51 protein-coding genes and 1 pseudogene (1 of these 52 only partly in view) are annotated in these 56247 nt (G+C 68.8%); 26 read left to right on the top strand and 26 right to left on the bottom strand.

The window, feature by feature from the left end:
- The 6 genes from tkt to VGL85_RS00795 form a co-directional block, all read left to right on the top strand.
- On the top strand, positions 1-1030 hold the 3' portion of the coding sequence (tkt, locus tag VGL85_RS00820) for a transketolase (RefSeq protein WP_331585002.1). The gene continues 941 nt to the left of window position 1, outside the view; only the last 1030 of its 1971 coding nucleotides appear in the window; its start codon lies off the left edge, out of view; it ends in the stop codon at positions 1028-1030.
- Positions 1031-1152: 122 nt separating this feature from the next.
- The gene (gene purT / locus VGL85_RS00815; RefSeq protein WP_331585000.1) at positions 1153-2346 is read left to right on the top strand and encodes a formate-dependent phosphoribosylglycinamide formyltransferase; all 1194 of its coding nucleotides are present in this window, start codon (positions 1153-1155) and stop codon (positions 2344-2346) included.
- Positions 2347-2441: 95 nt separating this feature from the next.
- On the top strand, positions 2442-3455 hold the full coding sequence (gap, locus tag VGL85_RS00810) for a type I glyceraldehyde-3-phosphate dehydrogenase (protein ID WP_331584998.1): 1014 nt from the start codon (positions 2442-2444) through the stop codon (positions 3453-3455).
- Between the two features lie 121 nt (positions 3456-3576).
- Positions 3577-4770 carry a phosphoglycerate kinase gene (locus VGL85_RS00805; protein WP_331584996.1) on the top strand — a complete coding sequence of 398 codons (1194 nt, stop codon included), beginning with the start codon at positions 3577-3579 and terminating at the stop codon, positions 4768-4770.
- Between the two features lie 34 nt (positions 4771-4804).
- Positions 4805-5890 carry a class II fructose-bisphosphate aldolase gene (gene fba / locus VGL85_RS00800; protein ID WP_331584994.1) on the top strand — a complete coding sequence of 362 codons (1086 nt, stop codon included), beginning with the start codon at positions 4805-4807 and terminating at the stop codon, positions 5888-5890.
- A 71-nt stretch (positions 5891-5961) separates the two neighbouring features.
- Positions 5962-6228: a hypothetical protein gene (locus VGL85_RS00795; RefSeq protein WP_331584992.1), complete on the top strand. Its 267-nt coding sequence runs from the start codon at positions 5962-5964 to the stop codon at positions 6226-6228.
- Between the two features lie 18 nt (positions 6229-6246).
- On the opposite strand, the gene VGL85_RS00790 is transcribed toward VGL85_RS00795, so the two are convergent.
- The 4 genes from VGL85_RS00790 to VGL85_RS00775 form a co-directional block, all read right to left on the bottom strand.
- Positions 6247-7905, bottom strand: coding sequence for an MFS transporter (locus tag VGL85_RS00790; protein ID WP_331584990.1), 1659 nt, complete (start codon positions 7903-7905; stop codon positions 6247-6249).
- A gap of 81 nt (positions 7906-7986) precedes the next feature.
- Positions 7987-8553 carry a TspO/MBR family protein gene (locus VGL85_RS00785; protein ID WP_331584988.1) on the bottom strand — a complete coding sequence of 189 codons (567 nt, stop codon included), beginning with the start codon at positions 8551-8553 and terminating at the stop codon, positions 7987-7989.
- Positions 8554-8615: 62 nt separating this feature from the next.
- Positions 8616-9110, bottom strand: a complete 495-nt coding sequence (gene bfr / locus VGL85_RS00780) for a bacterioferritin (protein WP_331584986.1) — start codon at positions 9108-9110, stop codon at positions 8616-8618.
- A gap of 91 nt (positions 9111-9201) precedes the next feature.
- Positions 9202-9387: a (2Fe-2S)-binding protein gene (locus VGL85_RS00775; protein ID WP_331585021.1), complete on the bottom strand. Its 186-nt coding sequence runs from the start codon at positions 9385-9387 to the stop codon at positions 9202-9204.
- Positions 9388-9577: 190 nt separating this feature from the next.
- Here VGL85_RS00775 and VGL85_RS00770 point away from each other — a divergent pair, with 190 nt between their 5' ends.
- The 4 genes from VGL85_RS00770 to VGL85_RS00755 all read left to right on the top strand — a co-directional run bounded on the left by VGL85_RS00770 (position 9578) and on the right by VGL85_RS00755 (position 13720).
- Positions 9578-10966 (top strand): cytochrome ubiquinol oxidase subunit I, encoded by a 1389-nt coding sequence (locus tag VGL85_RS00770; protein WP_331584984.1) that lies wholly within the window; start codon positions 9578-9580, stop codon positions 10964-10966.
- Complete coding sequence (gene cydB / locus VGL85_RS00765; RefSeq protein ID WP_331584982.1) at positions 10963-11988, top strand: cytochrome d ubiquinol oxidase subunit II; 1026 nt, start codon at positions 10963-10965, stop codon at positions 11986-11988. The genes VGL85_RS00770 and cydB overlap by 4 nt, the downstream gene beginning before the upstream one ends.
- 237 nt (positions 11989-12225) lie before the next feature.
- Positions 12226-12879, top strand: a complete 654-nt coding sequence (gene thiE, locus VGL85_RS00760) for a thiamine phosphate synthase (protein WP_331584980.1) — start codon at positions 12226-12228, stop codon at positions 12877-12879.
- A gap of 43 nt (positions 12880-12922) precedes the next feature.
- A complete protein-coding gene (locus tag VGL85_RS00755) occupies positions 12923-13720 on the top strand; it encodes an inositol monophosphatase family protein (protein ID WP_331584978.1) in 798 nt (265 codons plus the stop codon).
- 19 nt (positions 13721-13739) lie between these two features.
- Here VGL85_RS00755 and VGL85_RS00750 read toward each other — a convergent pair whose 3' ends face one another.
- Positions 13740-14525: a hypothetical protein gene (locus VGL85_RS00750; protein ID WP_331584976.1), complete on the bottom strand. Its 786-nt coding sequence runs from the start codon at positions 14523-14525 to the stop codon at positions 13740-13742.
- A 192-nt stretch (positions 14526-14717) separates the two neighbouring features.
- Here VGL85_RS00750 and VGL85_RS00745 point away from each other — a divergent pair, with 192 nt between their 5' ends.
- Complete coding sequence (locus VGL85_RS00745; protein WP_331584974.1) at positions 14718-15803, top strand: glycerophosphodiester phosphodiesterase; 1086 nt, start codon at positions 14718-14720, stop codon at positions 15801-15803.
- The gene (locus VGL85_RS00740) at positions 15800-16204 is read left to right on the top strand and encodes a cupin domain-containing protein (protein ID WP_331584972.1); all 405 of its coding nucleotides are present in this window, start codon (positions 15800-15802) and stop codon (positions 16202-16204) included. The genes VGL85_RS00745 and VGL85_RS00740 overlap by 4 nt, the downstream gene beginning before the upstream one ends.
- Here VGL85_RS00740 and VGL85_RS00735 read toward each other — a convergent pair.
- Complete coding sequence (locus tag VGL85_RS00735) at positions 16201-18057, bottom strand: ABC transporter transmembrane domain-containing protein (RefSeq protein ID WP_331584970.1); 1857 nt, start codon at positions 18055-18057, stop codon at positions 16201-16203. The two genes, VGL85_RS00740 and VGL85_RS00735, sit on opposite strands and share 4 nt — an antisense overlap.
- A gap of 140 nt (positions 18058-18197) precedes the next feature.
- Here VGL85_RS00735 and rpmE point away from each other — a divergent pair, with 140 nt between their 5' ends.
- Positions 18198-18422 (top strand): 50S ribosomal protein L31, encoded by a 225-nt coding sequence (gene rpmE, locus VGL85_RS00730; RefSeq protein WP_331584968.1) that lies wholly within the window; start codon positions 18198-18200, stop codon positions 18420-18422.
- Positions 18423-18624: 202 nt separating this feature from the next.
- Here the strand turns inward: rpmE and VGL85_RS00725 are convergent, their stop codons facing one another.
- Entirely contained in the window at positions 18625-19146 is a 522-nt protein-coding gene (locus tag VGL85_RS00725) for a DUF1465 family protein (protein ID WP_331584966.1), read from the bottom strand.
- A gap of 169 nt (positions 19147-19315) precedes the next feature.
- Positions 19316-19522: a DUF1192 domain-containing protein gene (locus VGL85_RS00720; protein ID WP_331584964.1), complete on the bottom strand. Its 207-nt coding sequence runs from the start codon at positions 19520-19522 to the stop codon at positions 19316-19318.
- A gap of 120 nt (positions 19523-19642) precedes the next feature.
- Between VGL85_RS00720 and VGL85_RS00715 the strand changes: the two genes are divergently transcribed.
- The 4 genes from VGL85_RS00715 (at position 19643) to VGL85_RS00700 (ending at position 28742) form a co-directional block, all read left to right on the top strand.
- Positions 19643-20626, top strand: a complete 984-nt coding sequence (locus VGL85_RS00715) for an NAD(P)H-quinone oxidoreductase (protein WP_331584961.1) — start codon at positions 19643-19645, stop codon at positions 20624-20626.
- Between the two features lie 268 nt (positions 20627-20894).
- Complete coding sequence (locus VGL85_RS00710; protein WP_331584959.1) at positions 20895-23738, top strand: TonB-dependent receptor; 2844 nt, start codon at positions 20895-20897, stop codon at positions 23736-23738.
- Positions 23739-24197: 459 nt separating this feature from the next.
- The gene (locus VGL85_RS00705; protein ID WP_331584957.1) at positions 24198-27074 is read left to right on the top strand and encodes a TonB-dependent receptor; all 2877 of its coding nucleotides are present in this window, start codon (positions 24198-24200) and stop codon (positions 27072-27074) included.
- Between the two features lie 210 nt (positions 27075-27284).
- Complete coding sequence (locus tag VGL85_RS00700; protein ID WP_331584955.1) at positions 27285-28742, top strand: MFS transporter; 1458 nt, start codon at positions 27285-27287, stop codon at positions 28740-28742.
- On the opposite strand, the gene VGL85_RS00695 is transcribed toward VGL85_RS00700, so the two are convergent.
- Together VGL85_RS00695 and VGL85_RS00690 are read right to left on the bottom strand one after the other, a co-directional pair.
- Positions 28739-29968 (bottom strand): TetR/AcrR family transcriptional regulator, encoded by a 1230-nt coding sequence (locus VGL85_RS00695; RefSeq protein ID WP_331584953.1) that lies wholly within the window; start codon positions 29966-29968, stop codon positions 28739-28741. The genes VGL85_RS00700 and VGL85_RS00695 overlap by 4 nt on opposite strands.
- Before the next feature lie 158 nt (positions 29969-30126).
- A complete protein-coding gene (locus tag VGL85_RS00690; RefSeq protein ID WP_331584951.1) occupies positions 30127-31557 on the bottom strand; it encodes a helix-turn-helix domain-containing protein in 1431 nt (476 codons plus the stop codon).
- Between the two features lie 163 nt (positions 31558-31720).
- Between VGL85_RS00690 and VGL85_RS00685 the strand changes: the two genes are divergently transcribed.
- Together VGL85_RS00685 and VGL85_RS00680 are read left to right on the top strand one after the other, a co-directional pair.
- The gene (locus VGL85_RS00685) at positions 31721-33313 is read left to right on the top strand and encodes an isocitrate lyase (protein ID WP_331584949.1); all 1593 of its coding nucleotides are present in this window, start codon (positions 31721-31723) and stop codon (positions 33311-33313) included.
- Between the two features lie 124 nt (positions 33314-33437).
- Positions 33438-35591 (top strand): malate synthase G, encoded by a 2154-nt coding sequence (locus VGL85_RS00680; protein ID WP_331584946.1) that lies wholly within the window; start codon positions 33438-33440, stop codon positions 35589-35591.
- Between the two features lie 76 nt (positions 35592-35667).
- On the opposite strand, the gene VGL85_RS00675 is transcribed toward VGL85_RS00680, so the two are convergent.
- Positions 35668-36447 (bottom strand): SDR family oxidoreductase, encoded by a 780-nt coding sequence (locus VGL85_RS00675; protein ID WP_331584943.1) that lies wholly within the window; start codon positions 36445-36447, stop codon positions 35668-35670.
- 164 nt (positions 36448-36611) lie between these two features.
- Between VGL85_RS00675 and VGL85_RS00670 the strand changes: the two genes are divergently transcribed.
- Both VGL85_RS00670 and VGL85_RS00665 read left to right on the top strand, forming a co-directional pair.
- Complete coding sequence (locus VGL85_RS00670; RefSeq protein ID WP_331584941.1) at positions 36612-38687, top strand: 3-hydroxyacyl-CoA dehydrogenase NAD-binding domain-containing protein; 2076 nt, start codon at positions 36612-36614, stop codon at positions 38685-38687.
- A 150-nt stretch (positions 38688-38837) separates the two neighbouring features.
- A complete protein-coding gene (locus VGL85_RS00665) occupies positions 38838-40043 on the top strand; it encodes an acetyl-CoA C-acyltransferase (protein ID WP_331584938.1) in 1206 nt (401 codons plus the stop codon).
- A gap of 12 nt (positions 40044-40055) precedes the next feature.
- On the opposite strand, the pseudogene VGL85_RS00660 reads toward VGL85_RS00665, so the two are convergent.
- From VGL85_RS00660 to VGL85_RS00630, 7 genes and pseudogenes are all read right to left on the bottom strand, one after another.
- A pseudogene (locus VGL85_RS00660) lies at positions 40056-40201 on the bottom strand (hypothetical protein); the annotation flags it as partial.
- Between the two features lie 21 nt (positions 40202-40222).
- Positions 40223-40513: a DUF1330 domain-containing protein gene (locus tag VGL85_RS00655; protein WP_331584936.1), complete on the bottom strand. Its 291-nt coding sequence runs from the start codon at positions 40511-40513 to the stop codon at positions 40223-40225.
- Positions 40513-41850 (bottom strand): MFS transporter, encoded by a 1338-nt coding sequence (locus VGL85_RS00650; protein WP_331584934.1) that lies wholly within the window; start codon positions 41848-41850, stop codon positions 40513-40515. Before VGL85_RS00650 ends, VGL85_RS00655 begins: the two co-directional genes overlap by 1 nt.
- Positions 41847-43157 (bottom strand): MFS transporter, encoded by a 1311-nt coding sequence (locus tag VGL85_RS00645; RefSeq protein ID WP_331584932.1) that lies wholly within the window; start codon positions 43155-43157, stop codon positions 41847-41849. Before VGL85_RS00645 ends, VGL85_RS00650 begins: the two co-directional genes overlap by 4 nt.
- 82 nt (positions 43158-43239) lie before the next feature.
- A complete protein-coding gene (locus VGL85_RS00640; RefSeq protein WP_331584930.1) occupies positions 43240-43833 on the bottom strand; it encodes a DUF3501 family protein in 594 nt (197 codons plus the stop codon).
- A 14-nt stretch (positions 43834-43847) separates the two neighbouring features.
- Complete coding sequence (locus tag VGL85_RS00635) at positions 43848-45245, bottom strand: heterodisulfide reductase-related iron-sulfur binding cluster (RefSeq protein ID WP_331584928.1); 1398 nt, start codon at positions 45243-45245, stop codon at positions 43848-43850.
- 178 nt (positions 45246-45423) lie between these two features.
- On the bottom strand, positions 45424-45840 hold the full coding sequence (locus tag VGL85_RS00630; RefSeq protein ID WP_331584927.1) for a rubrerythrin family protein: 417 nt from the start codon (positions 45838-45840) through the stop codon (positions 45424-45426).
- A 150-nt stretch (positions 45841-45990) separates the two neighbouring features.
- On the opposite strand from VGL85_RS00630, the gene VGL85_RS00625 reads away from it, so the two are divergent.
- The gene (locus tag VGL85_RS00625; RefSeq protein WP_331584925.1) at positions 45991-46224 is read left to right on the top strand and encodes a hypothetical protein; all 234 of its coding nucleotides are present in this window, start codon (positions 45991-45993) and stop codon (positions 46222-46224) included.
- Here VGL85_RS00625 and VGL85_RS00620 read toward each other — a convergent pair.
- Positions 46221-46769: a shikimate kinase gene (locus VGL85_RS00620; RefSeq protein WP_331584923.1), complete on the bottom strand. Its 549-nt coding sequence runs from the start codon at positions 46767-46769 to the stop codon at positions 46221-46223. The genes VGL85_RS00625 and VGL85_RS00620 overlap by 4 nt on opposite strands.
- 118 nt (positions 46770-46887) lie before the next feature.
- On the opposite strand from VGL85_RS00620, the gene VGL85_RS00615 reads away from it, so the two are divergent.
- Positions 46888-48123: an acyl-CoA dehydrogenase family protein gene (locus VGL85_RS00615; protein WP_331584921.1), complete on the top strand. Its 1236-nt coding sequence runs from the start codon at positions 46888-46890 to the stop codon at positions 48121-48123.
- A 388-nt stretch (positions 48124-48511) separates the two neighbouring features.
- Here VGL85_RS00615 and VGL85_RS00610 read toward each other — a convergent pair whose 3' ends face one another.
- From VGL85_RS00610 to VGL85_RS00600, 3 genes are all read right to left on the bottom strand, one after another.
- Entirely contained in the window at positions 48512-49576 is a 1065-nt protein-coding gene (locus VGL85_RS00610) for an SO2930 family diheme c-type cytochrome (protein WP_331584919.1), read from the bottom strand.
- 9 nt (positions 49577-49585) lie between these two features.
- A complete protein-coding gene (locus VGL85_RS00605; protein ID WP_331584916.1) occupies positions 49586-50803 on the bottom strand; it encodes a parallel beta-helix domain-containing protein in 1218 nt (405 codons plus the stop codon).
- A gap of 107 nt (positions 50804-50910) precedes the next feature.
- Positions 50911-51507 carry an alpha-ketoglutarate-dependent dioxygenase AlkB gene (locus VGL85_RS00600; RefSeq protein ID WP_331584914.1) on the bottom strand — a complete coding sequence of 199 codons (597 nt, stop codon included), beginning with the start codon at positions 51505-51507 and terminating at the stop codon, positions 50911-50913.
- A 59-nt stretch (positions 51508-51566) separates the two neighbouring features.
- On the opposite strand from VGL85_RS00600, the gene VGL85_RS00595 reads away from it, so the two are divergent.
- Entirely contained in the window at positions 51567-52307 is a 741-nt protein-coding gene (locus tag VGL85_RS00595) for a DUF6065 family protein (RefSeq protein ID WP_331585019.1), read from the top strand.
- 125 nt (positions 52308-52432) lie between these two features.
- Here VGL85_RS00595 and VGL85_RS00590 read toward each other — a convergent pair whose 3' ends face one another.
- A complete protein-coding gene (locus VGL85_RS00590; protein ID WP_331584911.1) occupies positions 52433-53209 on the bottom strand; it encodes an alpha/beta fold hydrolase in 777 nt (258 codons plus the stop codon).
- A complete protein-coding gene (locus VGL85_RS00585) occupies positions 53209-54504 on the bottom strand; it encodes an LLM class flavin-dependent oxidoreductase (RefSeq protein WP_331584909.1) in 1296 nt (431 codons plus the stop codon). Before VGL85_RS00585 ends, VGL85_RS00590 begins: the two co-directional genes overlap by 1 nt.
- 124 nt (positions 54505-54628) lie before the next feature.
- Here VGL85_RS00585 and VGL85_RS00580 point away from each other — a divergent pair, with 124 nt between their 5' ends.
- Positions 54629-55006: a hypothetical protein gene (locus tag VGL85_RS00580; protein ID WP_331584907.1), complete on the top strand. Its 378-nt coding sequence runs from the start codon at positions 54629-54631 to the stop codon at positions 55004-55006.
- On the opposite strand, the gene VGL85_RS00575 is transcribed toward VGL85_RS00580, so the two are convergent.
- Entirely contained in the window at positions 55007-55312 is a 306-nt protein-coding gene (locus VGL85_RS00575; RefSeq protein ID WP_331584905.1) for a glycine zipper 2TM domain-containing protein, read from the bottom strand.
- Between the two features lie 171 nt (positions 55313-55483).
- On the opposite strand from VGL85_RS00575, the gene VGL85_RS00570 reads away from it, so the two are divergent.
- Positions 55484-55744: a GlsB/YeaQ/YmgE family stress response membrane protein gene (locus tag VGL85_RS00570; RefSeq protein ID WP_331584903.1), complete on the top strand. Its 261-nt coding sequence runs from the start codon at positions 55484-55486 to the stop codon at positions 55742-55744.
- Positions 55745-55882: 138 nt separating this feature from the next.
- Here VGL85_RS00570 and VGL85_RS00565 read toward each other — a convergent pair.
- Positions 55883-56247 (bottom strand): peptidoglycan DD-metalloendopeptidase family protein (locus VGL85_RS00565; RefSeq protein ID WP_331584901.1); only part of this gene is annotated, 365 nt, incomplete at its 5' end.

Here is a 56247-nt window from a genome sequence, read left to right as displayed (position 1 = left end):
CAAGGCCGAGTTCGAGCGCGCTGTGAGCGGCGCCCTGCCCGCCCACGCCTACGCCGCCCTCGACGCCTTCATCGAGAAGGCCGCTGCGGACAAGCCGGCCGCCGCCACCCGCCAGCACTCCGGCGCGGTGCTGGAGCAGATCTTCGGGCAGATCCCCGACCTGGTGGGCGGCTCGGCCGACCTGACCGGGTCCAACAACACCTACGTCAAGAACACCCAGATCCTCGACGCCCCGGACTATGCCGGCCGCTATGTGAACTATGGCGTGCGCGAATTCGGCATGGGCGCGGCGATGAACGGCCTGGCGCTGCACGGCGGGGTGATCCCCTACGGCGGGACCTTCCTGGTGTTCACCGACTACAGCCGCCCGGCGATCCGGCTGGCGGCGCTGATGGGCATCCGGGTGATCCATGTGGGCACCCACGATTCCATCGGCCTGGGCGAGGACGGCCCGACCCACCAGCCGGTGGAGCACCTGGCGGCGCTGCGGGCCATGCCGAACCTCAACGTCTTCCGCCCGGCGGACGCCGTCGAAACGGCGGAGTGCTGGAAGCTGGCGCTGGGGTCGGAAAAGGCGCCCTCGGTGATGGCGCTGTCGCGGCAGAAGACGGCGGGCGTGCGCGGCGACCACGGCGAGAACCGCAGCGCCCGCGGCGCCTATCAGCTGGCCGCCGCCTCGCGGCCGGCGCAGGTCACGATCTTCGCCACCGGCACGGAAGTCCCCATCGCGCTGGCCGCCCAGGAGCAGCTGGAGGCCGAGGGCGTCGGGACGCGGGTGGTCAGCGTCCCCTGCTTCGAGCTGTTCGAGGCCCAGCCTGCCGACTACCAGGCCGCCCTGATCGGCGAGACGCAGGTCCGCGTGGCGGTGGAGGCCGGGGTGAAGCAGGGCTGGGAGCGGTTCATCGGCGAGGACGGCGCCTTCATCGGCATGACCGGCTTCGGGGCCAGCGCGCCGGACAAGGCGCTCTACGCCCACTTCGGCATCACCGCCGAGGCGGTGGTCGCGGCGGCGAAGTCCAAACTTTTATAGAGGTCGTCATGGCCGGGCTTGTCCCGGCCACCCATGATCATCGAGGCTGGAGATCGTGTCGCAACGTCGGCGCGTATGGGTCCCCGGCACAAGGCCGGGGATGACGATCAGAGAGGGATGCGATGCGCCTCGGAACTCCGCTCAGCCCGACCGCCGTCAAGGTGATGCTGCTGGGCTCGGGCGAGCTCGGCAAGGAGGTGGCGATCGAGCTGCAGCGGCTGGGCTGCGAGGTGATCGCCTGTGACCGCTATCCGGATGCGCCGGCCATGCAGGTGGCGCACCGGTCGCACGTGCTGGCCATGACGGACGCAACCGCCCTGCGCGCCATCGTGGAGGCCGAGCGCCCGCACCTGATCGTGCCGGAGATCGAGGCCATCGCCACCGACGAGCTGGTGAGGATCGAAGCCGAGGGGTTGGCGATCGTGATCCCGACGGCGCGCGCGGCCCAACTGACCATGAACCGCGAGGGCATCCGAAGGCTCGCGGCCGAGGAGCTGAAACTGCCCACCAGCGCCTATGCCTTCGCCTCGACCGAGGGCGAGCTGGCGGCGGGCGCCGAGGCCGTGGGCTTTCCCTGCTTCGTCAAGCCGGTGATGAGCTCGTCGGGCAAGGGCCAGTCCTACGTCGAGAGCGCCGAGGGGATCGCGGCGGCCTGGCGCTATGCGCTGGAGGGCGGGCGGGTGGAACAGCCGCGCGTCATCGTCGAGGGCCGCGTGGACTTCGACTTCGAGATCACCCAGCTCACCGTGCGCAGCGGGCCGGATGGGGCGGTCGAGACCAGCTTCTGCGAGCCGATCGGCCACCGGCAGGTGAAGGGCGACTATGTGGAGAGCTGGCAGCCGCAACCGATGAGCGCGCCGGCGCTGGAGACGGCCCGGGCGATCTCCAAGGCGGTGACCGACGCCCTGGGCGGGCGCGGCATCTTCGGCGTCGAGCTGTTCGTGAAGGGCGATGAGGTGTGGTTCTCCGAGGTCAGTCCCCGGCCGCACGACACCGGCCTGGTGACGCTGGCCACCCAGGCGCAGAGCGAGTTCGCCATCCATGCGCGGGCCATCCTGGGGCTGCCGGTGGACGTTTCCCTGCGCGAGCCGGGCGCCAGCGCGGTGATCTATGGCGGGCTGGAGGCCAGGGGCGTCGCCTTCGAGGGCGTGGCCGAGGCGCTGGCCGTTCCCGGCGCGGACCTGCGGCTGTTCGGCAAGCCGGAGAGCTATGAGCGCCGGCGCATGGGCGTGGCCCTGGCCCGGCGCGCCCACATCGACGAGGCACGGGCCCGGGCCCGCGAGGCGGCGGGCAAGGTGAGGCCGGTCGCGGGCTGACACCCTCCCCTATGGGGAGGGAAAAGGGTTGACTTGGGTGTCCCAGGCCGAAAAAACCCCCGCACTTCAAGACCGTCCGCAGGAGCATCGACACCATGACCGTCCGCGTCGCCATCAACGGTTTCGGCCGCATCGGCAGGCTGGTCCTGCGTTCGATCGTCGAGCACGGGCGCAAGGACATCGAGGTCGTGGCGATCAACGACCTGGGCCCGGTGGAGACCAACGCCCACCTGCTGCGCTACGACAGCGTGCACGGACGTTTCCCGGCCGAGGTCACCGTGGACGGCGACACCATCAAGATCGCCGGCTACCCGGCCATCAAGGTCACCGCCGAGCGGGACCCGGCCAAGCTGCCGCACAAGACGCTGAAGGTCGACATCGCGCTGGAGTGCACCGGCATCTTCACCGCCCGCGACAAGGCCGCCGCCCACCTGGAGGCCGGCGCCAAGCGGGTGGTCATCTCGGCACCGGGCGACAACGCCGACAAGACCATCGTCATGGGCGTCAACGACGACACGCTCACCGCCGACGACCTGGTGATCTCCAACGGCTCGTGCACCACCAACTGCCTGGCGCCGGTGGCCCACGTGCTGCAGGAGCTGTGCGGCATCGAGCGTGGATACATGACCACGATCCACTCCTACACCGGCGACCAGCCGACCCTGGACACCCTGCACAAGGACCTCTACCGCGCCCGCGCCGCGGCCATGTCGATGATCCCGACCTCCACCGGCGCGGCCAAGGCGCTGGGCCTGGTGATCCCGGCGCTGAAGGGCAAGCTGGACGGCTCGTCGATCCGGGTGCCGACCCCGAACGTCTCGGTGGTCGACCTGAAGTTCGTGCCCGGCGAGGCGGTGACGGTCGAAGCGATCAACGCGGCCATGGAAAAGGCCGCGGCGTCCGATCGTCTCAAAGGCGTCCTGTGCGTGACCAAGGAGCCGCTGGTCAGCCACGACTTCAACCACGTGGCCGCCTCGTCCACCGTGGCCCTGCCGCAGACCCAGATCGTCGACGGCGGCCTGGCCCGGGTGCTCTCGTGGTACGACAACGAGTGGGGCTTCTCGACCCGGATGGCCGACGTGGCCCTGGCCATGGCGAAGTTCCTCTGATCCCGATGCGCTTGTCTCCGCCTCCGCTCATCCCCGCGAAGGCGGGGATCCAAACGGAGTTGAGGCTGTCACAAGATTCAGCTTGGATTCCCGCCTGCGCGGGAATGAGCGGAGGGATGTGGTGAGTTTCAAAACCCTCGACGACGCCGGCGACCTCCACGGCAAACGGGCCCTGGTCCGCGTGGACCTCAACGTGCCCATGGAGGACGGCAAGGTCACCGACGACACCCGCCTGAAGGCCGCCAAGCCCACGGTGGACAAGCTGCGGGCCGGCGGCGCCAAGGTGATCCTGCTCGCCCACTTCGACCGGCCGAAGGGCAAGGTCGTGCCGTCCATGAGCCTGAAGCCCGTGGTCGGGCCGCTGAGCAAGGTGCTGGGCGTGCCGGTGGCCTTCGCCAGCGACTGCATCGGGCCGAAGGCGCGCGAGGCGGTCAATGCCATGCAGCCCGGCGACGTGCTCCTGCTGGAGAACGTCCGGTTCCACGAGGGCGAAGAGGCCAACGACCGCAAGTTCGCTGACGCGCTGGCGGCCAACGGCGACCTCTATGTCAACGACGCCTTTTCCGCCGCGCACCGGGCGCACGCCTCCACCGAGGCCCTGGCGAACCGCCTGCCGGCCTATGCGGGCGAGCAGATGCGGCTGGAGCTGACGGCGCTCAACCGCGCGCTGGGCGATCCAGAGCGGCCGGTGCTGGGCATCGTCGGCGGCTCGAAGGTCTCCACCAAGCTTGACCTGCTGCAGAACTTGGTGACCAAGCTGGACAAGCTGGCGATCGGCGGCGGCATGGCCAACACCTTCCTCTACGCCCAGGGCCACGACGTTGGCTCGTCCTATTGCGAGAAGGAGCTGGCCGACACCGCGCGCGAGATCATCCGCCTGGCCGGCCAGAACAACTGCAAGCTCTTCCTGCCGCTGGACATCGTGGTGGCCGAGAAGCTGGCGCCCGGCGCGCCGGCCCGGGTGCGCCCGGTGGGCTCCATCGACGAGGACGAACGCATCCTCGACGCCGGCCCGGAGACCGTGGAGCGCCTGTGCCGCGCCATGGGCAATTCCAGGACCCTGATCTGGAACGGTCCGCTGGGCGTCTTCGAGATGCCGCCCTTCGACAAGGGCACCATGGAGGCCGCCCGTTGCGCCGCCAGGCTCGCGAGAGACGGGAAGCTGGTGGCCGTGGCCGGCGGCGGTGATACGGTGGCGGCTCTCAACGCGGCCGGCGTCACCGACGACTTCACCTTCGTCTCCACGGCGGGGGGCGCGTTTCTTGAATGGATGGAAGGCAAGACGCTGCCCGGAGTGGCGGCCCTTCAAAACTAGCGCCAAAATGGCCCAATAAAGAGCGATAGGACCGATGGCCCGTATCACCCTGCGACAACTGCTCGATCACGCCGCCGAGCACGGCTATGGCGTGCCCGCCTTCAACATCAACAACATGGAACAGGCGCTGGCGATCATGGAGGCCGCCGAAGCGGTCGACGCGCCGGTGATCATGCAGGCCAGCCGCGGCGCCCGTTCCTACGCCAACGACATCGTGCTGAAGCACCTGATCGACGCGGTGGCGGAGATGTACCCGCAGATCCCGATCTGCATGCACCAGGACCACGGGAACAACGAGGCGACCTGCGCCACGGCGATCCAGTTCGGCTTCACCAGCGTGATGATGGACGGCTCGCTGAAGGCCGACGGCAAGACGCCGGCCGACTATGACTACAACGTCGGCGTGACCAAGGCGGTCGTCGACATGGCCCACTGGGTCGGCGCCTCGGTGGAGGGCGAGCTCGGCGTGCTGGGCAGCCTCGAGACCGGCATGGGCGAGAAGGAAGACGGCCACGGCTTCGAGGGCAAGCTGGACCACGACCAGCTGCTCACCGATCCGGACCAGGCCGTGGACTTCGTGAAGGCCACCCAGGTGGATGCGCTGGCCATCGCCATGGGCACCAGCCACGGCGCCTACAAGTTCACCCGCAAGCCGGACGGCGCGGTGCTGGCGATGAACGTGATCGAGGAGATCCACGCGCGCCTGCCCAACACCCACCTGGTGATGCACGGCTCCTCGTCGGTGCCGCAGGACCTGCAGGACGTGATCAACAAATACGGCGGCGAGATGCCCCAGACCTGGGGCGTGCCGGTGGAAGAGATCCAGCGCGGCATCAAGCACGGCGTGCGCAAGATCAACATCGACACCGACAATCGCATGGCCATGACCGGCGCCATCCGCCAGGTGTTCGCCGAGAACCCCGGCGAGTTCGACCCGCGCAAGTACCTGAAGCCCGCCATGGAGGCCATGCGCGCGGTCTGCAAGCAGCGCTTCGAGGAGTTCGGCACGGCCGGCCAGGCGGGCAAGATCACCCCGCTGCCGATGACCGCCATGGCCAAGCGCTACGCCTCGGGCGAGCTGGCCCCGAAGATCGGGCTCACCAAGGTCGCGGCCGAGTAGGCGCGGGCGTGGCCCCCTCCGACCCGGCGCGGGCGGCGGAACAATCCTGGAGCGCCAGGCTTTGGGAAGGGATGCGCAAACACGCCCTGCTGTTCGCGGTCGCGTTCCTGATCCTGGCCGGGTTCTCGCTGTTCACCGGCTGGGCGGCGTTCGCCGTCGGGCGCATGGGCGGCGGCTGGAAGAGCCTGGCGCCCATCTGGCCGTTCGTGCTGGGTGGCGTGGTCGCCACCGGCGGCCTGGCCGGCGTCCTGATGTGGCTGGCCTTCTACTCGGCCAACCACGGCTATGACGACCGCGTCGAGACCGACAGCAGCTTCGAACCGCGCGAGGGGCCGTAGAAACCCGGGATCAGACCGTCACGCCTTGATCGGGTTTCCGCGCATCTCCTTCACGAAGAACAGGCCGACCACGAAGGTCACCGCGGCGACCACCACCGGGTACCAGAGGCCGAAGTAGATGTTGCCGCTGGCCGCCACCATGGCGAAGGCGGTGGTGGGCAGGAAGCCGCCGAACCAGCCATTGCCCACATGGTAGGGCAGCGACATGGAGGTGTAGCGGATCCGCGTCGGGAACATCTCCACCAGGGCCGCGGCGATCGGGCCGTAGACCATGGTCACATAGACCACCAGCAGCCAGAGCCAGAAGACCGTCAGCGGAACGTTGATCCTCGCCGGATCGGCCTTGGCCGGATAGCCGGCGGCCTTCAGGTCGCCCCCCAGCGCCTTGGTCCAGGCGGCCTTCTGGGTCTTGAGGTCGGCGGCCGCCAGGCCCTCGCCCTTGAAGCTGGGCAGGGCGACCGCGCCGATCTTGACCACCGCCACCGAACCGGCCGGGGCCTTCTCGTTCGCATAGCTGACGCCGGCGTTGGCGAGGGTCGACTTGGCGATGTCGCACGACGAGGCGAAGGTCTTCTTGCCCACCGGGTCGAACTGGAAGGCGCAGTCGGCCGGGTCGGCGACGACGGTGACCGGGGCCGAGGCGCTGGCCGCCGCCAGCGCCGGATTGGCCGAGACGGTGATCGCCTTGAAGATCGGGAAATAGGTCAGCACCGCCAGCAGGCAGCCCGCCAGGATCACCGGCTTGCGGCCGATCCTGTCCGACAGCCAGCCGAACAGCAGGAAGAACGGCGTCGACAGGATCAGCGCGCCGGCCACCAGCTCGTTGGTCAGCACGCCGTCCACCTTGAGCACCTTTTCCAGGAAGAACAGGCTGTAGAACTGGCCGGTGTACCAGACCACCGCCTGGCCGGCGGTGAGCCCCACCAGGGCCAGGATCACCAGCCTGAGGTTCGGCCACTTGCCGAAGCTGTCGGCCAGGGGGGCCTTGGAGCCCTTGCCCTCGGCGACCATCTGCTGGAACACCGGGCTCTCGTTGAGCCGCAGGCGGATCCACAGCGAGACCATCAGCAGGAGCGCCGAAACCAGAAACGGCACGCGCCAGGCCCAGGCCTTGAAGGCGTCCTCGCCCACCTGCTTGCGGACCGCGATGATCACCAGCAGCGACAGCATCAGGCCGAAGGTGGCGGTGATCTGGATCCAGCTGGTGTAGAGGCCGCGCTTGCCGTCGGGCGCGTGCTCGGCGACGTAGGTGGCCGCCCCGCCGTATTCGCCGCCCAGCGCCAGGCCCTGGATCAGGCGCAGCACGATCAGGCCGATCGGCGCGGCCACGCCCCAGGCGGCGTAGCTGGGCAGCAGGCCCACCGCGAAGGTGGATAGCCCCATCAGGATCATGGTCACCAGGAAGGTGTTCTTGCGTCCCCACAGGTCGCCCAGCCGGCCGAAGACGATCGCCCCGAACGGGCGGACCGCGAAGCCGGCGGCGAAGGCCAGCAGGGCAAAGATGTAGCCGGTGGTGGCGTTGACGCCGGAGAAGAAATGCTCGGTCAGGAAGCTCGCCAGCGAGCCGTAGAGATAGAAGTCGTACCACTCGAAGACCGTGCCCGCCGAGGCGCCGGCGATGATCACGCCCGTCGACGCACGCGAAGGCGCCGCCGCGCCCGCAGCTGCCGCAACCATTGTTTCGCTCCCACCCTTGTTCGTTGAACGCGAGCCTAGGGTGAAGGCGGGGTCGCGGCTAGTGGGGGCGGGCCTCAGCGTCTAGTGAAAGGTGCGCGCCTCGGGCGTCTTCGGCGCGAGCTGTTCGCTGAGCGCGTTGGCGACGCCGATCCAGCCCATGTAGGGGGTGACCAGGGCTGCGGTGGTCGGGTCCACCTGCCGCGCGCGCCAGACATAGGCGGCGGCCGTGCCGACCGAGGCGATGGCCGCGGCCATCTGGCCGCCCAGGCGCTTCGGCCCCAGCGCCATCCAGACCGCGTTCAGCCCCTGGGCCATGCCCCAGAGGGTCAGCGCCTGGGTGCGCGCCGCGCTGGCCGGCGCGTTCCAGACCCGAAGGCCCGAGAGCGTCAGCGCCATGAAGATCGGCGGCCAGAGGTTGGAGAGCAGCTTCGGCGCGGGCCTGGCCTGCGGCCGCTCCCACTCCGCGGGCTCATAGTCGGAATAGGCTTCGTAGGCGTCTTCGTCGGCCCGGCTGCTGACCTTGGCCAGCAGGGCGGCCGCGGCCACGGCGCCCACCGTGATCCCCAGGCCCACCAGGATGTGCTGGGCGGAGCGGTCACGGCTGTTGGCGAGGCTGTCGACAGCCCCGCGGACCGGATTGGACGGCATGGATCGGCCTCCCGCGCTACGCCCCAAAAGACGAAATCCACAGCGCGCGCCGCGGTTCCGGCTCAGCTGTCGCCGAGTTCGCCCCCGAGCTCGCCCATGGCGGACTGCAGGTAGTTCTGTTCGCCCAGGCTGCGCAGCAGGGCAAGCTGGGTTTCGAGGAAATCGATGTGTTCCTCGGTGTCGCTGAGGATGTCGGTCAGGATCTCGCGGCTGACGTAGTCCTGCGCCAGCTCGCACTGCTTGACCCCGTCCACCAGGGTGGTGCGGCCGCCGGTCTCGACGTCGAGATCGGCCTGCAGCCCCTCGCCGACGCCCTCGCCGATCTTCAGCTTGTGCAGGTCCTGCAGGTTCGGCAGGCCCTCGAGGAACAGGATGCGCTTGATGAGCTTGTCGGCGTGTTTCATCTCGCCGATCGACTCGTCGTAGGTGACCTTGCCCAGGCGGTGGTAGCCCCAGTTCTGGTACATCCGCGCGTGCAGGAAGTACTGGTTGACCGCGGTGAGCTCGTTGGTGAGCACCTGGTTCAAAAGGCGGATGATCGCCTTGTCGCCCTGCATAGCCGTCCTCCAGGGGTCACAGTCGGGCGACCGTCGCGACGCCGCGCCGTGAAGTCAAAGCCTATGTTTGCGGATGATGGCCGCCGGGCGCCTATTCGGCGGCGAAGCGCAGAGCCTCGCGGTCCTCGTCCAGCATCTTGCGCATATCGCAGACGCAGCGGGCGCACTGGGCGGCCGAATCGCAGGCCTTGAAGATCTGCGCCGGGCGGCTGGCGCCGGCGGCGATGGCGGCGCGAACGTCGCGCTCCCGAAGACCGTTGCAGTTGCAGACGTACATGGCGCGCGCGGCGGCTCCCGACTTGTGCGTGTCAGATAGCAAATTGCGAACGATTTTGCAAGTCATTCGCATCTGCGGCCTCTGTTAGCCCGGCTCACGAACCCCGCGATGGACAGTGGCGTGACAGACGGCCCGCAGAGGCGTTCTAGTCACAAAGGCCGTGCGGGGTCTGCGCGGCGAGGGACCGGCCATGCATTTCGATGCGCTGCTGCTGTCACGCCTGCAGTTCGCCTTCACCATCGCCTTCCACATCATCTTCCCCAGCTTCTCGATCGGGCTGGCGAGTTTCCTGGCGGTGCTGGAGGGCCTGTGGCTGGCGACCCGGCGCGAGGCCTTCAAGACCCTCTACCTGTTCTGGACCAAGGTGTTCGCCATCTCCTTCGGCATGGGCGTGGTGACCGGCGTGGTGATCTCCTACGAGATCGGCACCAACTGGAGCGTCTACGCCGCCAAGGCCTCGCCGGTGATCGGGCCGCTGCTGGCCTTCGAGGTGCTGACCGCCTTCTTCCTGGAATCCAGCTTCCTGGGCGTGATGCTGTTCGGCTGGAAGAAGGTGGGCCCCAGGCTGCATTTCGCGGCCACGAGCCTGGTGGCGGCGGGCACGCTCACCTCGGCCTTCTGGATCATCTCGGCCAACAGCTGGATGCAGGACCCGAGCGGCTATGTGCGCCTGGCCGACGGCTCGCTGCGGGCCGCCGACTGGGGCGCGGTGATCTTCTCGCCGACCTTCCCGCTTCGCCTCGCGCACATGGTGCTGGCGGCCTATCTGACCACCGCGCTGGCGGTCGGCGCGGCCTCGGCGTTCCGGTTGCTGAAAGCGCCCGGCGAGGCCGAGAGCGAGCTGGCGCTGAAGATGGCCATCGGCATGTTCGCTATCGTCGCCCCGCTGCAGCTCGTGGTCGGCGACGCCTCGGGCAAGCAGGTGCTGCGCGTCCAGCCGGCCAAGCTCGGCGCCATCGAGGCCTTCTGGGACACCAAGCCCGGCCAGGCCTTCCATATCGTCGCCTGGCCGGATCGCAGCGTCGCGGCCAACCGCTGGGAGATCTCCGTTCCCAAGCTCGGCAGCCTGATCACCGCCGGCTCCGTCGACGCCAAGGTGACGGGGCTGAAGGCCTTCGCGCCACAGGACCGCCCGCCGGTGGCCGTGGTGTTCTGGGCGTTCCGGGTGATGGTCGGCCTGGGCGTGGCGATGATCGGCCTGGGCGCCTGGGGCGCGGTGCTGGCCTGGCGCGGGGCGCTGGCGCGGAACCGGTGGTTCCTGCGCGGCGCGGTGGCCATGGGCCCGGCCGGCTTCGTGGCGGTGATCGCCGGCTGGACCGTGGCCGAGGTCGGCCGCCAGCCCTATGTGGTCTACGGCCTGTTGCGCACCGCCGAGGCCGTCTCGCCGGTGACCCAGGGCGAGGTCTCGGCCTCGCTGCTGGCCTTCATGGTGGTCTACGCGACCATCTTCACGGCCGGCGTGCTCTACATCTTCCGGCTGATGGCCGAGGGGCCGGCGGCGGGCGCCGCCCAGCCGCCGCCGATCGCCGTGCGGCCACCCGGCTATGCGCTGGCCGCCGCTCCGGAGGAAGACCGATGAGCCTCGACCTGCCGCTGATCTGGGCCGCGATCCTGGCTCTGGCAGTGCTGATGTACGTGATGCTGGACGGCTTCGACCTGGGCGTCGGCATCCTGTTCCCGTTCGCCGGCTCGCCGGCCGAGCGCGACACCATGATGGATACCGTCGCCCCGATCTGGGACGGCAACGAGACCTGGCTGGTGCTGGGCGGCGGCGGGCTGTTCGCGGCCTTCCCGGTCGCCTACGCAGTGGTCATGCCGGCGCTCTACGTCCCGGTGGTGCTGATGCTGCTGGCGCTGATCCTGCGCGGCGTGGCCTTCGAGTTCCGGCTGCGCGGGCGGCGGCGGGGCAAACGGGCGTGGACCGCAGCCTTCGCCGGCGGCTCAACTGCCGCCACCCTGGCGCAGGGCCTGGTGCTGGGCGGCTTCATCCAGGGCGTAACGGTGAAGGGCGGCCAGTTCGCCGGCGGCGTGTTCGACTGGCTGACGCCCTACAGCCTGCTGGTCGCCGTGGGCCTGGTCTGCGGCTACGCCCTGCTGGGCGCGACCTGGCTGATCTGGCGCACGCAGGACGAGTTGCACGGCCGCGCGCGGCGCTGGGCCTGGAAGGCGCTCTTCGCCACCGGCCTGCTGCTGGCGGCGGTCAGCCTCGCCACCCTCTTCGTCCACGGGCAGGTGGCGGCGCGCTGGGGCTGGACTGGCCACGGCTTCGACCTCGCCCGGCTGGCGCGCCTGGCGCCGATCCCGCTGGTGGGCGTGCTGGGCGTGGCGATCGTGGCGACCGGCCTGAGGCGCGGCGCGCACGCCTGGCCGTTCCTGGGGACGCTTGTGGTGTTCTTCTCCGGCTATCTCGGCCTGGCGGCGGGCTTCTTCCCGGACATCGTCCCCTATGGCCTGACCTTCCGCCAGGCGGCCAACGCCGACAATGCGCTGGGGCTGCTGCTGGCGGGCGGCGCGATCCTGCTGCCGGCGATCATCGGCTACAGCCTGTGGGTCTACTGGATCTTCCGCGGCAAGGTGAGCGGCGATGCGGGCTATCATTGAAGGCCCGCCGGAGCCGGGTGCGCCGCGCGGACCGCTGTGGAAGCGGCTGGCCTGGTTCTTCGGGATCGCGCTGGGGGCCATGACCATCACGGCCACGGTCGCTTACGGTCTCCGAGCCCTCCTCCGATAATCCGGGCGTCCCGGCGGAGGGGGGGATCCATGCGAGGCCCGGGACAAAGATCCGCCTCGGCTTGGGTCCCGGCTTTCGCCGGGACGGCCGGTGTGTATGAAGGGCCCATGGCCGAGCCGCCCTGCCGCCTCTACCTGATCACCCCGCCGCGCCTGGACGACCTGGCGGGGTTCGGGCGTGTGCTGGCGGGCGCGCTGGACGCCGGCGACGTGGCGGCGCTGCAGATCCGACTGAAGGACCAGCCCGACGCGGTGGTTGCCGCCGCGGTCGACGTGCTCATGCCCATCGCCCAGGCGCGCGGCGCGGCCGTGATCCTCAACGACCGGCCCGACCTGGCCGCGCGGCTGGGCTGCGACGGCGTCCATGTGGGCCAGGACGATGCGCCGCTCAGCGAAGCGCGGCGGATCATGGGCAAAGAGGCGATGATCGGCGTCACCTGTCACGACAGCCTGCACCTGGCCATGGAGGCGGCCGAGGGCGGCGCGGACTATGTCGCCTTCGGCGCCTTCTTCCCGACGACCACCAAGGACGCTTCCACCCGCGCCGACCCGGAGCTGCTGAGCGGCTGGCAGGCGGACATGGTCGTCCCCTGCGTGGCCATCGGCGGGATCACGGTCGCGACGGCCCGGGAGCTGGCCCGCGCCGGCGCCGACTTCCTGGCGGTCTCGGCGGGCGTCTGGAGCCACGCCGACGGCCCGGCCGCGGCGGTCGCGGCCTTCAACGCCGAGATGGCGCTTGGCGTGGGCGAGCGTGGGGACTAGGTTCCGCGCCCGCTGAAGACGCCCCACCGAGATCTTTCACACCGTGAGCACCCAATCCGCCCTCCTGAAGGTCATGAGCGACGCCGCGCGCAAGGCGGCGCGTGGCCTGAACCGCGACTTCGGCGAGCTGGCCGAACTGCAGGTGGCCAAGAAGGCGCCGGCCGACTTCGTCTCCGCCGCCGACCTGAAGGCCGAGCAGACCCTGTTCGAGGCGCTGGCCAAGGCGCGGCCCGGCTACAGCTTCCTGGGCGAAGAGCGCGGGATGATCGAGGGCACCGACAAGACCCACACCTGGATCGTCGACCCACTGGACGGCACCACCAACTTCCTGCACGCCATCCCGCACTTCGCGATCAACATCGCGCTCGAGCGCGAGGGGACGGTGGTGGCCGCCCTGACCCACAACCCGGTCACCAACGAGACCTTCTGGGCCGAGAAGGGCAAGGGCGCCTTCGTCAACGACAAGCGCCTACGGGTCGCCGCCCGCACCCGGCTGGACGAGGCGGTGCTGGCCACCGGCATCCCGTTCATGGGTCACGGCCAGCACGCGACCTTCCTGAAGGAGCTGCACCAGATCACCCAGCGGGTGGCGGGCGTGCGCCGCTTCGGCGCCGCGGCCCTGGACCTGGCCTGGGTGGCGGCCGGCCGCTTCGACGGCTTCTGGGAGCGCGACCTGAACGCCTGGGACGTGGCCGCGGGCGTGCTGCTGGTCGCCGAGGCCGGCGGCCGGGTCACCGACGCCGAGGGCGGCGAGGAGGTGCTGACCAAGGGTTCGATCTGCGCCGGCAACCTGGACATCCACCCGCTGCTGCTGGAGCGGCTGAAGGCGGCGGCGAAGTAGCCCTTCCGCGCCGGTCCGGCTAGGTCCGGTCGAACACCATCACATTCGGCTTGGCGCGGCCGGGGATGCGCACCGTCATCGTCAAGGTCTTGCGGTCGGCCGAGAGCCCGACCTCCTGGACGACCGACACCTTGCCGGCGGCCTTGTCGGTGATCACCAGGTTGCGCGCGCCCACCCACCGGGCCGCGGTGGTGGCGCCCTGGGCCCCGCCCGGCCCCGCCTTGGGGTGATCCTTGCCGTCGAATTCCAGATTCCTCGTCACGTGCTGGGAGGGCGTCGTGAAGGTGAGGCCGTCGCCCTTGAACGCCGTCACCTGCATCGAATAGGGCGAGTTCATCGTCTCCTTGATGCTCTGCCAGTCCCCGACGATGCCCGATCCCGCGCCCACGCGCCGGTAGACATAGTCCATGCTGAGCCCCGGACCTTCCGCGTCCATTTGGCGGAAGTAGTCGGTGAGCGTGCGGCCGTCTTTCGAGAGTTTCCAGGTCGCCTTGAGCTGCAGCCGGCCGCCGTCCTCGCGCTGGACGATCCAGGTGTCGGGCGCCTCGGCCTTCACCGACAACAGGGTCGTGCCGTAGCCCGGCTGGAAGGTCCCATCCGCCGAGACCGTCTCGACGGCCCCGCCGAAGTCGAAGGCGTATTTGTCGCCCGCGCGCCGCACCTTCATCTCGTCGGGCAGCCGGGTCTTCGAAGGATTGAGCTTCCACGCGCCGATGAACGGGCTTTCCGCCGCCCACGCCACGCCCGTCGTCAGGCAGGCCGCCAGGCAAGCCGCCGGCAGGATCCTCACAATCGGCTTGGCCACACAGACCTCCCTCGCCCGTCCCGAACGCAGAGAACCATGTTGCGCGGGACCACCGCAGCGGACCCGCGCCCCGCTGCCAGCGGTCGAGTCCGCTCGACAATCGGCAGACCCGGGACGACCGGCGGCCAAGGATGCGTTGACCGACGGCTCGCCGACGCCGCACTGTCATGAGGCCTAGCTAGGGGAGGGCTCATGGACATCACCCGCCGGACCTTCGGGGTCTCGGCCGCCGCCGCGGCCGCCGCATCCGCCCTGCCCGCCATACCCTCGCGAGCCTGGGCCATGCCGCCATCGATGGGTTTTCGGAAGACGCCGCTGGTCATCGCCCACCGGGGCGCGAGCGGGGAGCGGCCGGAATCGACGCTGCTGGCCTTCCGCCAGGCGATCGCCGAGGGCGCCGACTTCATCGAGCCGGACCTGGAGGTGACCAAGGACGGCCACCTGGTGGTGCGCCACGAGAACGAGATCTCCCAGACCACCGACGTCGCCCAGCGGCCGGAGTTCGCCGCGCGCAAGACCACCAAGTCGGTGCAGGGGACGCAGGTGACCGGCTGGTTCACCGAGGACTTCACCCTGGCGGAGCTGAAGTCGATCCGCTGCCGCGAGCGGCTGCCCAAGCTGCGGCCCGGCAGCGCCGCCTATGATGGCCGCGAACAGGTCCCGACCTACCAGGAGGTGATCGACCTGGCGAAGGCCGAGAGCGCGCGGCTGAAGCGGCCGATCGGCACCTATCCCGAGCTGAAGCACGCCAGCCATTTCGAGGCGCTGGGCCTTCGGATGGAAGGCCGGCTGGCCGACATCCTGAAGAAGAACAACCTCGACAGCGAGACCGCGCCGGTCTTCATCCAGTGCTTCGACGTCCTGCCGCTGAAGACCATGAAGACCCTGGTGAAGTGCCAGCGCATCCAGCTGGTTTCGCCGCAGGGCGCGCCGACCGACCAGAAGACGCCCTATAAGGAGATGGTCTCCGCCAGCGGCATGCAAGCCATCGCCCAGTACGCCCACGGCGTGGGGCCGGACTGGTCGATGGTGATCCCGACGGTGGACGGCGGCCTGGGCCCGGCGACGGCCCTGGTGAAGGACGCCCACGCCGCGGGCCTGGCGGTGCATCCCTGGACGGTGCGGGCGGAGAATTTCTTCCTGCCGCCCAAGCTGCGCAACGGGACCGACCCGGCCGCCCACGGCGACGTGGACGCGGTCTACCGGGCCCTGCTCGCCTCGGGGATCGACGGCCTGTTCAGCGACTTCCCGGGCCTCTGGGCCAAGGTGCGTGGATGAGGCGGCTGCTCATCCTGGCGCTGCTCGGCCTGGCGAGCGCGGCGCAGGCCCAAGCGCCCACCCGCCAGCCGCTGGCGGTGATCCCGGTGACGCCCGGCAAGACCGTCGACCGCGTCGAGACCACGCGGGTGGACTTCGCGCCGGGCCAGGCGATGCCGACCCACAAGCACACCGTGCCGGTGATCTGCTTCATCGCTGAGGGCGCGTTCAAGACGAAGATCGGCGATGCGCCCGAGCGCCTGGCGGCCACGGGTACGACCACCTACGAGCCGCCCGGCGTCACCATCCACTATTTCAAGAACGCCTCAGCCACGGCGCCGGCCCGCCTGCTCTGCGCCTCCCTGGCCGGCGCGGCGGACAAGACGCTGAACGTCATGCTCCCGCCGGAACCGATCCCCTAGGCCGCCTCGCCGAACTGCAGGGCCGCCAGCCGGGCGTAGAGGCCGTTCTTGGCCACCAGCTCGTGGTGGGTGCCTTCCTCGACCACGCGGCCCTCGTCCAGGACCACGATGCGGTCGGCCTTCAGCACGGTGGCCAGGCGGTGGGCGATGACCAGGGTGGTGTGGCCGACCATGGCCTCGTCGAGCGCCTTCTGCACGGCCCGTTCGTTCTCGGCGTCGAGCGCGCTGGTGGCTTCGTCGAGCAGCAGGATCGGCGCGTGGCGGACCAGCGCGCGGGCGATGGCCAGGCGCTGGCGCTGGCCGCCGGAGAGGCTGCGGGCGCGCTCGCCGACCGGGGTGTCGATCCCTTCGGGCAGGGCGGCCAGGAAGCCCTCGGCCTGGGCGGCGCGCACGGCGGCGTCGATGTCCTGGCGGCTCGCGTCCTCGCGGCCGAAGCGCACATTGTCCAGGGCCGAGCCGGAGAACAGCGGGCTGTCCTGGGCGACGAGCGCCATTCGGGCGCGCACCTCGGCCGGCGCGGCGTCGCGGATGTCGATCCCGTCCACCAGCACCCGGCCGGCCTGCGGATCGTAGAAGCGCAGCAGCAGGCGGAAGACCGTGCTCTTGCCCGCGCCGGACGGGCCGACCAGGGCGACCCGCTCGCCGGGCTTCACGCTCAGGGTCAGGCCCTTCACCGCCGGCAGGTCCGGGCGGCCGGGGTAGGCGAAGGTGACGTTCTCCAGCCGCACTTCGCCGCGGGCCGGTTCGGGCAGGACGATCGGATGGCTGGGCGCGGCGATGCCGGGCCGGGCGGCCAGCAGCTCGGAGACCCGCTCCATGGCGCCGGCCGCCTTCTGCACGTCGCCCCAGGTTTCGCCCAGCGCGCCCATGGCGCTGGCGGTCATCACCGCCAGGATCACGAACTGCAGCAGGACGCCCCAGGTCATCTCGTGGTTCAGAGCCGCGGCGACTCCCAGCCAGAAGATCCAAACCACCCCGCCGAAGATCAGGGTGATCACCGCCGCCGTCATCATCGCCCGGGCCCGCATGCGTCGCAGCGAGGTGGAGAACGAGGTCTCCACCGCCTGGCCGAACCGCCCGGCCGCGGAGGCTTCGCGCCCGAAGGCCTGGACGATCTCGAGCGCGTCCAGGGTCTCGCCGGCCGTGCCGACGGCGGCGGCGAATTGGTCCTGGGTCGAGGCGGTCAGCGCCCGAACCCGGCGGCCGAACAGGAACAGCGGCGCGATCACCACCGGCAGGGTGACCAGCACCAGCAGGGTGAGCCTGGGGCTGACGATCACCATCAGGACCAGGCCGCCGGCCATCATCAGGGTGTTGCGCAGCGCCACCGAGATCGAGGTGGTGAGCAGGTTCTCGACGATCTGGATGTCGGTGGTGAGCCTGGACAGCACCTCGCCGGTGCGGGTCATCAGGAAGAAGGCGGGGTCCAGCGTCAGGATGTGGGCGTAGACCGCCTTCCTGAGGTCGGCGACGATCCGCTCGCCCAGCTTGGTGACGAAGTAGTAGCGGAGCGCCGAGGACAGCGCCAAGGCCAGCGCGATGGCGCCCAGCAGCCAGAAGTAGGGCGCGACGCCGCGCCCGGTCTGAGCCACGGCGGCCGGGCCGGTCAGGTGATCCATCACCAGGCGCGCGCCGCCGGTGAGCCCCAGGCTGGTGGCCGCCGCGGTGACCAGGAAGACGCCGGCCGCCGCCGCATCCAGCCGGTGACCGGCGACGAACGGGATCAGGTGGCCGAGCGCACGGATGTTGCGGCTCTTGCCCCGGCGCTGGGCGGCTTCGGCGAGGTTCTGGGCGAGCGCCTGTCCCGTGGTCGGCCGGCCTTCCGCCGGCGCGTCCGAAGCCGATTCACTCATAAACCCTGGCCTGGCAATTTGGGACGCTCACACCTTGCATTTCGGACGACGTTTCTCTATACGCCGCGCTTCCTTCGAGGCTGGCCCTTCACGAGCGGCCTTCGACCTTCCGCCGCTTCCTTATGTCAGGCGCTGACCCGATGAAACAAGACACCCATCCGGACTATCACTTCATCACCGTGGTGATGACGGACGGCACGACCTACCAGACCCGTTCCACCTACGGGAAGGAAGGCGCCACCCTGAACCTCGACATCGACCCGAAGACCCATCCGGCGTGGACCGGCGGCGGCCACCAGATGATGGACCGCGGCGGGCGCGTGTCGCGCTTCAACGCCAAGTTCGGCGGCTTCACCCGCAAGTAGACTGGCGCCGGTCAGCCGGCGAACGCGCTATCCCAAATCAAAACGCCGCGGGGAGCGATCTCCGCGGCGTTTTGCAATGTCCGGGATTCTTCCTCTCCCCCGCGAAGCGAGAGGGAGAGGGTGGGGAGAGGGCCGGCGCCGCTATCACCCTCTCCTCGATCCTCTCCCTCTGTCGCTGCGCTCCGGGGAGAGGAGGAAAGGCTCAGCTGCCGAAGGCGCTCTTCAGCCGGTCGAGTTGCGAGAGCACCGAATGCGGCGCCTCGACCACCTCGTCCTCGACATACATGCGCCGGTCGAGGTGGCGGACCCGCTCATAGAGCCGCTCGGAGCGGTCCAGCAGGGTGTTGAGTTCGCTGGGCAGGCCCTCGGCCTCGCCGGAATTGCGGCAGACCTCGGCGGCGGCCAGGCGATAGCGGTCCTCGCAGGCGGCGTCGGGGGGCATGTCGCCCTCGCGCACGGCGCGCTGGACCAGGAGCCACGAGGCCACCTGCATCAGCCGCGTGGTCAGCCGCATGCTCTCGGCCGCATAGGCCAGCGCCGCGCTGCGCGACAACAGCTTGGAGGCCTGGCGGCCCGCGCCGTCCAGATAGGTCGCGGTTTCCTCCACGAGGTCCATGCCTTCCTGGAAGGTGCGCTGGAACAGCTCCGAACGGGCGAAGTCGCGGATCACCTCGGCGCGCCAGGGATTCGCCACGGATTGGGACGGGGCTTTCAAGTCGCTCATCGGATGCTCAACCTACACTCAGCTCGACGCGGCGTCGCGGAAAACCCTCCGTGCAACGCCCATGCCAGCCCCAACCGCGCCCGCATCCGGGCCAATTCGCCACAGCCGCCAAGCAAGCCCCGAAATCTGGACCATTTTAGGCCGGGGCCGTCCCGCCTCAGCACGGCCCTCAGCTTTGCCGGGCCCCGAACAGGGCGTCGGCGGCGGCGCGGCCGGCTTGCTTGCGGTCGATCTGGGCCTGGCAGCGGGCGATCTCCGAGCGCAGGATCTCGATTCGCTCTTCCAGCTCGGCGAAGCCGAACAGCTCCAGGTCCTCGCGGGTCGCTTCGATCAGGCGCTGCCCGCGGCCGATGCGGACTTCAGCAGGCTCTTCCATGAAGGGGCCTCCCTTTCCGGTTCCCCGATAGGGCGCTATCTGACCGCGCACGCCGCCAAAGCGCAAGTTTTGGGGGCCTACGCCCCTTTCCGCCGCCTCATGCGCCCTGGAGCTTCGCCCATGACCGAGATGATGACCGCCATCGCCGTCGAGGGGGGCAAGGGCCCCGCCGAAGCGCTGAAGCCGGTGCGGATCCCCCGTCCGGAGCCGAAGGACGGCCAGATCCTGATCAAGGTGCGCGCCGCCGGCGTCAACCGGCCGGACATCCTGCAGCGGCTGGGCGGCTATCCGCCGCCGCCCGGGGCGCCGGACACCATGGGCCTGGAGGTGGCGGGCGAGGTGGTGATCGGGGCCGGGCGCTGGAAGGCCGGTGACAAGGTCTGCGCCCTGCTGGGCGGCGGCGGCTATGCGGAATACGCCGTCTGCGACGCGCGCCACGCCCTGCCGATCCCGCCGGGGCTGGATTTCGTCCAGGCCGCGGGCCTGCCGGAGACGGTGTTCACGGTCTACGCCAACGTCTTCGAGCACGGGGCGCTGAAACCCGGCGAGACCCTGCTGGCGCACGGGGCCACGTCCGGCATCGGCACCACGGCGATCCAGATGGCCAAGGCGCACGGCGCCAAGGTGATCGCCACCGCCCGCGGCGCCGACAAGGCCGAGACCGCGCGCAAGCTGGGCGCCGATGTGGCGGTGGACGCCAAGACCGAGGACTTCGCCGAGGTCGCCAAGCGCGAGGGCGGCGCCGACGTCGTGCTCGACATGGTCGGCGGCGACTATTTCGCCAAGGACCTCGACGCCCTGAACACCGCCGGGCGGATCGTCTTTATCGCCAGCCTTGGCGGCGCAGAGGTCACCCTGCCGATCTTGCGGATCATGCAGAAGCGCGCGGTGGTCACCGGCTCGACGCTGCGTCCACGCCCCGCCGACGAGAAGGCGCGCCTGGCCGCGGCGGTCGAGGCCGTGGTCTGGCCCTGGATCGCCGCCGGCAAGGTGGCCCCCCAGGTCGACGCGACCTTCCCGCTGAGCGAGGCCGCCAAGGCCCACGCCCACCTGGAGGGCGGCGCCCACGTGGGCAAGATCATCCTGGTCGCCGACCCCGCCTGAGGGCGTCCCTCCTGACGGCGCCGTGTCGCCACCCTGGGTTTCAGTCGAACCCGGTTCTTTATTCCTTCTGGCACACTGGAATTTTGAAAATGCCCGAATAAAGACATAAATAACCGTGGTTTTGACCAAACCGTGTTTTCGAAAATAGGTTGTAAAATAGGCGATCCGGTGTTGACGCCCCCGTACGGCTGAGCCAGTGGGAAAGAAAAACAGGTCTCTCGTTTTTCAAGTCCATTCACGCCCGCCAAGGGTCGTTGGGGAGGTTCAATTGAACACCAAGGTTCGCCTTCTGGCGTCCGGCGCCGCTTTGCTCGCCGCCGCGCTCAGCACATCCGTCCATGCCCAGACCGCGGCCAAGCCCGCCGTGGCGGCCGCCGCGGGCGGCGCCACCATCGAAGAGCTGGTGGTCACCGCCGAAAAGCGCAGCCAGAACCTGCAGGACGTGCCGGTGGCCATCTCGGCCTTCACCTCGGAGAAGCGCGACCTGCTGGGCATCACGTCGATCCAGGACATGACCAACTTCACCCCGGGCCTGGAGTACACCAGCGCCAACGACCGCAACTCGCTGCGCGGCGTAGCCCGCCTGTCCAATGCCCAGGCGCTGTCGATCCCGGTGGCGGTCTATGACGACGGGATATTCACCACCTCGACGGTGACCGCGGGCAAGGCGCCGATCTTCACCGACCGGGTGGAAGTGCTGCGGGGCCCGCAGGGCACCCTCTATGGCCGCAACTCGCTGGGCGGGGCGATCAACGTCATCTCCAAGAAGCCGACGGAGGATCCGTACGCGGAAATCCGGGCCACCCTGGGCAACTATGGCTACAGCCGGCTGGAAGCCGCGGTTTCGGGCCCGCTGGCTCCCGACCTGCAGTTCCGCCTAGCCGGCAGCTGGGAGAAGCAGCGCGACGGCTACTTCACCAACGTGGTCCCGGGCATGCCGTCAGAAGGCAATGTGATCGACCAGTACTACATCGAAGGCCAGCTTCAGGCGAAGTTCGGCGACCACATGGACGGCTGGATCAAGGGCTACATCACCGGCTGGAACAACGGCGCCGGCGGCCCCGGGGCGCGGGCCCAGTACACCACCGGCCAGATCAACCTCGCCGAGTTCAACGGCGGGAGCCAGAACATCAACGCCGGCTTCGGCTGCGCGCCCGGCGGCGTGGTGGCCAACCTGGTCAACGCCAACCCGATGGGCTGCGTGAACCCGGCCAACAGCGATCCGCGCAAGTTCGCCACCAACTTCGCCCAGACGGTGTCGCTGGACGACACCTACGGAATTTCGGCGAACCTGACCTATCACTTCGACAGCTTCGACGTGAAGTTCATGGGCGGGCTGCTGAACTACCACTACACGCTGGACTCCGATAACACCTCGACGCTCGGCGGGGCGATCACCTCGTTCCAGGTCCCGATCGCGCCGTTCAACCCGGCCGCCCCGGTGGCGGCGCAGCCCTGCGCGGCGACCAACCTGGTGGCGCCGGGCGCCTGCACCCCGATCACCGTCTCGCCGCTGCAGTTCTCGACCTATCAGGAGAGCTACCGCAACTTCAGCGACGAGATCGACTTCGCCTCGACCGGCAACGGGCCGTTCCAGTGGATCGGCGGCCTCTACTACTACAAGCAGGATGTCGCCCAGCCGGTGTTCACCACCAACCCGGGCCAGGCCGCCCTCGACGGAGTGATCACGCCGGCCGTCCCGGCCATCACCGGCCCGGTGAGCGGCGACTTCCAGCGCCGGCTCTATGACGACCGTCCGGAGACCAAGGTCGAATCCTACGCCGCCTTCGGCCAGATCGACTGGAAGTTCACCGACACCCTGAAGCTGACCCTGGGCGCGCGCTACAATCACGACCAGGAGACCGGTTCGGAAGCGGTGCGGGTGATCTGCTACGCCGCCGCCGCCTGCCTGAACGGCTCGGCGCCGGAACTGCTCGGATCCTTCACCCCGCCGGTGGACGTGACGTCCTTCGTCGTCTGGGGCCCGACGCAGGGCGCGCCCGCGCCGGCCGGCGTGGTGGCGAACGGCAAGCCGGGCGGCGTCACCTTCACGCCCGACGGCTTCGCGCACCGCAACTACGACGCCACCTGGGACGCCTGGACCGGCACCGCCGGCCTGCAGTGGGATCCGTCGCCCGGCACCATGATGTACGCCCGCTACAGCCGCGGCTACCTGATGGGCGGCTTCAACGTCGGCGTGACCAGCACGCTCGGCGAATTCCCCGAGACCCAGCCCGAGTTCGACAACGACTACGAGATCGGCCTGAAGAAGGACTTCTTCAACCGCACCCTGCAGGTCGACCTGGCGCTGTTCTACGAAGACCTGCGCGGCTACCAGGCGCCGCTGTCGGTGGTGTCCCAGTCGGGCGGCCTGGCGGTCAGCCAGAGCGAGTACCTGAACATCCCGCGCGCGGTGAGCCAGGGCGTGGAGCTGGAGACCAACTGGGCGCCGATCGAGCACCTGAACATCCTGTTCAACTACTCCTTCGACGACGCCAAGATCACCAAGCTGACCGGGATCGTGGACCCCAACGACCCCGAGGCCCAGGCGGCGGGCGCCAAGCCGCTCACCGCGTTGACCGCCTGCGCCAGCGCGTCCACGCCGCTCTGCGACGTGAACACCGGCCTGGTGCAGCGCGCGCAGGACCTCAGCGGCAACGCCATGCCGCAGAACGCGCGCAACAAGGTGGCCCTGGCCGTCACCTATGCGATCGAGTTCGAGGGGGGCACCCTGACCCCGGAGGCCAGCTACATCTGGCGCGACAAGCAGTACTCGACGATCTTCCAGCGGTCGTACAACGAATCCCCCTCCTGGGATCAGACGGACCTGCGCCTGACCTGGAAGGACAAGGACAACCGCTACTCGATCATCGGCTACGTGAAGAACGTGTTCGACCAGCTTGGCTACGACGGCGGCGCGTCTGCGACCCGCCTCACCGGGATCTACTCGGCCTCGACGATCGCGGCGCTGGGCATGACCCGGGGCCTGCCCGGGAACCTGCCCGGCACCTTCAACGCCGTGCAGCGCAACGCGTCGTTCAACGGCCTCGACGTCACCTATCCGCTGACCCCGCCGCGCACCTTCGGCGTGGAATTCCAGTACCGCTTCTAGGAGGGCTCTCGCCCGATCCGAGGCCGGAAGGCGCGTCCGAAAGGGCGCGCCTTCTGCGTTTAGGGCGTAAATGCATGAAGGCGGATATGTGGCCGCCATGCCAACCTTTGGAATATTGCGGCCCCGAAAGGGCCAAAAACCGTTGACGCTGCCGTAGGCCTCCCGCAGTTTCACCGCAGAACATGATCGGGTGACCCTGGTTCTCGCCTCGGAACACCTGACTGAGCCGCCCAAATGGCGCGGCAGGGAGGACTGAATGGGGGCAAGGGGCGGCTTCCAGGCCGGGCGTGCGGGCGTCAACCCGTCATGCCGTGCGTGGAGCTGTGCGCGCCACCCAGACGTCCATCCCGCAAGACTGAACCAAATCCAAAGCGCCCGCGGCCCTGGCCCGCGGACCTGTCGTCGCCGAAAATTCATTTAGATTTATCAAGGGCCTAACCGGCCATTGGGGAGGATAAGTTGCAACACAAGGCTCGCCTTCTGGCATCCAGCGCCCTGCTGATCGCCGCTGCCCTGGGCTCGTCGGCCCACGCGCAGGTCAAGTCCGCCACCAACGCCGCCGCAGCCGCGGCCGCCGGGGCCGGCAACACCATCGAAGAGCTGGTGGTCACCGCCGAAAAGCGCAGCCAGAGCCTGCAGGACGTGCCGGTCGCCATCACGGCGTTCAGCTCGCAGACCCGCGACCTGGTGGGCATCAACTCCATCCAGGACCTGACCAACTTCACGCCGGGCCTGAACTATTCCTCGGGCAACGACCGCAACTCGATCCGCGGCGTCGGCCGTCTGACCAACTCCCACCCCATCGCCAACGCCGTGGCCCTCTACGACGACGGCGTGTTCAGCTCGTCCACGGTGCCGGCCGGCAAGACGCCAATCTACACCGACCGGGTGGAAGTGCTGCGGGGCCCGCAGGGCACCCTCTACGGCCGGAACTCCATCGGCGGCGCGATCAACGTGATCTCCAAGCGCCCGACGGAAGACCCCTACGCCGAAATCCGCGGCGTGATCGGGAACTACGGCTACAACCGCCTGGAAGCGGCGGTCTCCGGCCCGCTGGCGCCGGACCTGCAGTTCCGTCTGGTCGGCAGCTGGGAGAAGCAGCGCGACGGCTACTTCACCAACATCGTCCCCGGCATGCCTTCGGAAGGCAATGTGATCGACCAGTGGGAACTGGAAGGTCAGTTGCAGGGCAAGGTCTCCGACAAGTTCGATTTCTGGGGCAAGGCCGAACTGATCGGCTGGAACAACGGCGGCGGCGGCCCCGGCGCCCGCAACGGCTATTCGACCGCGCCCTTCAACTTCGGTGAGTTTGCGGCGCTGTCGCCCAGCGCCGGCTTCGCCTGCGCGCCCGGCGGCGTGGTCAGCAATGTGGTGAACACCTCGCCGCTCGGCTGCGTGAACCCGGCCAGCCGCAACCCGCGCGACTTCGCGTCGAACTACGCCCAGTCGGTCTCCCTGGATGACACCTATGTCATCACCTTCCAGGGCACCTATCACATGGACGGCGCCGACCTGAAGTACATCGGCGGCGGCAGCAAGTACCACTACACCCTGCAGACCGATAACGGCGGCGGCTCGATCAGCTCGTTCACGATCAATCCGGGCGCGGTCGACCCGCTGCTGGCCCTGAACACCTCGACCCAGCCCTGCCCGCTATCGAACGCCTTCGTGGCGCCGGGCAGCTGCGCCGGCCTGACGGTGTTCCCGGAGAACATCCAGACCTACCAGGAAGACTTCCTGAACTACAGCCACGAGTTCAACCTGACCTCGACTGGCAATGGCCCGTTCCAGTGGCTGGCCGGCCTCTACTACTATCGTGAGCACATCATCCAGCCGGTGTTCCAGACCGAGCCGCAGCAGCCGCAACTGAATCCTGGCTCGGCGGTGCAGATCGGCGCGGCGCAGGACTTCATGAACCGCACCTTCGACGACCGGCCGGACATGCAGGACGAGTCCTACGCGGTCTTCGGCCAGATCGACTGGAAGTTCACCGACACCCTGAAGACGACGCTCGGCATTCGCTGGAGCCACGACCACGAGTTCGGCTCCGAATCCGGCCGCGACGTCTGCTTCGCCACCGTGCTCTGCGGCAGCACGCCCCAGCTGTTCGGCCAGTTCTCCTTCCCGCTCGACCTGACCCCGCTGGGCGTGTTCTTCAGCGGCGGCCTGCCGTCGGGCGTGGTGAAGACCCCGGGAAGCAACGCCGGCGGCGTGACCTTCACGCCGGACGGCTTCGGTCACCGCTCCTACGACGGCTCCTGGTCGGCGACGACCGGCACGGCCGGCCTGCAATGGGATCCGGAACCGGGCACCATGATGTATGCCCGCTACAACCGCGGCTACAAGCAAGGCGGCTTCCAGGTCGGCGCCGTGGCCTTCGGGGGCCAGTTCCCCGAGACCAACCCGGAGCACATGAACGACTACGAGGTCGGCATCAAGAAGGACCTCTTCAACCGCACCCTGCAGATCGACCTGGCCCTGTTCTACTATGACTACCTGGGCCTGCAGGCCCCGTTGACGGTGATCAACAACACCGGCGCGATCGCGGCGAGCCAGAGCATCTTCCTCAACGTGCCCAAGTCCTACAGCGAGGGCGCGGAGCTGGAGGCGACCTGGGCGCCGATCGACAAGCTGCGGATCCTGTTCGACTATTCCTTCAACCCGACCGGCATCAAGACGCTCTCGGGCATCATCGACCCGGCCGACCCCCTGGCCGTGCAGCCCGGCGCCAAGCCGCTGGTGGGCGGCGCGCTCGTGCCCTGCACGAGCTCCAACGCCGCCGTGCCGGGCGGCAACGTGCTCTGCGACACCAACACGGGCTTCGTGGAACGGCCGCAGAACATGAAGGGCAACGTCCTGCCGAACGCCACCCGCAACAAGGTGGCGATCAACATCCTCTACACCTTCGACACCGAGATCGGCTCGATCATCCCCTCGGTCGACTACCTGTGGCGCGACAAGCAGTACTCGGGCATCTTCAAGCGCGACTACTACGCCTCGCCGTCCTGGGATCAGGTGGACGCCCGCATCACCTGGAAGTCGAAGAACGACAAGTTCACGGCCATCGCCTACATCAAGAACGCCTTCAACCGCCTGGGTTACGACAGCGGCGCCGGCGCGAGCCGCCAATCGGGCCTCTTCCCGCTGGCGACCATCGCGGCGGCGAACGGGGCGATCACCCCCGGGGCGACCTCCACGCCCGCCTCGACCAACGGCGGCGTGCCTGGCCTGATCCAGTCCGGCGTCCTCACCGGCTTCGGGCCTGGCGGCATCACCCAAAGCTTCCCGCTGACCCCGCCGCGGACCTTCGGGATCGAACTGCAGTACAAGTTCTGATCGGTCCTTCGGACCGAAGAGCCGGGGGCGCGCCGCAAGGCGCGCCCTTTGCTTTTGGGGGATCGTCCGGCGGCGGGCCAATCTGTCTACGATGTAAGGTAAATGCCGTTGACGCCTCTGTGAGCCTCCCTCACGGTCGATGACCAGGACGCGGGAACGGCGTGGGAGGATAAGGATGGAGAGCGGCGAGATCCGGCGAGGCCGCCGAGCGTGAGCCCGCCGCGGACGCCGCCTGTCGGTCTCGTCGGCCGCGTCGGCTACGGCGCCGGTTCCATCGCCCTCGGCATCGCGATCTATGTGCTGTCGGCCTCGGTCGTGCAGCTCTACTTCAACCGGGTGCTGGGCATTCCCGCGATCTGGGTCGGCACGGCGTTCCTCGCGTCCCTGGCCATCGATGCGGTGGCGGACCCCCTGATCGGCCAGTGGAGCGACAACTTCCGCTCGCGCCTGGGCCGGCGACATCCCTTCATGTACGCCGCGGCGGCGCCGGCGGCGATGCTGTTTTTCCTGCTTTGGCACGCGCCGGCCGGCCTCAGCCCATCGGCCCTGTTCGCATTCTCCGTGGTCGTCCTGCTTGCCGTGCGGCTGGCGCTGTCGTTCTACGAGATCCCCTCCAACGCGCTCGCGCCCGAGCTGGCCCCCGACTACGACAAGCGCACGGGCCTCCTCGCCTGGCGCTGGTTCTTCCTGGTGTTCGCCGCCGCGGCCATGGAGTTCCTGCTGCAGAGCGTCTACCTGAAGCAGGACGCCTCCAATCCGCTGGGGGTGATGAACAAGGCGCGCTACGCCGACTTCGGCGCCATGTGCAGCGTGGTGATCTTCGTCTGTATCCTGATCTCCTCGGCGACGACCCACAGCCGGATTCGCTATCTGCACAGCCCGCCGGCCCGGCGGATCCGCCTCGGCGACACCCTGCGCGAGGTGGCCAGCGCGATCCTCAACCCCTCGCTGCTAACCGTCCTCCTGGCCAGCGTGCTGGGCGGCGCCGCCTACGGCGTCACCTCCAGTCTTTCGATCATCTTCTACCTCGACCTCTGGGGCCTCACGCCGCAGTTGATCGGCCTGCTGGCCATCGCGCTGCTCGTGGCCTCGATCCTGGGTGTGTTCACAGCACCGGCCGTCTCGCAGCGGTTCGGCAAGAAGCGATCGATGATCGCCCTCTTCGCGGCCTCGCTGGTGATCCAGCTCACGCCGGTCTCGCTGACGCTGCTGGGCCTGATGCCGCCCAACAGGTCGCCAGCGGTGTTCTGGATCCTGTTCGCCAGCGTGCTCGGGACCTACATCCTGGTGCTGATGGGCTATGTGATCATCTCCTCGATGATCGCCGACGTGGCCGAGGACCAGGCGGTGCGCGCCGGATCGCGCCCGGAAGGGGTGGTGTTCGCCGCCAATGGCCTGGTGGTGAAGCTGAACGCCGGCGTCGGCGCCTTCCTGGCGAGCGTGCTGATGACGCTCGTCCACTACCCGAAGGGCGCGGCTCCGGGCACGGTGCCGGCCGACGTCATCCGCCATCTGGCCATGATCTACCTGCCGACTGTCGCGGTGCTGAGCGGCGGCTCGATCCTGGTGCTCACCCTCTACAAGATCGACCGCGAGACCCATGAGCGGAACCTGGAGCGGCTGCGCGAGATGGCCGCCGTCGCCGAGGCCGAGCCGCCGCCGCTCTAGCGGGAGAAGATCCCCATCAGGAGCGGCCGGGCGAAGACCGCCGGCGCCGCCTTGGGCTTGACGCCCGGCACCCAGTGGCCGAGCTCGGCGCCGGCGTTGATGGTGGCGTTCAGCATCTGGGCCGCCAGGAACGGGTCGACCGGCCGGAGCGAGCCCTCGGCGATGCCGTCGGAGATCATCGAGCCGAAACGGTCGCTGACCTTGTCGAACTGCTGCACCATCTGGCGGCGTATCGCCTCCGGCAGGGCGGTGAGCGCCGATGAGCGCAGCAAAGGTCCGTGCTCGGAGAGCTGGTATTCCGCGAGCGTCGCCGCGGCGCTGGCGATCCGCGTCCACTGGTCGCCCGGCAGGTTGAGCGCCAGCCGCTGCACCCGGGTCATGACCTCGAAGGTGCGGTCGAAACAGGCCACCACCAGGTCATCCTTGGCGTCGTTGTGATGGTAGAAGCTGCCCTTGGTGACGTTGAGCTCGGCCGAGATCATGTCGACGGAGGCGCCGCGATAGCCGCGGGCGTTGATCAGCCGGGTGGCGGCCATCAGGAAGGTCTCGCGCGCCAGCTCGGTGCGGCCGCCGCCGGAGGCCGCCTCGACGATCGGCAGCGGCTGCGGCGCCCAGCCGGCCCCCGGCCCGGCCAGGCCGTTCAGCAGGATGTCGGCCATCCGCTCGCAGACCCGCTCGTAGTCTTCCGGGTCGTACTTCGGCAGCCAGGCCGCCGCCCAGAACAGCTGCTCCAGCAGCATGTGGGTGCGCGCCGTGCGTCGCCCGCGGGTGAGCCAGGCCAGGTCGGGCGTCTCAAAGATCTGCCGCAGGCGGCGGAACACCTTGAGGAAGGCGCCCATCACCTCGCCGCGCTGCGGCAGGTTCAGCGCGCGGATGTCGGAGAGCATCGGCAGGGGCGGCGCCTCGCCCACCGCCGCGCGGCGCATCCGCTGCAGGTAGAGATGAAGCAGGGCGCGCAGCCGCCCTTGCGGCGAGGGTTCCGCCAGCGCCTGGCCGACGATCTCGTTCAGGGCCGCGACCCCGCGCAGCATGACCGCCGCGGCCAGGTCGTCCTTGCGCCGGAAATAGTAGGTGACGCTGGTGGTGGAGAGGCCGACGGCGGAGGCGGCGACCCCGAGGGTCAGCCCCTTGACGCCACGGCTGTTCAAAAGGTCCGTCGAAGCGGCGAGGATAGCCTCGCGCTTTCGCTCGAACCGGTCCGTGGATTGGACGGCCGCCTGAGCCATACTTCTGTTCCCAGCCCTTATCCGGGAACTTGTTTCATTCCCGATATTTTCGGGCATTTGGGCACGGAAATCGGCGCTACGCCAGCGACTTAGCGCATGGCCGACCTGAAGCATCCGGATAACGCACTATGCGGTGAAGCTTGCGGCGGGGCGCCGGCCTAAGTGTCGGAAAACCCGAACGGAAGGCTGGTGCGCCGGATGTCGTCGGGCAGGATCTGGCGGCCGATCGGCGGCTCGGAGCGGGCGGCGCACTCCACCCGCTGGCAGAGCCGGCAGGTGACCCCGATCGGTGTCGCCGCCTCGGGCCCCGCCGCACCCGGCGCGGCGGTGTAGATCAGCCGGTCCGCGTGCTGTTCGGCGCAGCCCAGCGCGATGGCCCGCTCGACCCTTGGCGCGCCATAGGCCCCGCCGCCGGCGGTCACCGTCCGCGCGATGGAGAAGAACCGTTGGCCGTCGGGCAGCTCCAGCCACTGGGTGACGATCTCGCGCGGGGTGCGGAAGGCGTGGTGGACGTTCCACAGCGGGCAGCCGCCGCCGTGCCGCGCGAACGGGAAGCCGGCGCCGTCAAGCCGCTTCGACACATTGCCGGCCGGATCGACCCGGATGAAGAAGAACGGCACGCGTTCCTGGCCGGGCTTCTGCAGGGTGGTGAGCCGGTGGGCGGCCTGCTCGAAACTGACGCCGAACTGGCGGGCCAGCGCTTCGACGTCGTAGCGGCGCGCCTCCACCGCCCGGGCGAAGGCCGTGTACGGCATGATGATCGCCGCGGCCGCATAGCTGGCCAGCGCGCGGCGGGTGAGCCGCTGGCCGTTCTCCGAGGCGAAGGCGCCGCCGGCCAGCACGGCGTCGATCTCCGGTGTCATCTCCAGGTAGGCAAGCTGCAGGGCGAGCTGGAAGGCCTGGCTGGCGGCGTCCAGGCTGTCGTCCAGCAGGATCTCCTGGCGATGGCGGTCGAGCCGACGCGTCGAGCCCACCATGTAGCTGGCCGGCACGCGCCGCACCCGCAGATCGTGCCGTGTACGGAAGTAGCCCGTGACGTTCTCGCGCGGCCCCACCGCCTGGGCCAGCCGCTCGGCCGCGTCGTCGAGGGCGGGGAAGCTGTTGCGGCGCGCGGCCAGGAAGCGGCGGGACTCGGCCACCGGATCGGCTGCGTCGTCGGCCTCCTCGCCCGCACGGCCGCCGCCGCCCCCGATCGCCTTGGCCAAGCCGTCGGCGAAGGCCAGCTGGCCCTCCTGGTAGGTGGTGTAGAGCCGCAGCATGGCCTCGGCGACGCCGGGATAGTTGGCGGCCAGGTCGCCGATCTCAGTCGCCGCCCAGTCGATGCCGGCGAACACCGGGTCCTTCAGCACCGCCTGCAGGCGGGCGGTGTCCTCCGCCGCGCCGCTGCCCAGGGCCGCCACGTCCACGTCGTAGATCTGGGCGAGCTTCAGCAGCAGGCCCGCGGTCAGCGGCCGGTTGTTGCGCTCCAGGAGCGCGATGTAGGAGGCCGAGACCTCCAGCGCGGCGGCCATGTCCGCCTGGGTGAGCCCCAGGTCGCGCCGGATCCGCCGCAGTCTCGGGCCCACGTAGAGGCCGCGTTCGCTCGCCATCGCCCTGCTCTCGGATAACTTTACAAGATTACACCATAGATTTGTAAAGTTTTACAGCTCGACCGCGCGAGCCCTCCCCGTCCAGCCGGATCCGGCGTTAGGGCGATGGTGAGACAAGGGGGCGATACTCCGCGCCCTTCGCCAGAACTAGCGGAAGAGGCCGATGGCGTACCAAGACCACATCATCGAGATGAGCCAGCTCATCAAGAGCAAGCACGGGACCTGGGACGGCGTCAGCGCCGAGGCCGTGGCCCGCATGCGCCTGCAGAACCGCTTCAAGACCGGTCTGGAGATCGCCCGCTACACCGCCGACATCATGCGCAAGGACATGGCGGCCTACGACGCGGACCCGGCCAACTACACCCAGTCGCTGGGCTGCTGGCACGGCTTCATCGCCCAGCAGAAGATGATCTCGATCAAGAAGCACTTCGGCTCGACCAAGGGGAAGTACATCTACCTCTCCGGCTGGATGGTCGCCGCGCTTCGTTCCGACTTCGGCCCGCTGCCGGACCAGTCGATGCACGAGAAGACCTCGGTGCCGGCGCTGATCGAGGAGATCTACACCTTCCTGAAGCAGGCCGACGCCCGCGAACTGGGCGGCCTGTTCCGCGACCTCGACGCCGCGCGCAAGGCGGGCGACGCGAAGAAGGAAGAGAAGATCCTCGACGCGATCGACAACTTCCAGACCCACGTCGTGCCGATCATCGCCGACATAGACGCGGGCTTCGGCAACGCGGAAGCCACCTATCTGCTGGCCAAGAAGATGATCGAGGCCGGCGCCTGCGCCCTGCAGATCGAGAACCAGGTCTCCGACGAGAAGCAGTGCGGCCACCAGGACGGCAAGGTCACCGTCCCGCACGACGACTTCCTGGCCAAGGTGCGCGCCTGCCGCTACGCCTTCCTGGAGCTGGGGATCGACAACGGCGTCATCGTCACCCGCACCGACTCGCTCGGTGCGGGCCTGACCAAGCAGATCGCCGTCAGCCACACGCCCGGCGACATCGGCGACCAGTACAACGCCTTCCTCGACTGCGAGGAGATCGCCCCGGCCGACATCAAGAACGGCGAGGTGGTCCTGAACCGCAACGGCAAGCTGCTGCGGCCCAAGCGCCTGCCCTCCAACCTGTTCCAGTTCCGCGCCGGCACCGGCGAGGACCGCTGCGTGCTGGACTCGATCACCTCGCTGCAGAACGGCGCGGACATCCTGTGGATCGAGACCGAGAAGCCGCACATCGAACAGATCGCCGGCATGATGGACCGCATCCGGGCGGTCATCCCGAACGCCAAGCTGGCCTACAACAACAGCCCCTCGTTCAACTGGACGCTGAACTTCCGCCAGCAGGTCTATGACGCCTGGGCCAAGGCCGGGAAGGACGTCGCCGGCTACGACCGCGAGGGCCTGATGGCCGCCCAGTACGACGCCACCGACCTGGGCCGCGAGGCGGACGAGAAGATCCGCACCTTCCAGGCCGACGCCGCCAAGCGCGCGGGCATCTTCCACCACCTGATCACGCTGCCGACCTATCACACCGCGGCGCTCAGCACCGACGCCCTGGCCAAGGAGTACTTCGGCGCCCAGGGCATGCTGGGCTACGTCCAGAAGGTCCAGCGCGAGGAAATCCGCCAGGGCGTCGCCTGTGTGAAGCACCAGAACATGTCGGGCTCCGACATCGGCGACGACCACAAGGAATATTTCGCGGGCGAAGCGGCCCTGAAGGCCGGCGGCGTCCACAACACCATGAACCAGTTCGCCTGAAGCGCGCGAGCTTCAGGTCACCGATCACTTGGGCTCCCGCCACCCGGCGGGGGCTCTTCTTTTTCTGAAGTCATTTCCGGAACGGCCGCTTGACGCGCGCCCGCCCCAGGTTTCGGGTCAGCCCATGGACATCTCCAAGAACCTTTCGGTCGACGACATCCTGGCCGCCTTCGTCGAGGACGAACTGCTGCCCGGGACCGGGATCATGCCCAAGGCCTTCTGGGGGTCGCTGGAGACGATCCTGGCGGAGTTCACGCCGAAGAACGAAGCCCTGCTGGCGCGCCGTGACGAGCTGCAGGCCCGCATCGACGCCTGGTGGATTTCCCGCCGCGGCCAGGTGTTCGACGTGGCGCAGGAGACCGCCTTCCTGCGCGAGATCGGCTACCTGCAGCCGGAGCCCGCGCCCTTCGAGATCGCCATCGGCAAGGTCGATCCGGAGATCGCCAGCATCGCCGGCCCGCAGCTGGTGGTGCCGGTCTCCAACGGCCGCTTCGCGCTGAACGCCGCCAATGCCCGCTGGGGCAGCCTCTACGACGCCCTCTACGGCACCGATGCGCTGGCGCCGCCCACCGGGACGCGCGGCTACGACCCGGCGCGCGGCGCCCAGGTGATCGCCTATGCGCGCGCCTTTCTCGACCAGGCGGCGCCGCTCTACGCAAGCTCGCACGCCGAGGCCACGCACTACGGCCTCGATCGCGACACCTTGGCCGTGACGCTGAAGGACGGCTCGGTCGCGGCCCTGGCGAAGCCCGACCAGTTCGTCGGATGGCGTGGCGAACGGAACGCGCCCTCGGCGGTGCTGCTCAAGCACAACGACCTGCATGTGGAGATCCAGATCGACCGCGGCCATTCGATCGGCCGCGACGACCCCGCCGGGGTCGCCGACCTGCTGCTGGAGGCGGCGCTCACCACCATCCAGGACTGCGAGGATTCGGTCGCCGCCGTGGACGCCCAGGACAAGGTGGGCGTCTATCGCAACTGGCTGGGCCTGATGCGCGGCGACCTTTCCGCCACCTTCGCCAAGGGCGGCAAGACCGAGACCCGGCGGCTGGACGACGACCGCAGCTACCACGCCCCGGGCGGCCGCACGCTCACCCTGCGCGGCCGCTCGCTGATGCTGGTGCGCAACGTCGGCCACCACATGACGACCGACGCGGTCCGCTTCCGGGGCCAGCCGGCCTATGAAACCGCGCTGGACGCGCTGATCACCGTGGCGGCGGCCCTGCACGACCTGAGGGGCGCGGGCCGGAACAGCGCCGCCGGCAGCGTCTACGTCGTGAAGCCCAAGATGCACGGGCCGGACGAGGCGGCGCTGGCCGTGCGCCTGTTCGACCTAGTCGAGGATGCGCTCGGCCTGCCGCGCAACACCGTCAAGCTGGGCGTGATGGACGAGGAGCGGCGCACCAGCGCCAACCTGGCCGCCTGCATCCACGCCGCGCGCGAGCGGATCGTGTTCATCAACACCGGCTTCCTCGACCGCACGGGCGACGAGATCCACACCGCCATGGAGGCCGGCCCGGTGGTGCGCAAGGAGGCGATCAAGGCCGAGCCGTGGCTGCCGACCTATGAGAAGCGCAACGTCGAGATCGGGCTCGCCGCCGGCTTCCCCGGCCGCGCCCAGATCGGCAAGGGCATGTGGGCGGCGCCCGACATGATGGCCGCGATGCTCAAGACCAAGATCGGCCACCCGAAGGCCGGCGCCAACACGGCCTGGGTCCCCTCGCCGACCGCCGCGGTGCTGCACGCCCTGCACTATCACCAGGTCGACGTCCCGGGCTTGCAGGCGCAGATGGCGAAAGCTGGCGAGGTCACCGGCCTGGACGCCCTGCTGACCCCGCCGCTGGCCCGGTCGAACTGGAGCCCGGCCGACGTGCAGGAGGAGCTGGACAACAACGCCCAGGGCATCCTGGGCTATGTGGTCCGCTGGATCGACCAGGGCGTCGGCTGCTCCAAGGTGCCCGACATCCACAACGTCGGCCTGATGGAGGACCGCGCCACCCTGCGCATCTCCAGCCAGCACATCGCCAACTGGCTGCGCCACGGCGTCTGCACCGAAGCCCAGGTGCGCGAGACCATGGTCCGGATGGCCAAGGTGGTCGACGCCCAGAACGCCGGCGATCCGGCCTACACGCCGATGAGCGCCGACCCGGACAAGAGCATCGCCTTCCAGGCGGCGCTGGACCTGGTGTTCGAAGGCCGCGCCCAGCCGAATGGCTACACCGAGCACATCCTCACGCGCAGGCGGCGCGAGCGGAAGGCGGAGCTCGCAGGCGGGTAGAGCCCGGCAAACGCCAAGCGACCCCTCATCCGTCAGCCTTCGGCCGACACCTTCTCCCGCAGGGGGAGAAGGGCCCTTACAGCCCGCCGGGGCTCGCCAGCGCGACCCCGCCGTCGACGGCGATGGTGTCGCCGACCACATAGTCGCCGGCCTGGCTGGCCAGGTAGATGGCGGCGCAGGCCATATCCTCGTCGCGGCCGATGCGGCGCGATGGGATGCGCTTGGCCACCGCCTCGCCCTGGTCGCGGGCCACGCGGTTCATGTCGGAGGCGAAGGCGCCCGGCGCGATGGCGGTGACGCAGATGTTGTCGGCGATCAGCCGCGCCGCCATCCGGCGGGTGAGATAGATCAGCCCGGCCTTGGAGGCATGGTAGCTGTAGGTCTCCTGCGGATTCAGGCGGATGCCGTCGATGGAGGCGATATTGATCACCTTCGCCGGGCGGTCATGCGTGCCGGCCTTTTTGAGCGCGCTATGCAGAGCCTGGGTCAGGAAGAAGGGCGACTTGAGGTTCAGGTTCAGCACCTTGTCCCAGCCGCTCTCCGGGAACTCGTCGAACTCCGCGCCCCAGGCGGCGCCGGCGTTGTTGACCAGGATGTCGAGCTTGGTTTCGTGCTCCAGGTAGCGGCCGACGAAGCTCTTGATGCCCTCGGTGGTCGACAGGTCCTGCGGCAGGGACACGCACTTTTCGCCCAGTTCGGCGGCGGCCTCGTCGCATTGGCCGGCCTTGCGCGAGGTGATGTAGACCTTGTCCACGCCGGCCTCGATGAAGCCGCGGGCGATCATCATGCCGATGCCGCGCGAGCCGCCGGTGACGATGGCGGTGCGGCCCTTCAGAGAGAACATGTCGAGCATCATTGGCGCTTCCCCTTTATGGATGCGGCGGGCGCCGCTCCGACCCTTCCCGAACCCCTCGCACATTTGACTTGGAAGGGTCCAGCGGGGTCTGTAACAAGCGTTTGAATTTCGCGCCCGCCGCCCTTCTGACGGGACGGGCCAGCCAAGCTTCCAAGGAGCCCCAGATGGCCGAGATCAATTCGGTGACCACGCTCAGCCGTGACGGCGACGTCGCGATCATCACCCTCAATTCGCCGCCGGTGAACGCGCTCTCCGCCAAGGTCCGCGAGGGCCTGCACGAGGGTTTCAAGCAGGCCAACGCCTCGGACGCCAAGGCCATCGTGCTGATCTGCGAAGGCCGCACCTTTATCGCCGGCGCCGACATCACCGAGTTCGGCGGCGCCATGGCCGGGCCCAGCCTGCAGGACGTGCAGGACATGATGGAGGGCTCGCCCAAGCCGGTGATCGCCGCGATCCACGGCACCGCGCTGGGCGGCGGCCTGGAGGTCGCGCTGTGCGCCCACTACCGCGTGGCCGTGCCCTCAGCCCGCGTGGGCCTGCCGGAGGTGAACCTGGGCCTGCTGCCGGGCGCCGGCGGGACCCAGCGCCTGCCGCGCATCGTGGGCGTGGAAGCCGCGCTCGACATGATGACCAGCGGCCGTCACGTGCCGGCCAAGCAGGCGCTGGCCATGGGCCTGGTCGACGAGCTGGTCGAGGAAGGCAAGCTGCTCGACGGCGCGCTGGCCTTCGCGCGCAAGGCGGTGGCTGAGAACAAGCCCCTGGTGAAGGTGCGCGACAACAACGCCAAGCTGGAGGCCGCCAAGGGCCATCCGGAGATCTTCGCCGACTTCCGCAAGGCCAACGCACGCAAGTTCCGCGGCTTCCTGGCGCCGGAGTACAACATCCGCTGCGTCGAGGCGGCGGTGAACTCGGGCTCGTTCGACGAAGGGCTGAAGGCCGAGCGCAAACTGTTCACCGAGCTGATGATGGGCCCGCAGTCGGCGGCCCAGCGCTACTATTTCTTCGCCGAGCGCCAGGCGAACAAGATCCCCGACGTGCCGGACGACACCCCGCTGCGCCCGATCAAGCGGGTGGGCATCCTGGGCGCCGGCACCATGGGCGGCGGCATCGCCATGAACTTCCTGAACGTCGGCATCCCGGTGACGATCGTCGAAGTGCAGGAAGCCGCCCTGGAACGCGGCCTGAAGGTCATCCGCGGCAACTACGAGCGCTCGCGCACCGCCAAGGCCGAGGAGACCGAGGCGCGCATGGCCCTGCTCTCGGGCTCGCTCGACTTCGACAAGCTCGCCGACTGCGACCTGATCATCGAAGCCGTGTTCGAGCGGATGGACATCAAGAAAGAGGTCTTCGCCCGCCTGGACAAGATCGCCAAGCCGGGCGCGATCCTGGCGTCGAACACCAGCTACCTGGACATCGACGAGATCGCCTCGGTGACCAGCCGGCCGGGCGACGTGATCGGCCTGCACTTCTTCTCGCCGGCCAACGTCATGAAGCTTTTGGAGGTGATCCGCGGCGAGAAGACCGCCAAGGACGTGATCGCCACCGCGATGAAGCTCGCCAAGCAGATCGGCAAGATCGCGGTCTTGGCCGGCGTCTGCCCGGGCTTCATCGGCAACCGCATGCTGAGCCAGCGCCAGCGCGAAGCCCAGAAGCTGGTCATGGAAGGCGCCATGCCCTGGGACGTCGACCGCGTGCTCTACGACTTCGGCTTCCCCATGGGGCCTTTTGCGATGAGTGATCTGGCCGGCCTGGACATCGGCTGGGTGAAGGAGACCTCCAAGGGCGAGACCATCCGCGACGTGCTCTGCGAGATGGACCGCCGCGGCCAGAAGACCGGCGCGGGCTACTATGACTACGACGAGAACCGCACCGCCAAGCCCAGCCCGGTGACCGAGAAGATCATCAACGACTTCATCGTCAAGTCGGGCGCCAACCCGCGCAAGATCAGCGACGAGGAGATCCTCGAGCGCTGCGTCTATCCGATGATCAACGAGGGCGCGAAGATCCTGGAGGAAGGCAAGGCGATCCGTCCGTCCGACGTCGATGTGGTGTGGATCAACGGCTACGGCTGGCCGGTCTACCGCGGCGGCCCGATGCACTACGGCGACCAGGTCGGCCCCGACAAGGTGCTGGCCAAGATGAAGGAATTCCAGACCCAGATGGGCGACGCCTTCAAGCCCTCGGCCCTGCTGGAGAAGCTGGTCGCCGAGGGGAAGAAATTCTCCGACCTGAAGGCCTAGCCAAACTCCGCTCATCCCGGCGAAAGCCGGGACCCAAGCGGCGCTTCGGCTTTCTTCGAGGCCGGAGATCAATTCGTGAGTCAGCTTGGATCCCGGCTTTCGCCGGGACGAGCGGGCTGAGTTTCAAAGTCTGAACCTGAGGACCTCCCCATGCGTGAAGCCGTCATCGTCGCCGCCAAGCGGACCCCCATCGGCAAGGCCTACCGCGGCGCGTTCAACAACACCTATGGCGCGACGCTAGGCGCACACGCCATCTCGGCGGTCGTGGCGCAGGCCGGGATCGATCCGGGCGAGGTGGACGACGTGGCCATGGGCTGCGCCCTGCAGCAGGGCACGACCGGCAACAACATCGCCCGCCAGGCGGCCCTGCGCGCCGGCCTGCCCACCAGCGTCTCGGGCATGACCATCGACCGGCAGTGCAGCTCCGGCCTGATGGGCGTCGCCACGGCGGCCAAGTACATCATCAACGACGGCGCCCCGATCGCCATCGGCGCCGGCATCGAATCGATCAGCCTGGTCCAGAACGGCCACATGAACGGCTTCATGCGCGCCGACCCGGAACTGACCGCCAAGGTCCCGGAGATCTGGACCTCGATGATCGAGACCGCCGAGATCGTCGCCGACCGCTACGGCGTCTCCCGTGAATACCAGGACGAGTACGCCCTGCAGTCGCAGCAGCGCACCGCCCAGGCCCAGTCCGAAGGCCGCTTCGATCATGAGATCGTGCCCGTCACCACGGTGATGAAGGTGGTGGTCGACAAGGCCACCGGCGCCACCGAGGACAAGGAGATCACCATCCGCGCCGACGAGGGCAACCGCCCGCAGACGACGCTGGAGGACCTGCAGAAGCTGCAACCCGTCTTCAAGGGCGGCCTGTTCGTGCAGGAGGGCAAGTACGTCACCGCCGGCAACGCCAGCCAGCTCAGCGACGGCGCCGCCGCGGTGCTGATGATGGAGCGCAAGGAAGCCGAGAAGCGTGGCCTGGAGGCGCTAGGCGCCTATCGCGGCATGGCGGTGGCCGGCTGCGGGCCGGAGGAGATGGGCATCGGCCCGGTGTTCGCGATCCCGAAGCTCCTGGAGCGCAACGGGCTGAAGATCGAGGACATCGACCTGTGGGAGCTGAACGAGGCCTTCGCGAGCCAGGTGCTCTATTGCCGCGACAAGCTGGGCATCGACCCGGCCAAGTACAACGTCTCCGGCGGCTCGATCTCCATCGGCCACCCCTACGGCATGACCGGCGCGCGTTGCACCGCGCACCTGCTGTACGAAGGCAAGCGCCGGGGCGCGAAGCTGGGCGTCGTCACCATGTGCATTGGCGGCGGCATGGGGGCGGCGGGGTTGTTCGAGATTTTCTAGGCCGCGTGGTGCGCCTTCTCCCCTTGCGGGAGAAGGTGGCCCGCGGAGCGGGTCGGATGAGGGGTTGATGGCCCCATCCGCTCTCGCGCCGCGAGGCTGTCGCGACCCCTCATCCGTCGCCCTTCGGACGACACCTTCTCCCGCAAGGGGAGAAGGATTCAGAGGCGCCCTCTGGCGCACTAGGTACAGCCCTCCACCAGGACCAGCCTGCTGACGGCCGTGCTGTGTCGGACCGCGAACACGTCCTGCGCCTGCGGGTCGCTCAGGAAGGCCTCGGCGTCCTGGCGCGACGGGAACTCGAGGATGACCATCCGCTCGGGCGCCCAGTCGCCTTCCATGACGGTCGGCGGCTCGCCCCGGACGATGTAGCGGCCGCCGTGCTTGGCGATGAAGGTGGGGATCGCCTCGACATAGGGCAGGAAGCCCCGCAGGTCGCGGACGGCGAAGTCGAGCACGAGATAGGCCTTCATCACGCCTCCGCGTCGATCTCCGCCCAGGAGAGTCCCTTCGTCTCCTTCACCAGCAGCGCGCAGATGAAGCTCACGGCGCAGGTGGCGGCCAGGTAGATCGAGATCGGCCCGGTGGACTTGGTCGCCTTGAAGATCGCCAGCGAGATCACCGGGGCCCAGGAGCCGCCGATGATCGGGGTGACCTGGTAGGCCAGGGAGGCGCCGGAATAGCGGATGCGGGTGGGGAAGAGCTCGGCGATCATGGCTCCCTGCGGCCCGTTCATGGCGCTGTGCATGATCAAGCCGGCGACGAGCGCGCCGGTGATCAGCATCGGCTCTCTGGTCGACAGCAGCGGATAGAAAGCGAAGGCCCAGAGGCCGACGCCGGCCGCGCCGAAGGCGTAGACGGGCTTGCGCCCGATCCGGTCGGACAGCGCCGACCACAGGGGCATGGAGAGCGCCGCGCAGATCGATCCGGCCAGGATGGAGTTCAGCGTCTGGCTGCGGGTCATGCCCAGCACATTGGTCAGGTAGGTGATGCCGAAGGTGGTCATCAGGTAGAAGCTGACGTTCTCCCCCAGCTTCAGCCCGCCGCCCAGCAGCACCTGGGTAGGCCGGGCCCTGATCGCCTGGATCACCGGGGCCTTGTGGGCGCCGTCCTCGGCCTTCCTCACCGCCGCTTCGAACACCGGGCTTTCGGCCAGCGACAGGCGCACCCACCAGCCGATGCCGATCAGGATGGCTGAGACCAGGAACGGCACGCGCCAGCCCCAGGCCAGGAAGTCGTGCGGCGTCTGGACCGCCGCCATGATCGCCAGGATGGCGGTCGCCAGCACGTTTCCGAGGCCGCCGCCGGCCTGCATCAGCCCGCCCCAGAGGCCGCGCTTCGCGGGCTCCGAATATTCCGTGGCCATCAGGATCGCCGCGCCCCATTCGCCGCCCAGGCCGAAGCCCTGGATCAGCCGCAGGCCGATCAGCATGATGGGCGCGGCGATCCCCACCTGGTCGAAGGTAGGCAGAAGGCCGATCGCGAAGGTGGTCGCGCCCATGACCATCAGCGTCAGGATCAGCAGTTGGCGCCGCCCGATCCGGTCGCCGAAGTGGCCGAAGATCACGCCGCCGAACGGCCGGGCCATGAAGCCCACGGCATAGGTCGAGAAGGCCAGCATGGCGCCGGTCAGCGGGTCGGCCGAGGGGAAGAAGACCTTGTTGAACACTAGGGCCGCGGCGGTGCCGTAGAGCAGGAAGTCGTACCACTCGATGGTGGTGCCGATGGCGCTGGCGAACACCGCCTTGCGGCGGAGCGCGGGCGTGGGCTCGGCGATCGCCCCGGCGGGATCGGCGGTGACAGCGGTCATCGGATGGCGTCGATCTCGGCGAAGGAGAGGCCCTTGGTCTCGCGGGCCTTGAGCGCGGAAAACGCGCTGATCGCGCCGGCGATGGCCAGGTAGATCGCGATCGGGACCCAGGATTTATACTTGGCAAGCAGGAAGACCGCGATGATCGGCGCCAGCGAGCCGGCGAAGATCGAGGTCGCCTGATAGGCCAGCGAGGCGCCGGAATAGCGCATCCGCGTCGGGAACAGCTCGGCGATGAAGGCGGCCTGCGGGCCGTACATCGCCGCATGGCAGACGAGGCCCCCGATGATGGCCAGGACGATTAGCGGCGTCTGGCCGGTGTCGATCAGGCGGAAGAAGACGAAGCCCCAGACCGCGATGCCCGCGGCGCCCAGGAAGTAGAGCGGGCGGCGTCCCACCTTGTCGGAAAGGGCGGCGAACACCGGGATCGCCACCACCTCCACCGCCGTGCCGATCAGCATGGCGTTCAGCGCCAGGCCCCGGGTCAGGTGCGCATGGTCGACGATGTAGGTGAGGCCGAAGGTGGTGATCACATAGAAGCAGATGTTCTCCGCCACCCGCAGGCCCGCGCCGATGGCGAGGCCGCCCGGCCGTTCACGGATCGCGTCCATCACCGGCGCGCGCGGCGGGGCGCCGGCGTCGTCCAGCGCCTGTTGGAAGAGCGGGCTCTCCGCCAGGGTCGTCCGGACCCAATAGCCGATGGCGACCAGCACCGCCGACAGCAGGAACGGAACGCGCCACCCCCAGGCCAGGAAGTCGGCGTTCGACTGCACCGCCGACATGATCGCCAGCACCGCGGCGGCCAGCAGGTTGCCGGCCGGCACCCCGGCTTGCGGCCAGCCGGCCCAGAAGCCCCGCCGCTCGGCCTGGCCGTATTCGGTGACCATCAGCACCGCGCCGCCCCACTCGCCGCCGACCGCGAAACCCTGCACGAGGCGCAGCAGCACCAGCAGCAGCGGCGCGAACAGGCCCACCTGGGCGACGGTGGGCAGAAGGCCGATCAGCACGGTCGAGCCGCCCATCATCACCAGGCTCAGCATCAGCAGCTGCTTGCGCCCGATCCGGTCGCCAAAGTGGCCGAACACCAGCCCGCCCAGCGGCCGGGCCACGAAGCCCAGGGCATAGGTGGCGAAGGACAGCATCACGCCGACGGTAGGATCGGCCTTCGGGAAGAACAGCTGGCCGAACACCAGCGCCGAGGCCGAGCCATAGAGGAAGAAATCGTACCACTCGATGGTGGTGCCGATCATGGACGCGAACACCACCTTGCGCAGGTTGGCCGGCGTCGCGGCGACGGGCGTGGACACTGAAAAACTCTCCCGATGAAGCCCGGCTCTGGCGGCGGGTTCAGGGTGGGAGAAGAGCCTGAACCTGACGGTGCTTACAAGCCTAGGCGAAGTCCTTCGTCAACTCGGCCCGGGTCGCCGGGGTCAGGCCCGCCAGATGGCTGTAGGCCTCGTGGTCGCAGCCCACCAGGATCTGGGTGGCCGGGTCGCGGAAGCGGGCGATCTGGTCGGCGCTGAGCGGGAAGCGCAGGAAGTGGACGGAGGAGGTCTTGCCGTCCTCCCGCGTGCGTTCCACGTCGCCCTCCGGGGCCGCGGCCGCGCGGGTGTCGCCGACCTGGATGAAGAAGTGGTCCTCCACGCCGCCCAGGCGCGCCAGCGTCGCCTCGCGCCGCACCGGATCGTCGATCTCGAACATCACCGTGGCGACCAGCTCCGAGCCCTGCGGGATCAGCGGGTTGTAGGCGGCCAGTTCGTCGGGGATCTGTTCGGCGCCGCCGCGCTCGGTCAGCAGCATCTCCTGCACCTGGAAGAGCATGGTGTCGTAGCTCTCGAAAATCACTGTGCAGACCGGGCCGAGCTCGATGCGGCGCAGGCGCTTGATGGGCAGCAGGGCCGCGCGGCGCTCGCGGCGCTGCAGGGCGTAGTCGGCGTCGGGGATCAGGTCGGCGGGCGTGATCTGGCGGGCGGCGGCAGGCATGGTGGGTCGTTCCTTCAGAGCCCGTAGGCCTGGGCGAAGATCTCGATGGGATGGGCCTCGCGCGGGCCATTTCTGGTTTTCAGGGGCGTCTCGATCTTCGGGTCGTCGCCGATCAGCTGGCCCAGGTGCTTGCAGGCCAGCGGGCAGTCCGAGCAGAGCACCGCGGTTTGCTTCTGCGCCACCTGGCGCGCGGCCGGGCGGCCGACCTTGTTGGCGACCTCATGGGTGGCCTTCATCACCCCGAAGGTGCCGCCGTGGCCGGAGCAGCGCTCCACCACCTCGACCCGGGTCTCGGGGATCAGCTTCAGCATGTCGGCCGACTTGGCGCCCATGTTCTGGGCCCGGGAATGGCAGGCCTGGTGGACGGTGACGCCGCCCTCGACCGGCGTCAGGCCGGGCGCGAGGCCATAGGTCTTCTGCAGGTCGACGACATATTCGCAGATGTCCCTGGTCTTGGCCGACAGGGCCACGATCTCAGGATCGCCCGGCGAGATCAGCGGCCATTCGAACTTCATCATCAGGCCGCAGGAGGCGGTGAGCGCGACGACGTCGTAGCCATCTTCGACGTAGGGCGCGAAGACCTTGGCGACACGGCTCGCCCGGCCGGCCACGTCCTTCAGATCGCCGGCTTCGAGCTGCGGCATGCCGCAGCATTCCGGGTAGACCAGCTTCACCGCGCAGCCCTGCAGGGCCAGCACCCTGGCGGCGGCCACGGCGGTGTCGGGCGCGTTGTAGTCCACGAAGCAGGTGGCGTAGAGCGCGACCTTGCGCTGGCCGAAGGCGGGGCCTTGCGGGTTCGCAGCCAAGGGGTCCTTCAGCCGGTCGGTCGCGGTCCTCGAATGGTACTTCGGCAGCGCCGCCTCGGCGTCGATCTGGGCGATCGCCTCCAGGAGCTTGCGTAAGGGCGTGTTCTTGCGCGCCGTGCCCCAGTTGGCGAGGCCGGCCATATGCTTGGCGAGCCGGCCGTTGCGGTCGGTCTCCCCCAACTGCTCGCGCACGAATTGCTTGTGGCCGGCTTTCCGCTTGGCGGCGCGGTAGCGCAGGATCAGGTGCGGGATGTCGATGTCGAAGGGGTGCGGCGGGACGTAGGGGCACTTGGTCAGGAAGCACATGTCGCAGAGCGTGCAGGCCTCATCGACCTTGGCGTAGTCGCTCTTCGCCACGCTATCGAGCTCGCCGGTCTTGCTTTCGTCGATCAGGTCGAAGAGCCGCGGGAAGCTGTCGCACAGGTTGAAGCAGCGGCGGCAGGTGTGACAGACGTCGAACTGCCGCTCCATCTCGGCCTCGACCTTTTCGAGGTCGTAGTAGGCCTCGTCCTGCCAGGGGATCGGATGGCGGAAGGGCGCGTCGAGGCTGCCCTCGCGCGGCGGGCCGCCAGTCGTTTTGCCGGAAGTGTCAGCGTTCTCGCTCATGCGTCCCGTCCAAAAACCAGCTGTCATCCCGGTTTGGCGGCACGCCAAGACCGGGACCCATAAACGCCTGTCTCGAAGGTTTCGCGCAGCGCCGCTGTGGCCTTGCCGGCAACGCGACGCATATGGGTCCCGGACAGCCGCCGCCGGCGGCTTCCGGGATGACACGCGTGGGTGGATCTCAGTCCAGCGCGTCCAGGGCGCGCTGGAAGCGGCCGGCGTGAGACTTCTCGGCCTTGGCCAGGGTCTCGAACCAGTCGGCGATCTCGTCGAAGTTCTCCTCACGCGCGGTGCGCGCCATGCCCGGGTACATGTCGGTGTACTCGTGGGTCTCGCCGGCGATGGCGGCCTTGAGGTTCAGCGAGGTGCCGCCGATCGGCAGGCCGGTGGCGGGGTCGCCGACCGATTCCATGAACTCCAGGTGGCCGTGGGCGTGGCCGGTCTCGCCTTCCGCTGTCGAGCGGAACACTGCGGCCACGTCGTTGTAGCCTTCCACGTCGGCCTTCTGGGCGAAGTAGAGGTAGCGGCGGTTGGCCTGGCTCTCGCCGGCAAAAGCCGCCTTGAGGTTGTCGAGGGTCTTGCTGCTGGCGAGGCTCATGGTCGTCTCCCTGAAACTGCGAGGGGCGACCTTAGGCCGTGGGCGGGTAATAGAGCCAATCGTTTTACTCTATCGGCGGCATCGATCCGATCTATGCGGAACCGGGCCCGGCCGCCGGGGTTAGGCCCAGAGCAGAGAAGGAGCTCAGCCATGGGTGACGACAAACGCGACGGGGACCGCAAGGACGAGATGGGCGGCGTGCAGGGCGAGGGGAACTACGGCGCCGCCAAGAAATTCGACGCCGAGGAACGTGCTTTCATCGAGAAGGGCGGAGTCGAGCGGAAGGCCCGCGAGGCCGAGCAGGCCCTGGACGGCCCGGAAGCCGCCGACCTGGAGAAGGCCCGCAAGGAAGCCGACGAACGCGGCCACATGGGCGAGCGCTAGAAGGCGCGATAAGGCGGCGACAGCGGCGTGAGCCTGAGGGCCTCGACGATGCGCCGGCCGGCCTGTTCCGGCGAAAGGACATCGGTGTCGATGGTCAGTTCGGCGGGCGGCGATTCCGCGCCGCCGCCTGCCCGCAGGCTACGGAGCACGTCGACCGACCGCAGCTTGCCGTAGCGGGCGCGGTCCTCCGCCACGATCCGGCGCTCCTGTTCCGCCTCGGAAACCGTCAGGGCCACGAACCGGACGCGCCCGCCCGCGCCTTCGACAGTGTCGACGACCCGCCGCGGGAAACCGGCCGGAACCGTGGGCTCCGGCGCGAAGGTGAACACCAAGGGGCGCCCCAGGGCGGCGGCTTCGGCGAAGGTGGTGAGCCAGAACTGTTCCCGAAGCCGCACGAAGGCTTCGGTTCCGAACGGGAAGACCGCGGCGACCGCGTCCACGATCAGATGGTTGTGGAACAGCGGATAGCGCAGCCCCTCGGCGACGTTGCGCGCGATGGTCAGCTTGCCCGCCGCCAGTGGGCCATGAATGAAGACGAGATCCATCGCGCCAGACTGTCAAACCCCGCGATCGGTGACAATCAAACGCGCGTTTGAGCTTGCGCAAGGCTGCGGCCGGGGCGGAAGCTTCCGCCGGGAAGAACTTCAGCCAGCAGGAAGCGCCATGTCCATCGACTTCGAGATTCCGGCCGACGCCAAGGCCGTGCGCGAACGCGTGCGCCAGTGGGTGCAGGACGAGTGCATCCCCGCCGAGGCCAAGGTCACGGACAAGAAGAGCTACAAGGCCGTGCTCGACGAACTGCGCGGCAAGGCCCGCGCCCAGGGCCTGTGGCTGCCCTTCGTGCCGAAAGAATATGGCGGCATGGGCTTAGGCCCCCTGGCCAACGCCCTGGTGCAGATGGAGCTGGGCGAAAGCCACCTGGGCGCCCTGTCGATGAACAGCCAGGGACCCGACGACGCCACCATCCTGACCCTGCTGGCGCACGGCACCGACTATCAGAAGGAGAAGTTCCTCAAACCCCTGCTGAACGGCGAGAAGCGGGTCTGCTACTCGATGACCGAGAAGGCCTCCGGCGCCGACGCCACCGGCATGCAGACCCGCGCGGTCAAGGACGGCAACGAGAACTACATCCTGAACGGCGAGAAGTGGTTCTCATCCGCCGCCAGCGCCGCGGACCTGGCCCTGGTCATGGCCATGACCGACCCGGACGCGCCGCGCCACCAGCGCTATTCCACCTTCATCGTCGAGCTGCCGGACCCGGGCTATCGGATCAAGCGCGACATCCCGACCATGGCCGCCGAGGGGCCGCTCAGCCACATCATGGGCGGCGGCCATTCGGAGATCGAGATCAAGGACCTGAAGGTGCCCGCCGAGAACCTGCTGGGCGGCGAGGGCCAGGGCTTCAACATGGGCCAGCACCGCCTGGCCTACGGGCGGCTGCGCCATGGCATGCACAATGTGGCGCTCGCCCAGCGGGCGCTGGACATGGCCGCCAAACGGATCACCGAGCGCAAGACCTTCGGCTCGCTGCTCTCGGACCGACAGGCCGTCCAGTTCATGATGGCCGAGTGCGCGACCCAGCTCTACATCTCGCGCCTGATGCTGCTGCACATCGCCTACAAGGCGGAGAAGGGCCTGGACCTGCGGCAGGAGAACTCCATCGCCAAGGTCTATCTGGCGCACATGGTCCACCATGTGGTGGACACCGCGATCCAACTCCATGGGGCTCTGGGCTACAGCCGCGATACGCCGCTGGCCGCCTGGTACACCCACATCCGCGCCCAGCGGCTGGTGGACGGGCCGGACGAGGTGCACCGCTGGACGGTGGGCCGCAACGTCATCAAGGCCTTCCAGAAGGACGGCACCACGGCGGCCGCGGCGGGCGGGGACCTGCTCTAGGAATCGCCCACGAAAAAGGGCCGTCCCGGGGGGCAGGACGGCCCTTCTCGTCATCGAGGCCTCACGATCCCCTGAGGGATCGCGGGGGAGTGGCGCTCGAAGACGGCGTCTCAGCGCGCCGCCCTGAACTCGGCCTCAATGGTGAGTGTCATGTCGTGATCGACCTCATCGGCCGACCCGACATAGCTAGGTTCGACAGGCTCGGCGGATAATCGCTCGATCCGTCCAAAGACTGTTTCCTGATCGGAAGGAAAGCTCCTCCCCCGAAGGGGACGCTTCGGGGGAGGTGGCCCGTAGGGTCGGAAGGGGCGCTCCAGACTCGCCACCCCAACACCCCCTCCGTCAGCTTCGCTGACACCTCCCCGTCGTCTCCGCGACGAGGGAGGAGCTAGTGGGGCGCCTGCATCTTGGCGATGTAGTCGCGGATGAGGGCGACGCCTTCCTCGTGGGTCACCGAGCGGCCGAGCTCGGGCATCATGACGCCGGGCTCGGTCGACGCCATGCGGTAAGCGATGATCGAGGCGTCGGGCCTGCCGGGGACGAGGTCGTTGGTGAGGTCGCCGGCGCCCTTGCCGGCCGCCACCGGGCGCTTGCCGACGCCGTAGCGGACCGGCCTGGCCTCCTCGAGGTTGAGGAACAGGCCGGAGTTGGAGGCCGCGCCCTTGGGGTTGTGGCAGTGGGCGCAATTGCCGTCGAGGTAGGCGCGGGCGCGGGCCTCCAGCGGCTCGGCGGGATCGTTCCAGACCGCGGTGCGCGGCGCCTTGTCCGGCGCGGGCGCGCCCACCAGCAGGCCGGTCCGCGTCCAATGGGCGAGCTGGTTCTCCGTCCCTTCCGCGTAGGCGAAGTCGCCATTCAGGTTGCGCCCCTTGACCCCGATGGGCGCCAGGCGGCCGGAGAGCGAGTGACACTCCTTGCACTGGTTCTGGTTGGGGACGCGGTAGTCGATCTCGGCGGGCTTGCCGTGGGCGTCGGTGAAGGCGACGTCGACCCGCGTCCCGGCCCGCTTCAGCACCGCGCGGGTCTGGGCGTCGTTCCAGACATAGGCGAGCGCGACCCAGCCGCGGCGGCGGTGGATCAGCAGGCGCGTCTCGATCACCCGGACCTTGTCGGCGGGCTTCCGGAAGTCGGCCGGATAGGCGAAGGACTTCACCAGCACCGCGCCCACCGGCAGGTCGAGCGCGCCCTGCGCCCGCCAGGTCGCGTGCGCGCCGGGCGGCAGGTAGAGGAAACGGGCCTTCTCGGCGTAGTCGCTGAACAGCGGCGTGTTCAGCGCATAGGGCGTGACACCGGCGTTCGGGCGGTTCGGGCCCTCGCCGATGAAGATGCGGTAGGCCGACAGCACAGGCGCCGGCGTCTCGGCCATCAGGGCCTTCAGGTCGACGGCGGAAGGATCCGGCGCAGGCGTCGCGCCGATACTCGCGATCGCCGCCAGGACGGCGAGAAGACGCTTCATCTGACGCTCTTACTGTCCCGTCTGGCTCTTCGGCAGGACCACCGGCTTGGGCTCGGCGATCGGGCCGTCGTCGAGGGTCGGCGACACCTGCGGCTTGGCGCTGAAAACGTTGCCCGGCGCGGCGAAGTGCAGATTGGCCACCGGGCCGTCGGTGAAGTGGACCTTCACGGCGACCGGAGCGCTCATGCCCTTGGGCGTGAAGTTGGTGACCCCATCCCAGACCACAGGCGGGATGGTCCCGCCCATGGCCTTGGCGATCACCTCGCCGCCTGGGAACTGCGGCGCCCAGCCGTTCTTGCCGATCTTGTTGTCGTGCACGGCGATGTCGCGCGGCAGGGGGTTGTAGGTCAGGTCGTCGTAGGCCTGGGTGTAGCTCACCACCATCACCGCGGCGGTCTGGTTCTGGTCGATCTCGTTGCCGAACACGTGGATGTCGCGGTTGGCCATCACCATGATCCCGGTGCCGGTCGGCACGTCGCCGACAATGGCGCCCTTCCTGGCGAAGTTCTTGGTGTCGTTCTCGACCACCTTGTTGTGGAACACCCGCGTCGAGTGGCCGCCCATCTGCGGCAGGTTCGGCAGGTCGAACACCAGGATGCCGCCGGCGTTGTGGGTGGCGACGTTGTCGAACACGTCGGCGTTCATCGAGTTCTCGATCTCGATGCCGGCGACGTTCATCTCGGCGCGGCTGTTCCTGACCACGATGTTCTTCGACTGGCCGACATAGATGCCGGCGTCCGAGGCGCCCTTCACCGTGACGTTGTCGATCAGCACGTTGGTCGAGGAGACCGGATAGACGCCATAGGCGCCGTTGGCGGACTTCGGCCCCGCGGTCCATTCGACGCGCAGGTTCCTGAAGCTGATCTGGTCGACGCCCTTGGACTTGATGCCGTCGCCCTTGCAGTTCTCGACGCCCAGGTCGCGGACCGTCACCTTGTTGGAGGTGATCAGGAAGCCCTCGCCGGAAGCCTTCTGGCCGTCGAAGGACAGGATGGTCTTGTCCGCGCCGGCGCCCTTCACCGTCACATTGGCGACGTCCAGCGACAGGCCGTCGGTCAGCTCGTAGCGGCCGGCGGCGATCATCACCGTGTCGCCCGGCTTGGCGTCGAGCAGGGCGGTCTGGATCTTCTCCTGGGCGTCGCCGCCCGGGGTTACGGTGATGGTCCTGGCCTCAGCCGATCCGGCGGCGAGCGCCGCGGCCGCCGCTCCAATCCACAATCCCTTCATGCGGGCCTCCCCAATCTCGCCATCCCGTCCGGCGAGGTGACACGCCGTTCGGCCCGGTATGGCCCCGCGACCTAACGGCAATCAAGCCGCCCGATCTGGCCACCCGATCAGGCCGCACGATCCGGGCGGAAGTTGCGGAAGGTGATGGAGTAGCGGTGGGCCTTCACCGGCGGGATCGAGTGCTCCCAGGCGGTGCGCGCCTCGCCGGTGATGAGGTAGGCCGAGCGCGGCGCGAGCTCGACCTGGGCCCGCTGGAAGCCGTCGCCGAGCCGGCGGCGCAGGCGAAGGGTGGCCGGCGACAGCAGGGAGATCCCCACCACCTTCTCAAAGATCGGCCGGTCGCGGTGCCAGCCGATCGGCGCGCCGGGCAGGTATTCGTTGAGCAGGCACTGCTGCAGATCGCCCGGCGCCAGGCCTGCCAGCGCGGCGGCCTGGGCGCGGACCTCCAGCAGCTCGGCCGGCATGTCGTCGGCGCGCAACAGGTGACTGCGGGTGAAGTCGTACTTCCAGCCGAAGGAGATCACCCGGCGCTTGCCCTCATAGCCGCGGAACTGGAACGGCTCGAACGGCAGGCTGGCAAGCCAGGCCGCAAGGCCCGCCTCCGCCTCGGTCGACAGGACCTGCGGCGTGTAGACGAAACCCTCGGGCAGCCTGGGCGTGGCCGACGCGTCGGCGAACAGCGAAGGTTGGAAGGCGGCGGACATGGGTGTCATGTAGGAAGCCGCCGCCCGTTCCGGGAGCCACGCCAGACCCTTCAATGCCCATGCAGCTCGAGTGCTTCCCCACCGTGCCCGATCCGCCCGAACTGGTTCCGGGGCGGCCGGACCGGGCGTGGATGGAGGCCTTCGCCCGGCGCGCGCCCTATCGCTGCCTGCCGCTGACCATGGCCAACACCTCCGGCTGGGAGCTGCTCTGCCCGTTCGGCTTCACCGCCGAGTGGAACGGCGGCCCGGCCATCACCGACCTGACCGTGATCCCAGACCCCGGGGGCCGCGATCCGCATGGACTGCTGAAGTCGCACTTCGCCTATGGGACGCTGACCTTCCACACCGGCTATCTGTTCCGCACCCCGCCCGGCTGGGCGGTGCTGGCGTCAGGGCCGCCGAACGCCGTCAAGCACGGCGTCCAGGCGCTGAGCGGCCTGATCGAGACCGACTGGCTGCCGTTTCCCTTCACCATGAACTGGCTGTTCACGGCGCCCGGCCGTGTGCGCTTCGAGAAGGGCGAGCCGTTCTGCTTTGTGCAGGTGGTGGAGGACCGGAGGCTCGACCGTATCGAGCCGGTGATCCGCGACCTGGAAAGCGAGCCCGAGTTGAAGGACCAGTACGAGGTCTGGTCGAAGTCGCGCGCCGCGTTCAACCAAAAGCTCGACGCGCGCGACCCCGAGGCGATGAAGGAAGCCTGGCAGCGCTTCTACTTCAAGGGCGCGCCGCCGGAACGCGGCGGCCCTGCGCCCGCCGATCATGTCAGCAAGCGCCGGCTGAAGAAGCCGGAGCGGGAGTAAAATTCCCGGCCGTCCCGGCGAAAGCCGGGACCCAAGCTGAGGCTCGACTTGTCCTGAGCCGGTGGTCCAGGTCCGCGCGCCCTATGGGTCCCGGCTTTCGCCGGGATGAGCGGTGTGGAGCGAGACTATCCGAGGGACGCCACCGCCTCGGCCACCTGCGCGGTCTTCTCCAGGGTCACCATGTGGCCGGCCTCGGGGATCGAGACCAGCGTCGCGCCGGCGATGGCCTTCTTGAAGGCGTGGGCGTAGGCGGGCGGGATCAGCTTGTCCGAGTCCCCCCAAATCAGCACGGTCCTGGCCTTGATCCGGTAGAGCCGCTGATGGAGCCCACGTTCCGGAATCGGAAAGAGGATGCGCCCGGCCATGCCGAGCTGGCGTGCATTGGTCACCAGATAGGCCTGCAGGAAACCCGGGTCCTCGACGTCGCGCCCGGCGGTCAGCATGGCCGCGCCGGCGACGGCATCATGGAACAGCAGCGCCGGCATCTCGAACGGCAGGGTCGCGAACAGGTCGGGGATCGGGTGGTCGTCGTCCCACAGGCCGGCCGGCGCGATCAGCGCCAGGCGCGAGACGTCGTTCGGCGCGATGGCGGCCATCTCGGCGGCGATCATCCCGCCCATGGAATGGCCGACGAGGATCGGGTCCTTCAGCCCCAGCGCCGCCACCACATCCCAGCCATGCAGGGTGAAATCCAGCATGTCGCGGATCTCGGGCGCCTCGTCGCTGTCGCCGTAGCCGGGGATCAGCGGGGCGTAGACATGGTGCGTTTCGGCGAGCGCGGCGAGGAAGGGATCGTCGGCGGTGATCCCGCCGGCGCTGTGCAGGAAGACCAGGTCGGGGCCGCTTCCGCCCTCGAAATAGCGGACGGCGGCGCGCGGGGCCTGGACGGTCTTGAGCTGCATCACTCTCCGGCCTCCAGGGCATAGGTGCTGGCCAGGTCGGCGCTGGTGGGCGCTTCCGTCGGCAGGCGGCCGGCGGTGACGCGATCCTTCAGCGGCGTGGTCCAGAAGCGGTTATCGTCCACCCACTCCGGCGCCCAGCTCGGGAACATGGCCTTGAGCTTGGGCATCACCTTTTCGGCGAACAGCTTGGTGGAATACATGCACTTGTCGGCCGGCATGTCGCCGACGTGCATCAGGCAGAAGATGTTGCCGACGTTCAGGCCCTTGATCAGCTCCTCCATGCGCTGGCGCACGGTTTCGGGCGAGCCCGCGATCACGTGGCCGCCCTCGGTCAGTTCCTTCCAGGTCAACGTCGCATAGCCGCCGCGCGGCGGGGCGTACTGGGAAAGCGCCCCGGTCTGGATGGTCTTGATGGTTCTGTAGCCGGGCGCGTCGGCGAAGCCCGGATAGACGTGCAGGCAGCGGTTGTAGAAATAGCTGATGTGCTCGGAATAAAGCCGTTCGGCCTCGGCGTCGGTATCGGCCACGCAGATGGTCTGGGCGAAGCCCGCGCGATAGGGGCTCTTGTCCGCGCCGCGCTCCTCCACCCGCTTCCAGTAGCCGCTCATCAGCGCCTGGGCGCGCAGGTAGCCGGAGAAGCTGAGGTAGGAGTAGCTGTAGGTGTTATCCAGGCAGAAATCGTAGGTCTCCACCGAGCCGCCGCCCGGGATGTGTACAGGCGGATGCGGCTGCTGGATCGGGCGCGGCCAGATGTTGACGTGCCGCAGCTTGTTGTAGCGCCCGTTCCAGGCGAAGGGCTCGCGCGTGGTCCAGGCCTTGACGATCAGGTCGTGAGCTTCCTGGTACTTCTCGCGCGTGAGGCTTGGGATCTGGCCGTAGCAGTAGTTGGTGTCCATGGAGGTCCCGACCGGGAAGCCCGCCACCAGCCGTCCGCCGGAGATGCAGTCCAGCATGGCGAACTCCTCGGCCACGCGGATCGGCGGGTTGTAGAGGGCGATGGAGTTGCCCAGCACCACCAGGGCCGCGTCCTTGGTCCGCCGCGCCAGGCCCGCGGCGATGATGTTCGGGCTGGGCATGATGCCGTAGCCGTTCTGGTGGTGCTCGTTGACGCCCACCCCGTCGAAGCCCAGGCGGTCGGCGTATTCCAGCAGGTCCATGTAGGTGTTGTAGACGGCGTGGCTCTTCACCGGGTCGAACAGGCGCTGGTCGATGTCCACCCAGACCGAGCGGTTGGTCTCCCGGAAATCGTCCGGCAGATAGGGCCAGGGCATCAGGTTGAACCAGGTGAACTTCATCGCGCGTCTCCCGGGCCACTTTTGGCGCGCCTCTGACGGGCGGCTGGCTTATCGACGATAACTCTTCCGGCCAATAAGTCTAAGGCCGGGCGCCAACCGGGGAATATGCGGCCCAGAGGGACAGATGACCGACCCGACCCACCTCTACGCCGGCTGGCTGCTGGACCCGGATCAGCGCGAGACCCTGCTGGCGCGGTTTGCGCCGCGCTATGCGATGGCGGTCGCCCACCATGTGACCTTGAAGTTCGGCGATCGGGGCGACGCCGCACCGGGCGAGGTCGCCGCTGAGATCGTCGGCGCCGCGGACGATGGCCAGGGCGTCCAGGCCCTGGTGGTCGCCATCGCCGGCTCGACTGTCCGGCCCGACGGCGGGACCTTCCACATCACCTGGTCGCTCGCCGAGGGCCGCGAGGCGCGCGAGAGCAACGACGTCATCGCGCGCGGATGGGACCGGCTGGGCGAGCCGGTCCCGATCGATCTGATTCCGAAGCCGGCCGACTAGCTACTCGACCCACTCCCAATGGCAGACCTTGTGGGTGTCGTTGTGCTTGGCGACCTGGTGGCCGATCACGCCGCCGGCCACGGCGCCCAGGATGGTGCCGCCGGTCTTGCCGCCGCCGTGGGCCAGCGCATTGCCGGCCAGCGCGCCGCCGACGGCGCCAACGGCCGTGCCGGCGTTACGCGCGCCACGGCTGCTCACATCGCGGCAGACGCGGACCTTGTGACGTTCGGCCATGGCGGCGGTCGGGGCCAGCGCGGTCACGGCCAGGGCCGAGCAGACCAGGGTCGCGAGAAGCTTGTTGCGCACGGGATCATCTCCTTTTGGCGTCGGACACGCGGAGTAGGAACGCCCTCTCATGGCAAAGGTTGCGCCGGAACCGCGATTGCAACAAGCCGTGTGCGCCCGGAACCGGAACGCAGATGACGGGCTTTGAGCCCCATCGCCGGCGGATGACCGCCGGGTTTGGGAGACACGCTCATGTCCATTCTTGCCTGGATCGTCCTGGGCCTGGTGGCGGGTTTCATCGCCAGCATGCTCGTTAACCGCCGCGGCAGCGGCATGATCAGGGATCTGTTGCTCGGCGTGGTCGGCGCCTTCATCGGCGGATTCGTGGCCACTCAGTTCGGCCACGCCGGCGTCACCGGCCTGAACCTCTACTCCATCCTCGTGGCGACCCTGGGCGCGGTGGTCCTGCTGGTCATCTTCCACGCCTTTAACCGCCGGCGCGGCCTGTTCTAGGCGGCGGCGACGGCCGCAGCGAAGCGACCTTCGGGGCGCCGCCGGAAACCTCCGGCCGGCGTCCGCTGCGCCCAGGCGAGCAGCTCGACCCGGCGCACGATGAACAGCCGACTGACCAGTTTTGACGGCGCCGGCCGCCTAGTCGCCGGCTGCCTCGACCGGCACGGTCTCGTTGCGGGCGAGGATCAGGCGCTGGGCGTCCACCTTCTGGCCGGCCTCGGCGATCTCCAAGTGGACGTGGTCGGTGATGCCCCGGTAGCGCTGCTGCAGGCTGTGGGCGGCGCCGATCGGATGGCCGATGGCCACCGCATCGCCCACCGCCACCCCGGGGTCAACGTAGAACACCCGCGCGGTCAGGTGCAGGGCGGGGTTGTCGATCTCCACGAACCGCAGGGTCTGGTCGTCGGGGTAGGCATAGCCGATCTTGGAGACGTAGCCGGAGATCGGCGCGGTCACCGTCTGGCCGGCGGTCGCCACATAGTCGACGCCCTCGTGCTCGCGCG

Origin of the sequence: Phenylobacterium sp. (genome assembly GCF_036501465.1) — a bacterium.
Taxonomy (GTDB): domain Bacteria; phylum Pseudomonadota; class Alphaproteobacteria; order Caulobacterales; family Caulobacteraceae; genus Phenylobacterium.
This window is presented reverse-complemented; position numbering and strand designations above follow the sequence as displayed.

Coding starts and splice junctions, on each gene's coding strand:
- VGL85_RS00650 (WP_331584934.1), bottom strand. CDS start 41,850: ATGACCGCTGTCACCGCCGATCCCGCCGGGGCGATCGCCGAGCCCACG.
- VGL85_RS00610 (WP_331584919.1), bottom strand. CDS start 49,576: ATGAAGCGTCTTCTCGCCGTCCTGGCGGCGATCGCGAGTATCGGCGCG.
- VGL85_RS00740 (WP_331584972.1), top strand. CDS start 15,800: ATGAGGCGGCTGCTCATCCTGGCGCTGCTCGGCCTGGCGAGCGCGGCG.
- VGL85_RS00605 (WP_331584916.1), bottom strand. CDS start 50,803: ATGAAGGGATTGTGGATTGGAGCGGCGGCCGCGGCGCTCGCCGCCGGA.
- rpmE (WP_331584968.1), top strand. CDS start 18,198: ATGAAACAAGACACCCATCCGGACTATCACTTCATCACCGTGGTGATG.
- VGL85_RS00640 (WP_331584930.1), bottom strand. CDS start 43,833: ATGCCTGCCGCCGCCCGCCAGATCACGCCCGCCGACCTGATCCCCGAC.
- VGL85_RS00770 (WP_331584984.1), top strand. CDS start 9,578: ATGCATTTCGATGCGCTGCTGCTGTCACGCCTGCAGTTCGCCTTCACC.
- cydB (WP_331584982.1), top strand. CDS start 10,963: ATGAGCCTCGACCTGCCGCTGATCTGGGCCGCGATCCTGGCTCTGGCA.
- VGL85_RS00585 (WP_331584909.1), bottom strand. CDS start 54,504: ATGAAGTTCACCTGGTTCAACCTGATGCCCTGGCCCTATCTGCCGGAC.
- purT (WP_331585000.1), top strand. CDS start 1,153: ATGCGCCTCGGAACTCCGCTCAGCCCGACCGCCGTCAAGGTGATGCTG.
- VGL85_RS00735 (WP_331584970.1), bottom strand. CDS start 18,057: ATGAGTGAATCGGCTTCGGACGCGCCGGCGGAAGGCCGGCCGACCACG.
- VGL85_RS00725 (WP_331584966.1), bottom strand. CDS start 19,146: ATGAGCGACTTGAAAGCCCCGTCCCAATCCGTGGCGAATCCCTGGCGC.
- VGL85_RS00690 (WP_331584951.1), bottom strand. CDS start 31,557: ATGGCGAGCGAACGCGGCCTCTACGTGGGCCCGAGACTGCGGCGGATC.
- VGL85_RS00720 (WP_331584964.1), bottom strand. CDS start 19,522: ATGGAAGAGCCTGCTGAAGTCCGCATCGGCCGCGGGCAGCGCCTGATC.
- VGL85_RS00785 (WP_331584988.1), bottom strand. CDS start 8,553: ATGCCGTCCAATCCGGTCCGCGGGGCTGTCGACAGCCTCGCCAACAGC.
- VGL85_RS00595 (WP_331585019.1), top strand. CDS start 51,567: ATGCAGCTCGAGTGCTTCCCCACCGTGCCCGATCCGCCCGAACTGGTT.
- VGL85_RS00590 (WP_331584911.1), bottom strand. CDS start 53,209: ATGCAGCTCAAGACCGTCCAGGCCCCGCGCGCCGCCGTCCGCTATTTC.
- VGL85_RS00680 (WP_331584946.1), top strand. CDS start 33,438: ATGGACATCTCCAAGAACCTTTCGGTCGACGACATCCTGGCCGCCTTC.
- VGL85_RS00620 (WP_331584923.1), bottom strand. CDS start 46,769: ATGGATCTCGTCTTCATTCATGGCCCACTGGCGGCGGGCAAGCTGACC.
- VGL85_RS00630 (WP_331584927.1), bottom strand. CDS start 45,840: ATGAGCCTCGCCAGCAGCAAGACCCTCGACAACCTCAAGGCGGCTTTT.
- VGL85_RS00600 (WP_331584914.1), bottom strand. CDS start 51,507: ATGTCCGCCGCCTTCCAACCTTCGCTGTTCGCCGACGCGTCGGCCACG.
- VGL85_RS00580 (WP_331584907.1), top strand. CDS start 54,629: ATGACCGACCCGACCCACCTCTACGCCGGCTGGCTGCTGGACCCGGAT.
- VGL85_RS00795 (WP_331584992.1), top strand. CDS start 5,962: ATGCGCAAACACGCCCTGCTGTTCGCGGTCGCGTTCCTGATCCTGGCC.
- VGL85_RS00665 (WP_331584938.1), top strand. CDS start 38,838: ATGCGTGAAGCCGTCATCGTCGCCGCCAAGCGGACCCCCATCGGCAAG.
- VGL85_RS00695 (WP_331584953.1), bottom strand. CDS start 29,968: ATGGCTCAGGCGGCCGTCCAATCCACGGACCGGTTCGAGCGAAAGCGC.
- fba (WP_331584994.1), top strand. CDS start 4,805: ATGGCCCGTATCACCCTGCGACAACTGCTCGATCACGCCGCCGAGCAC.
- VGL85_RS00775 (WP_331585021.1), bottom strand. CDS start 9,387: ATGTACGTCTGCAACTGCAACGGTCTTCGGGAGCGCGACGTTCGCGCC.
- VGL85_RS00685 (WP_331584949.1), top strand. CDS start 31,721: ATGGCGTACCAAGACCACATCATCGAGATGAGCCAGCTCATCAAGAGC.
- VGL85_RS00615 (WP_331584921.1), top strand. CDS start 46,888: ATGTCCATCGACTTCGAGATTCCGGCCGACGCCAAGGCCGTGCGCGAA.
- VGL85_RS00625 (WP_331584925.1), top strand. CDS start 45,991: ATGGGTGACGACAAACGCGACGGGGACCGCAAGGACGAGATGGGCGGC.
- VGL85_RS00745 (WP_331584974.1), top strand. CDS start 14,718: ATGGACATCACCCGCCGGACCTTCGGGGTCTCGGCCGCCGCCGCGGCC.
- VGL85_RS00670 (WP_331584941.1), top strand. CDS start 36,612: ATGGCCGAGATCAATTCGGTGACCACGCTCAGCCGTGACGGCGACGTC.
- gap (WP_331584998.1), top strand. CDS start 2,442: ATGACCGTCCGCGTCGCCATCAACGGTTTCGGCCGCATCGGCAGGCTG.
- VGL85_RS00635 (WP_331584928.1), bottom strand. CDS start 45,245: ATGAGCGAGAACGCTGACACTTCCGGCAAAACGACTGGCGGCCCGCCG.
- VGL85_RS00715 (WP_331584961.1), top strand. CDS start 19,643: ATGACCGAGATGATGACCGCCATCGCCGTCGAGGGGGGCAAGGGCCCC.
- VGL85_RS00655 (WP_331584936.1), bottom strand. CDS start 40,513: ATGAAGGCCTATCTCGTGCTCGACTTCGCCGTCCGCGACCTGCGGGGC.
- VGL85_RS00570 (WP_331584903.1), top strand. CDS start 55,484: ATGTCCATTCTTGCCTGGATCGTCCTGGGCCTGGTGGCGGGTTTCATC.
- VGL85_RS00675 (WP_331584943.1), bottom strand. CDS start 36,447: ATGATGCTCGACATGTTCTCTCTGAAGGGCCGCACCGCCATCGTCACC.
- thiE (WP_331584980.1), top strand. CDS start 12,226: ATGGCCGAGCCGCCCTGCCGCCTCTACCTGATCACCCCGCCGCGCCTG.
- bfr (WP_331584986.1), bottom strand. CDS start 9,110: ATGCAGGGCGACAAGGCGATCATCCGCCTTTTGAACCAGGTGCTCACC.
- VGL85_RS00790 (WP_331584990.1), bottom strand. CDS start 7,905: ATGGTTGCGGCAGCTGCGGGCGCGGCGGCGCCTTCGCGTGCGTCGACG.